At 44.9% G+C, this 55,413-nt stretch carries 59 protein-coding genes (1 of these 59 cut by a window edge); 32 read left to right on the top strand and 27 right to left on the bottom strand.

The genetic code is table 11. The features are described from left to right. Positions 1 to 237: 237 nt before the first annotated feature. Positions 238 to 783 (bottom strand): oligoribonuclease, encoded by a 546-nt coding sequence (orn, locus tag OH456_RS22715; RefSeq protein WP_006075671.1) that lies wholly within the window; start codon positions 781 to 783, stop codon positions 238 to 240. A 99-nt stretch (positions 784 to 882) separates the two neighbouring features. On the opposite strand from orn, the gene rsgA reads away from it, so the two are divergent. The 4 genes from rsgA (at position 883) to OH456_RS22695 (ending at position 5,607) form a co-directional block, all read left to right on the top strand. After that, positions 883 to 1,938 (top strand): small ribosomal subunit biogenesis GTPase RsgA, encoded by a 1,056-nt coding sequence (gene rsgA / locus OH456_RS22710; RefSeq protein WP_124940538.1) that lies wholly within the window; start codon positions 883 to 885, stop codon positions 1,936 to 1,938. Positions 1,939 to 2,070: 132 nt separating this feature from the next. Next, positions 2,071 to 2,961 carry an archaetidylserine decarboxylase gene (gene asd, locus OH456_RS22705; RefSeq protein ID WP_031494866.1) on the top strand — a complete coding sequence of 297 codons (891 nt, stop codon included), beginning with the start codon at positions 2,071 to 2,073 and terminating at the stop codon, positions 2,959 to 2,961. A 220-nt stretch (positions 2,962 to 3,181) separates the two neighbouring features. Next, a complete protein-coding gene (locus tag OH456_RS22700) occupies positions 3,182 to 4,597 on the top strand; it encodes an SLC13 family permease (RefSeq protein ID WP_063604349.1) in 1,416 nt (471 codons plus the stop codon). Between the two features lie 113 nt (positions 4,598 to 4,710). Next, positions 4,711 to 5,607 (top strand): DMT family transporter, encoded by an 897-nt coding sequence (locus tag OH456_RS22695; RefSeq protein WP_038223789.1) that lies wholly within the window; start codon positions 4,711 to 4,713, stop codon positions 5,605 to 5,607. Here OH456_RS22695 and epmA read toward each other — a convergent pair. Beyond that, entirely contained in the window at positions 5,604 to 6,578 is a 975-nt protein-coding gene (gene epmA, locus OH456_RS22690; protein WP_082795553.1) for an elongation factor P--(R)-beta-lysine ligase, read from the bottom strand. The two genes, OH456_RS22695 and epmA, sit on opposite strands and share 4 nt — an antisense overlap. A 249-nt stretch (positions 6,579 to 6,827) precedes the next feature. Here epmA and frdA point away from each other — a divergent pair, with 249 nt between their 5' ends. The 5 genes from frdA to OH456_RS22665 all read left to right on the top strand — a co-directional run bounded on the left by frdA (position 6,828) and on the right by OH456_RS22665 (position 10,992). Further along, entirely contained in the window at positions 6,828 to 8,645 is a 1,818-nt protein-coding gene (gene frdA, locus OH456_RS22685; protein ID WP_006075450.1) for a fumarate reductase (quinol) flavoprotein subunit, read from the top strand. Then, positions 8,645 to 9,385 carry a succinate dehydrogenase/fumarate reductase iron-sulfur subunit gene (locus tag OH456_RS22680; protein ID WP_006075449.1) on the top strand — a complete coding sequence of 247 codons (741 nt, stop codon included), beginning with the start codon at positions 8,645 to 8,647 and terminating at the stop codon, positions 9,383 to 9,385. The genes frdA and OH456_RS22680 overlap by 1 nt, the downstream gene beginning before the upstream one ends. Before the next feature lies 1 nt (position 9,386). Next, on the top strand, positions 9,387 to 9,770 hold the full coding sequence (gene frdC / locus OH456_RS22675) for a fumarate reductase subunit FrdC (protein ID WP_006075448.1): 384 nt from the start codon (positions 9,387 to 9,389) through the stop codon (positions 9,768 to 9,770). A 10-nt stretch (positions 9,771 to 9,780) separates the two neighbouring features. Further along, positions 9,781 to 10,143: a fumarate reductase subunit FrdD gene (gene frdD / locus OH456_RS22670; protein ID WP_006075447.1), complete on the top strand. Its 363-nt coding sequence runs from the start codon at positions 9,781 to 9,783 to the stop codon at positions 10,141 to 10,143. Between the two features lie 153 nt (positions 10,144 to 10,296). After that, complete coding sequence (locus tag OH456_RS22665; RefSeq protein WP_270034301.1) at positions 10,297 to 10,992, top strand: hypothetical protein; 696 nt, start codon at positions 10,297 to 10,299, stop codon at positions 10,990 to 10,992. Between the two features lie 61 nt (positions 10,993 to 11,053). Here the strand turns inward: OH456_RS22665 and efp are convergent, their stop codons facing one another. Continuing rightward, positions 11,054 to 11,620, bottom strand: coding sequence for an elongation factor P (efp, locus tag OH456_RS22660; RefSeq protein WP_006075445.1), 567 nt, complete (start codon positions 11,618 to 11,620; stop codon positions 11,054 to 11,056). Between the two features lie 34 nt (positions 11,621 to 11,654). On the opposite strand from efp, the gene epmB reads away from it, so the two are divergent. Both epmB and OH456_RS22650 read left to right on the top strand, forming a co-directional pair. Continuing rightward, positions 11,655 to 12,677: an EF-P beta-lysylation protein EpmB gene (gene epmB / locus OH456_RS22655; protein WP_062461776.1), complete on the top strand. Its 1,023-nt coding sequence runs from the start codon at positions 11,655 to 11,657 to the stop codon at positions 12,675 to 12,677. Positions 12,678 to 12,829: 152 nt separating this feature from the next. Further along, a complete protein-coding gene (locus OH456_RS22650; protein ID WP_081836363.1) occupies positions 12,830 to 13,252 on the top strand; it encodes an MgtC/SapB family protein in 423 nt (140 codons plus the stop codon). A gap of 44 nt (positions 13,253 to 13,296) precedes the next feature. Here OH456_RS22650 and OH456_RS22645 read toward each other — a convergent pair whose 3' ends face one another. The 3 genes from OH456_RS22645 to OH456_RS22635 form a co-directional block, all read right to left on the bottom strand. Next, on the bottom strand, positions 13,297 to 13,860 hold the full coding sequence (locus OH456_RS22645; protein ID WP_006075442.1) for a VC2662 family protein: 564 nt from the start codon (positions 13,858 to 13,860) through the stop codon (positions 13,297 to 13,299). Between the two features lie 190 nt (positions 13,861 to 14,050). Then, complete coding sequence (groL, locus tag OH456_RS22640) at positions 14,051 to 15,688, bottom strand: chaperonin GroEL (RefSeq protein ID WP_038223798.1); 1,638 nt, start codon at positions 15,686 to 15,688, stop codon at positions 14,051 to 14,053. Between the two features lie 68 nt (positions 15,689 to 15,756). Beyond that, positions 15,757 to 16,047, bottom strand: a complete 291-nt coding sequence (locus tag OH456_RS22635; RefSeq protein WP_031493033.1) for a co-chaperone GroES — start codon at positions 16,045 to 16,047, stop codon at positions 15,757 to 15,759. Between the two features lie 232 nt (positions 16,048 to 16,279). On the opposite strand from OH456_RS22635, the gene OH456_RS22630 reads away from it, so the two are divergent. Next, positions 16,280 to 17,623 carry an MATE family efflux transporter gene (locus OH456_RS22630; protein ID WP_198557248.1) on the top strand — a complete coding sequence of 448 codons (1,344 nt, stop codon included), beginning with the start codon at positions 16,280 to 16,282 and terminating at the stop codon, positions 17,621 to 17,623. 58 nt (positions 17,624 to 17,681) lie between these two features. Here OH456_RS22630 and cysE read toward each other — a convergent pair whose 3' ends face one another. The 4 genes from cysE to OH456_RS22610 form a co-directional block, all read right to left on the bottom strand. Beyond that, positions 17,682 to 18,503 (bottom strand): serine O-acetyltransferase, encoded by an 822-nt coding sequence (gene cysE / locus OH456_RS22625; RefSeq protein ID WP_038223802.1) that lies wholly within the window; start codon positions 18,501 to 18,503, stop codon positions 17,682 to 17,684. A gap of 39 nt (positions 18,504 to 18,542) precedes the next feature. Continuing rightward, positions 18,543 to 19,565 (bottom strand): NAD(P)H-dependent glycerol-3-phosphate dehydrogenase, encoded by a 1,023-nt coding sequence (gpsA, locus tag OH456_RS22620; RefSeq protein ID WP_270034300.1) that lies wholly within the window; start codon positions 19,563 to 19,565, stop codon positions 18,543 to 18,545. 152 nt (positions 19,566 to 19,717) lie between these two features. Further along, complete coding sequence (gene secB, locus OH456_RS22615; protein ID WP_031493038.1) at positions 19,718 to 20,185, bottom strand: protein-export chaperone SecB; 468 nt, start codon at positions 20,183 to 20,185, stop codon at positions 19,718 to 19,720. Between the two features lie 159 nt (positions 20,186 to 20,344). Further along, positions 20,345 to 20,779, bottom strand: coding sequence for a rhodanese-like domain-containing protein (locus OH456_RS22610; RefSeq protein WP_031493039.1), 435 nt, complete (start codon positions 20,777 to 20,779; stop codon positions 20,345 to 20,347). A 396-nt stretch (positions 20,780 to 21,175) separates the two neighbouring features. Here OH456_RS22610 and gpmM point away from each other — a divergent pair, with 396 nt between their 5' ends. Then, positions 21,176 to 22,708: a 2,3-bisphosphoglycerate-independent phosphoglycerate mutase gene (gene gpmM, locus OH456_RS22605; protein WP_006075491.1), complete on the top strand. Its 1,533-nt coding sequence runs from the start codon at positions 21,176 to 21,178 to the stop codon at positions 22,706 to 22,708. Positions 22,709 to 22,864: 156 nt separating this feature from the next. Continuing rightward, on the top strand, positions 22,865 to 23,995 hold the full coding sequence (locus tag OH456_RS22600; protein ID WP_038223809.1) for a murein hydrolase activator EnvC family protein: 1,131 nt from the start codon (positions 22,865 to 22,867) through the stop codon (positions 23,993 to 23,995). A 21-nt stretch (positions 23,996 to 24,016) separates the two neighbouring features. Here OH456_RS22600 and OH456_RS22595 read toward each other — a convergent pair whose 3' ends face one another. From OH456_RS22595 to zapB, 3 genes are all read right to left on the bottom strand, one after another. Then, complete coding sequence (locus OH456_RS22595; protein WP_031493041.1) at positions 24,017 to 25,012, bottom strand: hypothetical protein; 996 nt, start codon at positions 25,010 to 25,012, stop codon at positions 24,017 to 24,019. Between the two features lie 97 nt (positions 25,013 to 25,109). Next, positions 25,110 to 25,763, bottom strand: coding sequence for a TetR/AcrR family transcriptional regulator (locus tag OH456_RS22590; protein WP_006075488.1), 654 nt, complete (start codon positions 25,761 to 25,763; stop codon positions 25,110 to 25,112). A 146-nt stretch (positions 25,764 to 25,909) separates the two neighbouring features. After that, positions 25,910 to 26,152: a cell division protein ZapB gene (gene zapB / locus OH456_RS22585; protein WP_006075487.1), complete on the bottom strand. Its 243-nt coding sequence runs from the start codon at positions 26,150 to 26,152 to the stop codon at positions 25,910 to 25,912. A gap of 341 nt (positions 26,153 to 26,493) precedes the next feature. Between zapB and glpX the strand changes: the two genes are divergently transcribed. The 3 genes from glpX to OH456_RS22570 all read left to right on the top strand — a co-directional run bounded on the left by glpX (position 26,494) and on the right by OH456_RS22570 (position 28,733). Further along, the gene (gene glpX / locus OH456_RS22580) at positions 26,494 to 27,501 is read left to right on the top strand and encodes a class II fructose-bisphosphatase (protein ID WP_006075486.1); all 1,008 of its coding nucleotides are present in this window, start codon (positions 26,494 to 26,496) and stop codon (positions 27,499 to 27,501) included. A gap of 149 nt (positions 27,502 to 27,650) precedes the next feature. After that, positions 27,651 to 28,271 (top strand): helix-turn-helix transcriptional regulator, encoded by a 621-nt coding sequence (locus tag OH456_RS22575; RefSeq protein ID WP_006075485.1) that lies wholly within the window; start codon positions 27,651 to 27,653, stop codon positions 28,269 to 28,271. Positions 28,272 to 28,403: 132 nt separating this feature from the next. After that, on the top strand, positions 28,404 to 28,733 hold the full coding sequence (locus OH456_RS22570) for a DUF3135 domain-containing protein (protein WP_038223815.1): 330 nt from the start codon (positions 28,404 to 28,406) through the stop codon (positions 28,731 to 28,733). Between the two features lie 49 nt (positions 28,734 to 28,782). Here OH456_RS22570 and OH456_RS22565 read toward each other — a convergent pair whose 3' ends face one another. Then, positions 28,783 to 29,208 carry a DUF805 domain-containing protein gene (locus OH456_RS22565; RefSeq protein ID WP_062461756.1) on the bottom strand — a complete coding sequence of 142 codons (426 nt, stop codon included), beginning with the start codon at positions 29,206 to 29,208 and terminating at the stop codon, positions 28,783 to 28,785. 13 nt (positions 29,209 to 29,221) lie between these two features. Then, the gene (locus tag OH456_RS22560) at positions 29,222 to 29,569 is read right to left on the bottom strand and encodes a 5-carboxymethyl-2-hydroxymuconate Delta-isomerase (RefSeq protein WP_038223817.1); all 348 of its coding nucleotides are present in this window, start codon (positions 29,567 to 29,569) and stop codon (positions 29,222 to 29,224) included. Positions 29,570 to 29,822: 253 nt separating this feature from the next. Between OH456_RS22560 and tpiA the strand changes: the two genes are divergently transcribed. Then, the gene (gene tpiA / locus OH456_RS22555; RefSeq protein ID WP_270034297.1) at positions 29,823 to 30,596 is read left to right on the top strand and encodes a triose-phosphate isomerase; all 774 of its coding nucleotides are present in this window, start codon (positions 29,823 to 29,825) and stop codon (positions 30,594 to 30,596) included. Between the two features lie 121 nt (positions 30,597 to 30,717). Here tpiA and pfkA read toward each other — a convergent pair whose 3' ends face one another. The 3 genes from pfkA to OH456_RS22540 all read right to left on the bottom strand — a co-directional run bounded on the left by pfkA (position 30,718) and on the right by OH456_RS22540 (position 33,607). Then, the gene (gene pfkA, locus OH456_RS22550) at positions 30,718 to 31,680 is read right to left on the bottom strand and encodes a 6-phosphofructokinase (RefSeq protein ID WP_062461752.1); all 963 of its coding nucleotides are present in this window, start codon (positions 31,678 to 31,680) and stop codon (positions 30,718 to 30,720) included. Between the two features lie 275 nt (positions 31,681 to 31,955). Next, positions 31,956 to 32,867, bottom strand: a complete 912-nt coding sequence (gene fieF / locus OH456_RS22545; protein ID WP_124940533.1) for a CDF family cation-efflux transporter FieF — start codon at positions 32,865 to 32,867, stop codon at positions 31,956 to 31,958. Positions 32,868 to 33,085: 218 nt separating this feature from the next. Continuing rightward, positions 33,086 to 33,607: a CpxP family protein gene (locus OH456_RS22540; RefSeq protein ID WP_107307343.1), complete on the bottom strand. Its 522-nt coding sequence runs from the start codon at positions 33,605 to 33,607 to the stop codon at positions 33,086 to 33,088. A gap of 171 nt (positions 33,608 to 33,778) precedes the next feature. Here OH456_RS22540 and OH456_RS22535 point away from each other — a divergent pair, with 171 nt between their 5' ends. The 4 genes from OH456_RS22535 (at position 33,779) to trmL (ending at position 37,791) form a co-directional block, all read left to right on the top strand. Then, positions 33,779 to 34,462, top strand: coding sequence for a response regulator (locus tag OH456_RS22535; protein ID WP_124940532.1), 684 nt, complete (start codon positions 33,779 to 33,781; stop codon positions 34,460 to 34,462). A gap of 2 nt (positions 34,463 to 34,464) precedes the next feature. Then, positions 34,465 to 35,850 (top strand): envelope stress sensor histidine kinase CpxA, encoded by a 1,386-nt coding sequence (gene cpxA / locus OH456_RS22530; RefSeq protein WP_124941211.1) that lies wholly within the window; start codon positions 34,465 to 34,467, stop codon positions 35,848 to 35,850. 98 nt (positions 35,851 to 35,948) lie between these two features. Then, positions 35,949 to 37,073 (top strand): M14 family metallopeptidase, encoded by a 1,125-nt coding sequence (locus OH456_RS22525; RefSeq protein WP_198557247.1) that lies wholly within the window; start codon positions 35,949 to 35,951, stop codon positions 37,071 to 37,073. A 241-nt stretch (positions 37,074 to 37,314) separates the two neighbouring features. After that, the gene (gene trmL / locus OH456_RS22520; protein ID WP_006075767.1) at positions 37,315 to 37,791 is read left to right on the top strand and encodes a tRNA (uridine(34)/cytosine(34)/5-carboxymethylaminomethyluridine(34)-2'-O)-methyltransferase TrmL; all 477 of its coding nucleotides are present in this window, start codon (positions 37,315 to 37,317) and stop codon (positions 37,789 to 37,791) included. Between the two features lie 100 nt (positions 37,792 to 37,891). Here the strand turns inward: trmL and rpmG are convergent, their stop codons facing one another. The 3 genes from rpmG to radC all read right to left on the bottom strand — a co-directional run bounded on the left by rpmG (position 37,892) and on the right by radC (position 39,283). After that, positions 37,892 to 38,059 carry a 50S ribosomal protein L33 gene (gene rpmG, locus OH456_RS22515; protein WP_002535344.1) on the bottom strand — a complete coding sequence of 56 codons (168 nt, stop codon included), beginning with the start codon at positions 38,057 to 38,059 and terminating at the stop codon, positions 37,892 to 37,894. A gap of 13 nt (positions 38,060 to 38,072) precedes the next feature. Continuing rightward, entirely contained in the window at positions 38,073 to 38,309 is a 237-nt protein-coding gene (gene rpmB, locus OH456_RS22510) for a 50S ribosomal protein L28 (protein WP_004728407.1), read from the bottom strand. 299 nt (positions 38,310 to 38,608) lie between these two features. Further along, complete coding sequence (gene radC, locus OH456_RS22505; protein WP_107307341.1) at positions 38,609 to 39,283, bottom strand: RadC family protein; 675 nt, start codon at positions 39,281 to 39,283, stop codon at positions 38,609 to 38,611. Positions 39,284 to 39,493: 210 nt separating this feature from the next. Here radC and coaBC point away from each other — a divergent pair, with 210 nt between their 5' ends. The 4 genes from coaBC (at position 39,494) to lpxM (ending at position 43,433) form a co-directional block, all read left to right on the top strand. Further along, positions 39,494 to 40,696 carry a bifunctional phosphopantothenoylcysteine decarboxylase/phosphopantothenate--cysteine ligase CoaBC gene (gene coaBC, locus OH456_RS22500; protein ID WP_198557246.1) on the top strand — a complete coding sequence of 401 codons (1,203 nt, stop codon included), beginning with the start codon at positions 39,494 to 39,496 and terminating at the stop codon, positions 40,694 to 40,696. A gap of 227 nt (positions 40,697 to 40,923) precedes the next feature. Next, the gene (gene slmA, locus OH456_RS22495) at positions 40,924 to 41,514 is read left to right on the top strand and encodes a nucleoid occlusion factor SlmA (protein WP_006075426.1); all 591 of its coding nucleotides are present in this window, start codon (positions 40,924 to 40,926) and stop codon (positions 41,512 to 41,514) included. A 5-nt stretch (positions 41,515 to 41,519) separates the two neighbouring features. Then, complete coding sequence (locus OH456_RS22490) at positions 41,520 to 42,461, top strand: Kdo(2)-lipid IV(A) acyltransferase (protein WP_031496960.1); 942 nt, start codon at positions 41,520 to 41,522, stop codon at positions 42,459 to 42,461. A 15-nt stretch (positions 42,462 to 42,476) separates the two neighbouring features. Further along, positions 42,477 to 43,433: a lauroyl-Kdo(2)-lipid IV(A) myristoyltransferase gene (gene lpxM / locus OH456_RS22485; RefSeq protein WP_031496962.1), complete on the top strand. Its 957-nt coding sequence runs from the start codon at positions 42,477 to 42,479 to the stop codon at positions 43,431 to 43,433. 71 nt (positions 43,434 to 43,504) lie between these two features. On the opposite strand, the gene mutM is transcribed toward lpxM, so the two are convergent. The 3 genes from mutM to OH456_RS22470 are packed head-to-tail and all read right to left on the bottom strand — an operon-like array spanning position 43,505 to position 45,335. Beyond that, positions 43,505 to 44,314: a bifunctional DNA-formamidopyrimidine glycosylase/DNA-(apurinic or apyrimidinic site) lyase gene (gene mutM / locus OH456_RS22480; RefSeq protein ID WP_270034296.1), complete on the bottom strand. Its 810-nt coding sequence runs from the start codon at positions 44,312 to 44,314 to the stop codon at positions 43,505 to 43,507. A gap of 9 nt (positions 44,315 to 44,323) precedes the next feature. Then, complete coding sequence (locus OH456_RS22475; RefSeq protein ID WP_051647213.1) at positions 44,324 to 44,830, bottom strand: hypothetical protein; 507 nt, start codon at positions 44,828 to 44,830, stop codon at positions 44,324 to 44,326. 1 nt (position 44,831) lies between these two features. Further along, entirely contained in the window at positions 44,832 to 45,335 is a 504-nt protein-coding gene (locus OH456_RS22470; protein WP_031493359.1) for an FxsA family protein, read from the bottom strand. 352 nt (positions 45,336 to 45,687) lie between these two features. On the opposite strand from OH456_RS22470, the gene aspA reads away from it, so the two are divergent. The 6 genes from aspA to OH456_RS22440 all read left to right on the top strand — a co-directional run bounded on the left by aspA (position 45,688) and on the right by OH456_RS22440 (position 53,602). Next, positions 45,688 to 47,139, top strand: coding sequence for an aspartate ammonia-lyase (gene aspA / locus OH456_RS22465; RefSeq protein WP_006075419.1), 1,452 nt, complete (start codon positions 45,688 to 45,690; stop codon positions 47,137 to 47,139). Positions 47,140 to 47,287: 148 nt separating this feature from the next. After that, positions 47,288 to 48,598 carry an anaerobic C4-dicarboxylate transporter gene (locus OH456_RS22460; RefSeq protein WP_038223846.1) on the top strand — a complete coding sequence of 437 codons (1,311 nt, stop codon included), beginning with the start codon at positions 47,288 to 47,290 and terminating at the stop codon, positions 48,596 to 48,598. A 137-nt stretch (positions 48,599 to 48,735) separates the two neighbouring features. After that, on the top strand, positions 48,736 to 50,553 hold the full coding sequence (locus tag OH456_RS22455) for a protein-disulfide reductase DsbD (RefSeq protein ID WP_270034294.1): 1,818 nt from the start codon (positions 48,736 to 48,738) through the stop codon (positions 50,551 to 50,553). A gap of 109 nt (positions 50,554 to 50,662) precedes the next feature. After that, positions 50,663 to 51,298, top strand: coding sequence for a response regulator transcription factor (locus OH456_RS22450; RefSeq protein WP_038223850.1), 636 nt, complete (start codon positions 50,663 to 50,665; stop codon positions 51,296 to 51,298). A gap of 322 nt (positions 51,299 to 51,620) precedes the next feature. Beyond that, positions 51,621 to 51,887 (top strand): DUF4212 domain-containing protein, encoded by a 267-nt coding sequence (locus OH456_RS22445; RefSeq protein ID WP_006075415.1) that lies wholly within the window; start codon positions 51,621 to 51,623, stop codon positions 51,885 to 51,887. A gap of 11 nt (positions 51,888 to 51,898) precedes the next feature. Beyond that, a complete protein-coding gene (locus OH456_RS22440) occupies positions 51,899 to 53,602 on the top strand; it encodes a sodium:solute symporter family protein (RefSeq protein WP_006075414.1) in 1,704 nt (567 codons plus the stop codon). A gap of 68 nt (positions 53,603 to 53,670) precedes the next feature. On the opposite strand, the gene OH456_RS22435 is transcribed toward OH456_RS22440, so the two are convergent. The 3 genes from OH456_RS22435 to OH456_RS22425 all read right to left on the bottom strand — a co-directional run. Beyond that, positions 53,671 to 54,006: a DUF3316 domain-containing protein gene (locus OH456_RS22435; protein ID WP_031493356.1), complete on the bottom strand. Its 336-nt coding sequence runs from the start codon at positions 54,004 to 54,006 to the stop codon at positions 53,671 to 53,673. Between the two features lie 254 nt (positions 54,007 to 54,260). Next, positions 54,261 to 54,593 (bottom strand): DUF3316 domain-containing protein, encoded by a 333-nt coding sequence (locus OH456_RS22430; protein WP_031493355.1) that lies wholly within the window; start codon positions 54,591 to 54,593, stop codon positions 54,261 to 54,263. 161 nt (positions 54,594 to 54,754) lie between these two features. After that, positions 54,755 to 55,413 carry the end of a hybrid sensor histidine kinase/response regulator gene (locus OH456_RS22425; protein WP_124940526.1) on the bottom strand. The gene runs 2,767 nt beyond the window's last position, so only the last 659 of its 3,426 coding nucleotides appear in the window; its start codon lies off the right edge, out of view — the gene reads right to left on this strand; the stop codon is at positions 54,755 to 54,757.

Genomic DNA, 55,413 nt, shown 5'->3' with positions numbered 1-55,413 from the left:
AGGTTCGAACTCGTGACCTCAACCTTGGCAAGGTTGCGCTCTACCAACTGAGCTAGTGTCGCATTGAACGTCTTTCGTCGTTCAGGGCTGCGAATTATAAGAGCATTTTTTTGTGATGCAAGTCCTTATCAGCAAAAAAACCAACTTTTTTTTCGTTTGATGAAAAAGCACACAAAAATACGTTATTTTTCCGCCAGCTACAGCCCTAAACTTATCTTTTTAACAAATATTCGAAGATCAGATAGTAAAAATAGTCTCACGATAATATTTGAGTTCAGCAATAGACTCACGAATGTCATCCAACGCTAGATGGGTTCCTTGTTTAGAAAAACCATCAAGGACTTCCGGTTTCCAACGACGAGTCAATTCTTTTAACGTACTGACATCCACGTATCGGTAATGGAAATACTCTTCAAGTTCCGGCATATGTTTGTAGAGAAAACGTCGGTCTTGACCAATACTATTGCCACAAATCGGTGATTTTCCTTTTGGTACCCATTGCTCTAAAAACGTGATGGTTTGTTTAATGGCTTCCGCTTCATCATACTCACTGTCTTTAACGCGAGCCACCAGCCCACTTGCAGTATGGGTATTAGTGCACCAATCATCCATTTTGGCCAACTCTTCATCCGATTGGTGAATGGCGATTACTGGGCCTTCAGCAAGAATGTTTAACTCGCTGTCCGTCACTATACTGGCGATTTCGATAATTTTGTGTTGCTCAGGATCCAGTCCTGTCATCTCCAAATCAACCCAGATCAAGTTGTCATCACTGAAAGACATAATGCCCTCGTCTATTTGTTTTCTGCTAAAAGAGGTACTATACCGAAATTAAATTCAGTAACCCAAATGGTTTGATGCAAATTGCATCATTGAAATATCGTGGCGAAAAAGAAAAAACTAACCAAAGGTCAGGTGCGTCGTGTACGCAGCAACCAAAAGAAAAAACTGGCAAAGGAAGAAACGGTCCAGTGGGATGAAACCATGCTTGGTGCAGTCAAGCAGGGGCTTGTTATCACGCGTTTTGGGCAACATGCCGACATTGAAGATCTCGAAACTAAAGAAATTCACCGCTGTAACTTAAGGCGCGGCATTGAATCTTTGGTGTCTGGCGATCGCGTTAAATGGCGAGTTGGCCTTGAATCTATGCATGGTATTTCTGGCGTTGTAGAAGCTGTAGAGCCACGAACCTCAATGCTAACTAGACCTGACTACTACGACGGTCTCAAACCCGTAGCAGCAAACGTTGACCAAATGGTGATCGTCTCTGCTGTAGTGCCAGAGTTGTCTTTAAACATCATTGATCGCTATTTGATTGCCTCTGAAACATTAGAAATCGCGCCACTTGTGGTTCTAAATAAAATAGACCTACTTCCAGAGCAAGATCGCGAGACGTTTTACCAACTTTTAGATGTCTACAAGAACATCGGTTACAAAGTACTGTTGGTCAGTAAGGAGAGTGGCGAAGGCATCGAAGAGCTCGAGGCCCACCTAAAAGACAAGATCAATATTTTTGTTGGTCAATCTGGTGTCGGCAAATCAAGCTTGGTTAACGCCCTGATGCCAGAGCTCGATGTAGAGGAAGGTGAAGTTTCCACTAACTCTGGTTTAGGCCAACACACCACGACAGCAGCAAGATTGTATCATTTCCCATCAGGCGGCGATCTTATCGACTCTCCAGGGGTACGTGAGTTTGGCTTGTGGCACTTGGAACCAAATGAAGTCACCGAAGCATTTGTTGAGTTCAAGCCCTATCTAGGTGGTTGTAAGTTTAGGGACTGTAAACACCTCGATGATCCTGGTTGCATTCTTCGTGAAGCGGTAGAAGAAGGTAAAATCGACCAAGTACGCTTTGATAACTACCATCGAATTATCGATAGCATGAGCGAAGGCAAAGCGAACCGACAATATTCAAGAAACAAAAAAGCCGATTTGTGATAACCCTAGAACATGGGCGAGATTAACACTCTGACCGTGTATCATTCACAAATTGCTGACATTTAGGGCGAATTACATTAGTATCTCGCGCCCTGAATTAATAACACTCAATTAATGTTGGAATAGTAAACAATGGATAAGATTAAAGTTGGACTGCAATACTGGATACCTCAGCACGGCTTGACCCGTTTGGTAGGTAAACTGGCATCAGCAAAAGCAGGCGGTCTAACAACAGCGATCATTCGTTGGTTTATCAAGCAATATAACGTCAATATGGACGAAGCTTTGCACGCAGATCCGGCTCACTTTAAAACCTTCAATGAGTTTTTTGTGCGTGAGCTGAAACCAGGAATGCGTCCAATTGCTGAAGGTGAAACGGTGATTTCCCATCCTGCAGACGCATGCGTGAGCCAATTTGGGCCAATCACAGATGGTAAGCTCATCCAAGCGAAGAACCACGACTATACCGCGCAGGAGCTACTTGGTGGCAATGCTGATTTAGCGGCTGAATTTGCTGAAGGCGAATTTGCGACTCTCTATCTATCGCCTAGAGACTACCATCGAGTGCACATGCCATGCGATGGCACCTTGCGTCAGATGATTTATGTTCCAGGCGATCTGTTCTCTGTAAACCCATTGACAGCCGAAAATGTACCAAACCTATTCGCCCGAAATGAGCGCGTTGTGTGTATTTTCGATACTGAGTTTGGGCCAATGGCTCAAGTACTGGTTGGGGCAACAATCGTGGGCAGTATTGAGCTTATCTGGGCTGGCACAGTAACACCACCTCGCGGTAATACTGTTTACACCTGGGACTACCCTGCAGAAGGTGATAAGTCAGTCGTACTGAAGAAAGGCGAAGAAATGGGTCGCTTCAAACTGGGCTCAACGGTCATCAACTTATTTGCTAAAGACAGCATTCGCTTTGATGACAGCATGCAGAATAACGCGCCAACGGTTATGGGCACCCCATACGCTCATCAGCAAAACCAAACGGAAAGTGTGTTACAAGACGACGAATAACAAACTTAAACGGTGCCTAGGCACCGTTTTTTGTTTAGATGATATAACGATACTTCACTTTAAAATCCCGTGATAAATAGCCATTCAGATTTTGACGCAAAGCAAAACACCTTACGAATCTTCCCTCGACTTTTCAAAACTTTAATACCAGTCTAAGACCCCAAGTAGAATATCTTTTAACCTAGGTGCAGTTTAAATATCCACCATGGTGACCGCCCCTATGCCGAAGATACATACTGGGACACTCATTAAGCTATTCATCTGCTTTTTAGTGCCGTTAGGCGTCCTGATGATGCCTATTGATTGGATTCCGATTGATGACCTCACGCTGATTCAGCACCGATTATTAGCCATCTTTTTACTTGCCGCTTTGCTATGGGTACTCGAGCCAGTACCAGTCTTTGCCACCTCAATTTTGATCATTGCGCTTGAGTTGATCATGATCTCTGACAAAGGACTTCACTTATTCCGCACGCCACCAGCAGGTCATGAACTTGGTGAACTGATGGCTTACACCGATATTTTCAGTGCCTTCTCATCACCTATTATTATTCTGTTTATGGGCGGCTTCGCGCTTGCGATCGCCGCTTCAAAATACGAACTTGATAACAACCTAGCTCGCGTACTACTTAAACCTTTTGGACAGCAGCCTAAGTTCATTATGCTGGGGTTAATGTTGATTACGGCGGTGTTCTCAATGTTCATGTCTAATACCGCAACAACAGTCATGATGTTAGCCCTTCTCGGTCCTATCGTTGCCTCAGCACCCAAAGGTGACTTGGGTATCAAAGCTTTAGTGCTTTGTATTCCGATAGCCGCCAACACCGGGGGCATTGCCACTCCGATCGGAACACCACCAAACGCTATCGCGCTGCAATATCTTACTGGTGAAAACACGATTGATTTCTTGCAATGGATGATGATGGGACTACCGTTTGTCATCGTTCAGCTCACATTAGCTTGGTTCCTACTGCAGAAACTGTTTCCATCTTCTGAAGACAAAATGGTGCTCAAACTGGAAGGCGCTTTCCAGAGAAACTGGCGGGCTATGGTTGTCTATGTCACCTTTGCCACAACGATACTACTATGGATGACCACCAAGCTTCATGGCATGAATACCTATGTAGTTTCTATCATTCCACTTGCTGTATTTACGCTAACAGGCATCATGGGTAAAGATGAACTGAAGCTCATTAACTGGGACGTACTTTGGTTAGTCGCGGGTGGTATCGCCATTGGGATTGGTTTGGATAAAACCGGATTGGCCGCAGCATTAGCGCATGCCATTGATTACGAGTCCCTCTCTCCATTTGCTGTCGTGATTACGCTGTCGATTGTGTGTTGGTTAATGGCTAACTTTATGTCCAATACCGCAACCGCAAACCTGTTAATGCCTATCGCGGCGGCAATCGGTGCATCAATGGAAAGCTTAGCCAGCATTGGCGGTTTACAAGGGTTGCTCGTGGTGGTCGCATTCTCAGCATCCCTCGGTATGATTTTGCCAGTGTCCACACCACCAAACTCCTTGGCGTACTCAACCGGGCTTATAGAAAGTAAAGACATGGCAAAAACCGGTCTTATCATTGGTGTAATCGGCCTGCTCATAGTCTATGCAGCAACGCTCATCCTCACCTGATCATAGGTGAATGAAATCCTCTTGCTTACAAGTAAGAGGATTTCATTGCAGTTTTCACCGTGCCATAGTAAAACCTAATGAATTAACAGGGATAATACACGTTAGGGATAACAATGGGATTTGAATGGCTGGCGTTGATCGCCGCTTTTTTATGGGCGGTATCTAGCATTATTTCCGTCACCCCGGCCAAGCATCTAGGATCCTTTTCCTATAGTCGCTGGCGCATGGGTTGTACCGCAATCATACTCTCCACGATGGCTGCCATTACTGGTGGCTGGTCAAGCGTAGAAGCCAGTCATATTACACCGATGATGCTCTCTGGGCTTATTGGTATCTTTATAGGTGATACCGCCCTGTTCGCCTGCCTAAACCGTATGGGGCCGAGACAAGCAGGGCTACTATTTTCCTGCCACGCCGTGTTCTCGGCGGTATTAGGTTACTTCTTATTTGCAGAAACCATGACATCGTTAGAATTGGTCGGCTCCGCTTTAGTTTTCTCCGGGGTTGCTACGGCTATTTTCTTTGGGCGACGTGGGAAGAGTAACCATAAAGCCAGCGAACTCGAAACCATCAAAGGTAATGTGTGGTTTGGTGTAGGACTTGGTATCACCGCAGCCTTGTGTCAGGCTCTTGGTGGAATTATTGCCAAGCCCGTGATGCAAACTTCAGTGGACCCTGTCGCTGCCTCTGCCATACGTATGATCACCGCTTTTATCGCCCATAGCTTGTTTCTATTTACCGGGGCTCGACACGCTAAGAGCATTAACCCTATTACTTGGTCGATATTTGGTATTACGGCACTTAACGGTTTCTTAGCGATGGCGGTAGGCATGACGCTGATTCTGTTTGCATTGCAAACCGGAAATGTGGGGATGGTCGCTTTGCTTTCTTCGACCACGCCGATTATGGTGCTGCCACTACTTTGGTTGTACACCAAGCAGCGCCCCAATAAATATGCTTGGTTAGGTGCCCTATTAGCTGTCGCGGGCACCAGCATATTGGTCAGTTAAGCGCGCGGGAACGGAAACGCAACCACTTCATCAATATGTTTTGCACCAAGTGCTAACATAATGAGGCGGTCAATACCTAAAGCAACGCCAGCACATGCAGGAATGCCTGACTTTAGTGCATCTATTAAATGGTAATCAATTGGCTGCTGAGGAAGTCCCATTTGCTGACGCTTACGATTATCCTCTTCAAAGCGAGCTAATTGTTCGTTTGGGTTGTCTAGCTCATGAAAACCATTCGCTAGCTCTATGCCCTTAAAATAGACTTCAAATCTATCCGCAACACGCTCATCGTTTGGATTGACCTTAGCCAGAGCAGCTTGTGAGGCAGGAAAGTCATACACGAACGCAGGAACGTCTTGGCCAATCTTGGTTTCGACTCCCATGCTAAAAAGCAATTGCAATAGCGTATCTCGATCTTGTTCTTTATCCGCAATATCACTTAGCCCTAAGCTTCCAGCCGCCGTTCGGAGTTCTGGCATACTCGCTACTAGCGGACACACTCCTAAGTGGGTCATAAACGCCTGTTGATATGTCATTCGCTCAGCGCCATCACACGCCAACACCATCCTTAACAGTTCATCCATTTCATCCATTAACTGGTGGTGGTCAAAGCCTTCGCGATACCACTCAAGCATGGTGAACTCAGGGTTGTGGTAGCGACCGCTTTCTTCATTGCGGAATGCTTTATTGATTTGATAAATAGAGCCACTGCCCGCCGCCAACAAACGCTTCATATGAAACTCAGGACTAGTCATAAAATACAGCTTACGACCATCCGCATAACCCGGCCCAACAAACTCCGTTTGGAACGTATGTAAATGGATATCTGTCACGGTCGCATGACTCATAGCAGGCGTATCCACTTCCATTACATTCCTTGATAGGAAAAAGTCTCGTATTGAATGGATTATTTGCGCTCTTTTTTTCAGCAAAGCCACAGATGCTGTGGGCTGCCACTCATTGCAAATCATAATTAAACTCATTAGCTCTGTTTATTGATAATTATACGATTGTGGAGATTTCTACTCAATAACGCGTGATTTTAATCACACATCATATAAATACTATGCTTCTCTTTGCATTTCCGGAGCAAAAACCTAACTCAATCAATTTTTTTGCCATACAGCTTATCTAATATAAAACCTTACTCTATAAAAGCTTACTTAAGCATTTAATTATAACTCGCGAGCTAACTCGCTCTCACACACTGGAGGATAACTGTGAAAACAATTACCACAGATATCGCAGTCATCGGCGCAGGCGGCGCCGGTCTTCGTACTGCCATTGCAGCAGCAGAAGCAAACCCAGAAATGGAAGTTGCTCTGATTTCTAAAGTCTACCCAATGCGTTCACATACTGTGGCCGCGGAAGGTGGTTCTGCAGCTGTAATCAAGGATGAAGATAGCCTAGATAACCACTTCAACGATACTGTTGGTGGTGGTGACTGGCTTTGTGAACAGGATGTTGTCGAATATTTCGTAGAAAATGCCACACGTGAAATGATCCAAATGGAACAATGGGGTTGCCCATGGAGCCGTAAGGAAAATGGCGAAGTTAACGTTCGTCGTTTCGGTGGTATGAAGGTTGAACGTACATGGTTTGCCGCTGATAAAACCGGCTTCCATATGCTACACACTCTGTTCCAGACTTCGATGAAGTATGAGCAAATCAAACGATTTGACGAATACTTTGTGGTTGACCTACTTGTCGTTGAAGGCGAGGTTCAAGGTCTGATTGCTATTCATATGTCTGAAGGTGAACTGGTTACCATTAAAGCCAAGTCTGTTGTGCTTGCAACAGGTGGCGCTGGCCGCGTTTATCACTGTAATACCAATGGCGGTATCGTAACAGGTGACGGCATGGCGATGGCCTATCGTCATGGTGTACCACTACGTGACATGGAGTTTGTTCAATATCACCCAACCGGTCTTCCTGGTACAGGTATCCTGATGACAGAGGGCTGTCGTGGTGAAGGTGGTATCATCGTTAACAAGAATGGTTACCGCTACCTACAAGATTACGGCATGGGTCCTGAGACGCCAGTTGGCCAGCCGAAGAACAAATATATGGAACTGGGTCCTCGTGACAAAGTTTCACAAGCATTCTGGCACGAACAGCAAAAAGGCAACACGATCAAGCATCCACTTGGTGATGTTGTGCATCTCGATCTTCGCCACCTTGGTGAAGAGTATCTACAGGAGCGTCTACCGTTTATCTGTGAGCTTGCAAAAGCTTATGTGAACGTTGACCCAGCGAAAGAGCCAATTCCAATCCGTCCTACCGTTCACTACACCATGGGTGGCATTGAAACCAATGGTCAATGTGAAACACGTATTCAAGGCCTATTTGCTGTGGGCGAATGTGCTTCTGTTGGTCTGCACGGTGCTAACCGCCTAGGCTCTAACTCTCTAGCTGAATTCGTGGTATTTGGCCGTGTTGCAGGTGAACAAGCTGTAGAGCGTGCCAAAGCGTTTAAAGGCTGGGATGACGCTGCTATCGCACAACAAGTTGAAGCTGTTGAAGCTCGTATTGCTGCACTAATGAACCAAGAAGGCGATGAAAACTGGGCTGAAATCCGTACTGAAATGGGTCACACCATGGAAGCGGGTTGCGGTATTTACCGTCAAGAAGATCTAATGCAAGCCACGCTTGATAAGATTGCTGAGCTCAAACAGCGTTATAAGAAAATCAGCATCAAAGACAAAGGTAAGGTGTTCAACACTGACCTTCTTTACGCCATTGAAGTGGGTTATGGCCTTGAAGTTGCAGAAGCTATGGTTCACTCCGCTATCCTGCGTAAAGAGTCACGTGGCGCACACCAACGTTTAGATGATGGTTGTACTGAGCGTGATGATGTGAACTTCCTTAAGCACTCTCTGGCGTTCTTCCAAGAGGATAACGCGCCAAGCATCGATTACAGCGATGTGAAGATCACTAAGTCTCAACCTAAAGCGCGCTTATACGGTGAAGCAGCAGAAAAAGCTGCCGCGGCAGAAGCGAAAGCATCTCAAGATAACAGTGCGGAGGAGCAAGCATAATGTCAGCTAATCGTATTCAGAAAGTTGAGATCCTGCGTTATGACCCAGAAAAGGACTCAGAACCTTACTTCCAAACCTTTGAAGTTCCGTTTGATGAGACCATGTCTGTACTTGATGCGATTGGTTACATCAAAGATCACCTAGATAAAGATCTGTCTTACCGCTGGTCTTGCCGTATGGCGATTTGTGGTTCGTGCGGCATCATGGTGAACGGAGTGCCTAAGTTAGCTTGTAAAAGCTTCCTTCGTGACCATCAAAATGGCCTGAAGATTGAGCCTTTGGCTAACTTCCCTATCGAGAAAGACCTGATTGTCGATATGACGCCGTTCATCGAGCGCCTTGAAGCTATCAAGCCATACATCATCGGTAATGATCGCAAACCAGAAGATGGCACCAACATCCAAACACCTGAGCAAATGGCGAAGTACAAGCAGTTTGCTGGCTGCATTAACTGCGGCCTCTGCTACGCGGCCTGCCCTCAGTTTGGTCTAAACCCAGAGTTCATCGGTCCAGCAGCACTGACACTTGCTCATCGCTATAACCTTGACAGCCGTGACAATGGTGCCGCAGAGCGTATGAAGATGATCAACGGCGAAAACGGTGCTTGGGGCTGTACGTTTGTGGGCTACTGCTCTGAAGTCTGTCCGAAGAACGTTGACCCAGCAGCAGCGGTTAACCAAGGTAAAGTGGAGTCTTCTAAAGACTTCGTCATTGCAATGCTAAAACCACAGGAGGCGTAGAATGAGTAACAGAAAACCTTATGTTCGTGAAATCAAACGCACGTGGTGGAAAAACCATCCATTCTATCGCTTCTATATGTTGCGTGAAGCGACGGTACTGCCTCTTATTCTATTCACTATCTTCCTGACTTTTGGTTTGGGTGCATTAGTGAAAGGCCCTGAGGCTTGGCAAGGTTGGCTGGAGTTTATGGCAAACCCTATCGTCATCGCGATTAACATCGTGGCACTCGCAGGCAGTCTATTCCATGCTCAAACTTTCTTTAGCATGATGCCGCAAGTTATGCCGATCAAGCTGAAAGGCAAACTGGTCGAAAAGAAAACCATCGTTCTTACTCAGTGGGCAGCGGTAGCCGCTATCTCACTAGTCGTTCTCATCATTGTATAAGGAGTGAATCGTGATTAATCAAAACCCAAAACGCTCTGACGAACCAGTATGGTGGGGACTATTTGGTGCAGGTGGTACTTGGTTTGCCATGATTACACCAGTAACGGTACTTGTGCTTGGTATTCTAGTGCCAATGGGCATTATTAGCCCAGAAGCGATGAGTTATGAACGTGTCGCAGATTTTGCTACAAGCATCATTGGTGCCCTATTCATCATAGCCACATTAGCGCTTCCAATGTGGCATGCGATGCACCGCCTGCATCACGGTATGCACGATCTGAAAATCCACGCGGGCGTAGCAGGTAAAATCGCTTGCTACTTCTTTGCAGGCTTAATCAGCGCACTGTCTGTTATCTTCATCTTTATGATCTAAGCAACAGACACAAACCTCAAAGGCAGCGATATCGCTGCCTTTTTTATTGCCAGTTTTTTGTGACTCAGCATTTAAGAAGACAAATGCTTACACGCAGAACCCAACTCTCTCTATACAATCCGCGCCGCTTGATAATAAAAAAGAGATGTAACAATGAAGAAGTCTATTTGCGCACTGCTTATTTCTAGTGCACTTTTTGGGTGTGGTTCTACCGTTAATATGATCACATCAGATGCCGTGGCAGCTCAACCAAAACTGATGCTTAAAACGGATGGTACATTTTGGGGCTTTGGTCCTGAGGGCAGTTTTGATCTTGCCGGATTGTATCAAGGAAAATACTCGCGCAGTGCTTCCACTAGCTCTTGGTTCAATACCATTAATACCAAAGAAGGAGAGATGGTTGCAGAGGTAACCCGCAAGGACAACGGTAAAACTTGGACGCTCGTTTGTAGTGGTGGCGGTACTAGTGTGGATCTTGGCAGCTTCTCGTTCGGTGGTAACGGTCCCTATGTTTGTGAGATCAGCGAAAATGGTAAGTCGGTTGGTGAGTATCAAATGGCCAGAAAGTCGGAAACTATTAGTTTGTCGACAGCTAAAAAAGAAACTGGCTTCATTCGCTTAGACAGTACCCATTTTAACGCGGAATCCATCCACGATGGTGAAGGCTTAATGATGAGTGTCGATAATCCACTTGGTTATAGTTTTAGCCGTGGTAGCGTCGAGGTCGCCGCAGCACAAATCAACGGTGCGATTACCTTACAAACCTTAGCCAATCTGCCTCAAGCAGAAATGGACACCTTAGCGCTTGGCACCGTAGCCAGTGCTTTAAGCTGGCGACCACAAGAGTAATACCTCTTCCATTAAAAAAGGTCGCCTAAGCGACCTTTTCTTCATACAGCAAAGAGTAAGCTTACTTAACGCGGCCTACGTACTCACCTGTACGAGTATCAACTTTAATCACTTCACCGATTTGGATGAATAGCGGTACACGTACAACAGCACCTGTTGTTAGTGTTGCTGGTTTACCACCAGTACCCTGCGTATCACCTTTTAGACCTGGATCGGTTTCAGTTACTTCTAACTCAACAAAGTTAGGCGGGGTCACGGTAATTGGGTTACCATTCCAAAGAGTAATCATACAAGTGTTGTTTTCTACCAACCATTTCGCGTTATCGCCAACAGCTTTAACTTCCGCAGCGATTTGTTCGAATGTTTCGCTGTTCATAAAGTGGTAGAATTCACCATCTGTGTATAGGTAATCTAGATCGATGTCCATCACGTCAGCAACTTCAACAGTTTCGCCAGACTTGAAGGTTTTCTCTAGAACTTTACCAGACAGTAGCTTACGAATTTTTACGCGGTTGAATGCCTGACCTTTACCTGGCTTCACGTATTCGTTTTCTAGAATTACGCAAGGCTCGTTATCCAGCATTAATTTAAGGCCGCCTTTAAATTCATTCGTGCTAACAGTAGCCATTGTATCCTCTTAGTGTTCTTCGAGTTAAAATTTAATGTCGCCTATCATAACCCGAAATCTTGTTTCTGTTGAGCAAAACTGGCTCAAACAGCTATCGAATGCGATCTCAGACCCTTATGAACTGCTTAAGCAGCTAGAAATTGATGCGACTCCGTGGGAAAACGGCTTAACCGCTCGACGTCTTTTCCCGATGCGTGTTCCACAAAGCTTTGTCGATCGTATGGAAAAAGGCAACCCGTACGACCCTCTATTAAGGCAAGTTTTACCATTAAGCCAAGAGTTTGAAGTCCACAACGGTTACTCTGAAGATCCTTTAGAAGAGCAAGATGCAGCGGTGCCCGGTCTACTACACAAGTACCACAATCGCGCACTACTAATTGTCAAAGGTGGCTGTGCTGTGAATTGTCGCTACTGCTTCCGTCGTCATTTCCCCTACGAAGATAACAAAGGCGGTAAAGCTAACTGGCAAGTCGCACTCGACTATATTGCGGCTCATCCAGAGATCGACGAGATCATTTTGTCTGGCGGCGATCCACTGATGGCCAAAGATTCTGAGTTAGCATGGCTTGTTCAAAAAGCAGAATCTATTCATCATTTAAAAACACTTCGCATTCACTCCAGATTACCTGTGGTGATCCCAAAGCGCATTACAGAAGAGTTGTGTCAGCTTCTTAAACAGACTCGACTGAATACCATTTTGGTAACGCATATCAACCACGCTAATGAAGTGAATTCTGAATTCTCTGCGTCAATGGCACGTATTAAAGACACGGGCACAACATTGTTGAATCAAGGAGTACTGCTAAAAGGTGTCAATGATTCTGTTGATGCTCAGTTTGAGCTCAGTCATGCGCTGTTTTCTGTGGGCATATTGCCTTATTACCTTCACGTGTTGGATAAGGTTCAAGGCGCGGCACACTTCTTTATTAGCGATGACGACGCCAAAGCCATCATTCAGGGGCTGATCAAACGAGTGTCTGGGTATTTAGTCCCTAAACTGACGCGAGAAGAAGGCGGTAGAGCCAGCAAGACACCACTGGATTTACATCTTGAGTAACCTTTTTCGTCTCGACAAAATATTTTTGTTCGATCAGACGGTCTAATAGTCAGATACTGCGCTTTTTAGGAGGCAATGTGGAACTGACACAGTTATTCAATGCACAACTGCTCGACTTAGGGCCTTTTTCATGGCCTGCACTTGGGGCTTGTATGCTCAATGGTGCCTTAGTAGGCCTTGAGCGCCAAACACGCGGAAAACCTGTTGGTATTCGTACCGCGATTCTAATTGTGTCGGGGACGTACTTGTTTATGTCCATGGCCGTATCCCTTTCTCCGAACACGCTTGATCAAGCACGAGTATTAGGGCAAATAATTACTGGCGTTGGCTTTTTAGGTGCGGGGGTGATGATGACTCAAGACGGGAAAATTCATGGCGTAACCTCAGCGGCCGTTATCTGGGTTTTGGCAGGGTTAGGAATGATGATTGGACTCGGTCATCATAAAGAATCGATCATTTTAACCGTTTTGGCATTAACGGTCCTATTGGGCGTAGATAAGATTGAAAGCAGCTTTAAAAGCTTACGTCGCGGCGTTCATCAAACCATGCAAAATCGCAATCGAATGAGAAAATAAAAAAGCCCTGATTAATCAGGGCTTTTTTGACGAATCAATTCAAATTACTTCGCGAAGTTGATGATTGGGAAGCACTTGAAGAAACCGTTATCTGCACAGTTGATCAGACCAATCTGAACACCGTCGATCGTGTTGGTTTTGTTGAAGAAACCAAACTGGAAGTTAGACTTGTTTGAGAAGCTAGCAAGACCGATATCAGCCATTGTATAGCCTTCAGAGTAGTTCACTGCACTCCAGTTCAGACCTTTCACATCGTTAGTTACGTTAACGGCACCAAGGTTAACACCCGTTGTTGAACCAGTATTCCAGTTGAAGATACCTAGAGAAGCACCTTTCATCTCTTGAGTTACTTTAGACGCACCAAAGAATAGACCGAAGTTCACACCTGTTGTACGTTGAGTTTCAGACATACCTAGTACAGAGAAGTCGACACCTTTTACTTCATTCACTTGACCATGAAGTACTGCTAAACGAACACCACCAACTGCATTTGCATCTGGTGCGTTAAAGCCGTTTAGTGATGAGAACATAACTGGCGTGCTGTCTGCTAACGCCATTGGTGAAGCTACCGCTGCTGCCACTGCTAGGGCTGAAATGACTTTTTTCATTATATTGTCTCCACTGACATTTTCTTGTTGTCGAATAATAAGTTTAGACGATGCTAAAAAGGACAACCATACGATTTGTCAGTGAAATGTCATATTCAGCAACATTCTCACAAATTACTTGGTTATTATTGAACCAGATACAAAAAAGCCGAAGGTTTCCCTTCGGCTTGTCAGAACATTCTGATGCGGATTACATCATACCAGGCATGCCACCCATACCGCCCATATCAGGCATTGCTGGAGCATCTTTCTGAGGAATATCTGTTACCATTGCTTCCGTTGTGATCATTAGACCAGCAACAGATGCAGCAAACTGAAGGGCAGAACGCGTTACTTTTGTTGGGTCTAGAATACCCATCTCTAGCATATCGCCGTACTCACCCGTTGCCGCATTGTAACCGTAGCTACCTTCACCCGCTTTCACGTTGTTCGCTACTACAGACTCTTCGTCACCTGCGTTTGCAGTGATTTGACGAATTGGAGCTTCCATTGCGCGAAGTGCAACGCGGATACCCACTGTTTGCTCTTCGTTGTCACCTTCAAGACCAGCAACTTTAGATGCAGCACGGATAAGTGCAACACCACCACCAGCCACTACGCCTTCTTCAACAGCAGCGCGAGTAGCGTGAAGTGCGTCTTCTACTCGGTCTTTCTTTTCTTTCATTTCAACTTCAGTTGCAGCACCAACTTTGATAACAGCGACACCGCCAGCGAGTTTAGCAACACGCTCTTGAAGTTTCTCTTTATCGTAGTCAGACGTTGCTTCTTCGATTTGTTGACGAATTTGTGCAACACGACCTTGAATCATCGCTTCTTCACCCGCGCCATCGATGATGGTTGAGTTTTCTTTAGTGATGGTTACACGCTTAGCTTGACCTAGATCTTCTAGCGTCACTTTCTCAAGGTCTAGACCGATTTCTTCAGAAATTACTGTACCGCCAGTTAGGATAGCGATGTCTTGAAGCATAGACTTACGACGGTCACCGAAACCAGGTGCTTTAACCGCCGCTACTTTTACGATACCGCGCATGTTGTTCACAACAAGTGTTGCTAGCGCTTCGCCTTCTACGTCTTCTGCAATGATAAGCAGCGGACGAGATGCTTTAGCTACTGCTTCAAGAGTTGGTAGGAGTTCACGGATGTTCGACACTTTCTTATCGATAAGAAGAATGAACGGGCTCTCTAGATCAACGCTACCAGCTTCTTGGTTGTTGATGAAATAAGGAGATAGGTAACCACGATCGAACTGCATACCTTCTACTACGTCTAGCTCATCTTGTAGAGCCTGACCTTCTTCAACAGTAATAACGCCATCACGACCTACTTTTTCCATTGCTTCAGCAATGATGTTACCAACCGTAGAGTCAGAGTTTGCAGAGATAGTACCAACCTGAGCAATCGCTTTGGTGTCTTTACACTCAACAGACAGAGCTTTTAGCTCTTCAACCGCAGCAGCAACTGCTTTATCGATACCACGCTTAAGGTCCATTGGGTTCATGCCAGCAGCAACCGCTTTTAGGCCTTCAGAAATGATAGATTGAGCCAGTACAGTAGCAGTTGTTGTACCGTCACCTGCAGCATCGTTAGCTTGAGAAGCAACTTCTTTCACCATTTGTGCGCCCATGTTCTGGAACTTGTCTTCCAGTTCAATTTCACGCGCAACAGATACACCATCTTTAGTGATGGTTGGTGCACCAAAAGATTTGTCTAGAACTACGTTACGACCTTTAGGGCCTAGCGTAACTTTTACTGCGTCAGCTAGAACGTTTACACCTTCTAGCATTTTGATTCGTGCGTCGTTGCCAAACTTAACGTCTTTAGCAGCCATTGTTATTTCCTTATCTAAATTCAGTGGATAGCTTGTTTAGAGTAAAAAATTACTCAACGTCTACTTAATTATTCAACGATAGCCATGATGTCATTTTCAGACATGATCAGAACTTCTTTACCGTCGATCTTTTCTGTTTTCGTGCCGTAGCCTTCAGCAAAGATAACCGTATCACCTACTTTCACGTCCAATGGCTGTACTGTACCGTTTTCTAGAATGCGGCCTTTGCCCACAGCCAAAACAGTACCACGTGTCGATTTTTCTGCAGCAGAACCAGTTAGAACGATGCCGCCAGCAGATTTAGATTCAACTTCTTGGCGCTCAACGATAACTCGGTCGTGTAGAGGACGGATATTCATCGGTCGATTCTCCTGATTATTTTCCATTTAGCTTATTAGATAGCCTTCAAGGCCTTGTGTTGAATATGTTGGGGGCGTTTTCTACGATCCCAAGGGCAGCATGCCAAAAAATTGTGACAAAAATAACGAAAATGAGCTTTGGCTAGTGAATGACCTCCCTTACCAAACCCATTCTCGCACCAACTCATCAATTGCTGTATTCTAAGCGCCTGTTTCATCAGCACTGAATGCCATGCAAGATAAACACGGCCTACTTTCCGCTCCCATCTCTACTGTCCTTAGAAACATGACTGTTCCTATGGTATTTGGCATGGTTGCGATCTTGGCATTTAACCTCGTTGATACCTTCTTTATATCGCTGCTTGGCACACAAGCACTGGCCGCCATCAGCTTTACTTTTCCGGTTACATTTGGGGTCAATTGCATCACTATGGGTATTGGTATGGGACTCTCTACCAATATTGGGCGATTACTGGGACAAGGAAATACTCAAAACGCGGCTCGTTTTGCCACTCACGGATTACTGCTCGCGGTGGTACTCGTGACCATTGCTTCAGCATTCGGGCTGCTGACCATAGAACCACTATTCAAACTACTTGGTGCTAGCGATGACATCATTCCATTAATCAGCGAGTACATGGTGATCTGGTATTTAACGGTACCATTGCTGGTTATTCCGATGGCGGGAAACAGTGCGATTCGAGCTACTGGTGATACCAAAACCCCCGCAAAAATCATGATGCTGTCCGGTTTCATTAATGGCGTGCTCGACCCTCTGTTGATCTTTGGTATAGGCCCTTTCCCAGAGTTGGGCATTCAAGGTGCTGCCATTGCTAGCGGCATTGCTTGGTTTGGCGCCCTGTTTGGCTCGCTGTTTGTACTCATCAAACGCGAAAAGTTATTGGGTAAGCTCAAACCTACGGAAATTTGGCAAGATTGGATCGCTATATTACGCATTGGAACACCATCAGGACTATCAACGGCCATGTCTCCGATCTCAGGTGCAATTTTAATGAAGATGCTGTCTTCTCATGGCACCGCTGCGGTCGCCGCTTATGGAGCTGCACAGCGTGTTGAGTCGATTCTAATTTTGGTTTTAATCTCGCTAAGCTCTGCACTAACGCCATTTATGTCACAGAACTTTGGCGCCAAACAGCCTGATCGAAGTTTTGCCGGCTTATTTTTGAGTATGCGGTTTTCGATCGTATTCCAGCTGTTTATCTTCGCAATGATGGTACCACTCAGCATTCCAATTTCTGCGCTGTTTTCCCAAGAACAAGCCGTAAGAGATATTCTTTGGCATTACTTACTCGTAGTACCATTCAGCTATGGATTCCAAGGGATCATCATGATGCTGGGTAGTGGTATGAATGCGTTACACGAACCAAACAAAGCCTTTATGTGGAGTGCGATGAGACTGTTTGTCTTCACCTTGCCAGCCGCGGCCCTAGGTAGCCATTATTATGATGTCGAAGGCATGTTTATTGGCGTTGCAGTCGGTAATGTTCTAGGCGGAATATTGGCGTATCTTTATGCGCTTGGTGTGAGAAAAAAACATCTGTACCAAGCCAGTTAAAAATAAAGCCAAGGCTGATACCTTGGCTCTACGTTTTTGATTCATTTCTCAGGCTTGTTTAAATACCATCACCGCCCATAAAGGTTTGTGACTTACCGTTAAATTGCTGATCCATATCTAGTGATGGTTTATCGGTTTTCGGTTTACCGACAATCTTTGCAGGAACACCAGCAGCAGTAGTATGCGGAGGTACTGGCTGAAGTACCACAGAGCAAGAACCAATTTTGGCTCCCTTACCGACTTCAATATTACCTAGAATCTTCGCCCCAGCGCCAATCATAACGCCTTCACGGATCTTAGGATGTCGATCACCACACTCTTTACCAGTACCGCCTAGTGTGACGTTCTGCAAGATGGAAACATCATTTTCAACGACAGCGGTCTCACCAATAACAATGCCGGTGGCGTGGTCAAGCATGATGCCTTTACCAATGCGAGCCGCAGGGTGGATGTCTACCTGACACGCAACGGATATTTGGTTTTGTAAATAGGTCGCAAGAGCCATACGCCCTTGATTCCATAGCCAATTGGCAACACGATAGCCTTGTAGTGCATGGTAGCCTTTCAGATAAAGTAGCGGCATTGAGTACATGGCAACCGCAGGATCTCGGTTCACTGTCGCACAAATGTCACAAGCAGCTGCATCAGTAATTGATGGATCAGCATTAAACGCTTGCTCAACCACTTCACGTACTGCCATTGCTGGCATTGACGCGGTCTTCAGCTTATTGGCTAAAATGTAGCTTAATGCTGCACCAAAGCTTTCGTGGTTGATTATGGTGGCATGATAGAAACTCGCAAGCATCGGCTCTTGCTCTGCTTGCTCGCGCGCTTCTCTTACAATGCACTCCCAGACATTCTTCTTTTCACAGTGTTTCATTTCTTGTCCTACGACTGGTACTCAATCACCAACAGAGCGTTATTGTTGCTCCGCTTTTTTATCCCTAGCAAGCAAATCTTGCGCTGCAAGTCTTGCGTCTTTACCTTGATACAGTACTTGATAGATTTGGTCAACAATTGGCATTTCCACACCCATGCGCTGAGATAACAACCATACCTCTTTAGTATTGCGGTAGCCTTCAACAACCTGACCGATCTCTGTCTGAGCCGTATCCACATCTTTACCCTGACCAAGTGCCAAACCAAAACGGCGGTTACGAGACTGGTTATCAGTACACGTCAGGACTAGATCACCAAGACCTGCCATACCCATAAAGGTATCCGGCTTAGCACCCAAGGCAGCACCTACACGTGTCATTTCAGCTAGACCTCGGGTAATCAGCGCGGTACGTGCGTTTGCACCAAAACCGATGCCGTCCGACATACCTGCACCAATCGCAATCACGTTTTTCACCGCACCGCCCAATTGCATGCCAGTAAAGTCATCGTTGGCATAAACACGGAAGGTTTTACTACAGTGGATTTTTTCTTGAAGATCAGCTACAAACTCAGCATTTGGAGAGGCCACGGCAATCGCAGTTGGAAGTCCCGCCGCCAACTCTTTGGCAAAAGTAGGTCCAGAAAGCACTGCCAACGGATAGTCATCACCAATAATGTCATGAGCAACATCCTTCAACAATCGACCCGTTTCAGGCTCTAGACCCTTGGTTGCCCAGCAGATGCGGCTGTCTTGACGAAGATGAGGCTTGATACTGTTAAGCACAATACCAAATACATGGCTCGGTACCACAACCAAAAGATCGCGACTGGCTTGAACGGCTTTGTTCAAGTCAGACTCGACAATCAACGTTTCTGGAAATTCAATCCCAGGCAAGAACTCATGATTGGCTCTGTCTGCTTCAAGCTTCACCATGTGTTCAGGCTCGTGTCCCCAAATCACCACGTTTGCTCCGTTACGAGCAAGAGAGATCGCCAATGAGGTTCCATAAGAACCGGCACCGATAACGGTCATTGCGATTTCTTTTCCATATGCGTTATTCATAACACCACCAAATTTTCGTTATGGCTCAATGTAGTTAGTCTACTCCGTACGGAGCAAATAAAAAATGCACATCGCGATGCGCTGTGCATTTTTATTAGCTAAGTCTATTCACTTCGCTTACTCGTGCAGAAAATATGTTCTGCGAAAAAGGCTTAAGCTTCTGCTTGGCCTTCTTGTTGAGCTTGCTGTTGTAGGTAGTTCATGAACAGAGCGTCAAAGTTAACTGGCGCTAGGTTCAGTTGAGGGAACGTACCTTTCATCGTTAGGCTAGAAATAGTTTCACGAGCATATGGGAATAGGATGTTCGGGCAGAACGCGCCTAAGCAATGTGCAAGTTGACCTGCTTCCATCTGCTCAGCAGTGAAAATACCGCCTTGTTGAACTTCACATAGGAATGCTGTGTCTTCTGCGTTTTTCACAGTCACAGTTAGGCGAAGAACAACTTCATAGATGCCTTGGCCTAGTTCACGGCTTTGAGTGTCAAGATCTAGCTTAACATCTGGGTTCCAATCTTTCTGGAACATATCTGGCGAGTTTGGCGCTTCAAAAGATACGTCTTTTAGAAAGATGCGTTGGATTGCGAAGTTTTGTTGTGCTTCTTGTGGAGCTGCTTCAGCCATGATGTTTTTCCTTAAATACGTCTAAAATTGTCAAAAACGTTTATGAGTTGTCTTGCAGACTATCCGAGCCAATCTTCTATGACTAGGCGAGCCGTTAATTCCGTGGCACTTATCACATCCCTTAGTCATAACTGCCGCGAAATTACTCAAAATTCTCGATTACTTTTTGCCTTTGATCAGTGGCAGGTTCGCTTCGCTCCATGCCGTCAGACCATTTTTCAGCAAGTAAACTTTCTCAAACCCTGCTTTAGCTAGCAGATTCGCGCTCTCTTGCGCTGTTTGACCAGTCTTACATACAACAATGATTGGGTCTGATTTATGGTTTTCAAGGCTTGGGATTGAACCTGACTTAATATCAGATGGCAGCACATTTACCGAGTCAGTAATATGGCCACGCTTGAAGTCGTCTTTTGAACGAATATCAACCACTAAACCATTCTCACGGTTCATCATATGAGTCACTTGCGCAGCCGATACTTCTTTATATGCAGCATTTGCTGATTTGAAGATGTTGGCAATCAGAGCGACGAATAGTGCAACCCACACTAGTGCCATGATCATGTTTTGTTGAAAAAATTCTAAATACTCTTGCATAGCTTGCGCTCTTAATAGTTGAACATTAAATCAGTCGAGGAGTATAGCGGCTTAGTCGTGCTCTGGCGAGAGGGGAAAATGTTTCGAACAAAGAATTGAGATCCCTCTCCTCAACCCAGGCGACATTACTATTGCAGAGATAGAGAAAACCAATTAGCCAAACCTGCTAGTAAAGGCGTATTAATAGAAACAAAGGCGAGGAATCATCCAAAAATAGCGTCTATGATTACCTCACGCGGAAAACTATTAGTGGTTTCAACTGTCCAAAACTGAAAACAAGTAACGGCAATCACAAACATTATTTGATCTGCCACTACAGTTTTGGTTAAAAAGTGTAGTAAAATTACGCTAATTTGTTTTCTGTAAAGTTACTATCGATTTGACGAGGTTATAACTATGTCAGCTAAGAAGCCAATGGCTCTAGTGATTCTTGACGGTTGGGGTTACCGTGAAGACAACGCAAGCAACGCAATCAACAACGCAAAAACTCCAGTTATGGACGGCTTGTGGGCAAACAATCCACGTACACTAATTTCGGCTTCTGGCATGGACGTAGGTCTACCGGATGGTCAAATGGGTAACTCAGAAGTGGGTCACACCAATATTGGTGCTGGTCGCGTGGTATACCAAGACCTTACTCGCATCACAAAATCTATTACTGACGGTGAATTCGGTCAAAACGAAATCCTTGTTGCGGCAATGGATAAAGCTATCGCAGCAGGTAAAGCGGTTCACCTAATGGGTCTTATGTCTCCAGGTGGCGTTCACTCTCACGAAGATCACATCTACGCTGCAGTGAAAATGGCAGCAGAGCGTGGCGCAGAGAAAATCTACCTACACTGCTTCCTAGACGGTCGTGACACACCACCACGTAGCGCGGAAGGTTCACTGCAACGTTTTGACGCTCTATTTGCAGAGCTAGGCAAAGGCCGTGTAGCGTCTCTTGTTGGTCGTTACTATGCAATGGATCGTGATAACAACTGGGATCGCGTAGAAAAAGCGTACGACCTACTGACTCAAGCAGAAGGTGCCTTCACATTTGATTCTGCAGTTGCAGGTCTAGAAGCGGCTTACTCTCGTGATGAAAACGATGAATTCGTTGCACCAACAGAAATTCGTGCAGAAGGCCAAGAGTCAGCTGCTATCGTTGATGGCGATGCCGTTATCTTCATGAACTACCGTGCTGACCGTGCTCGTGAAATTACTCGTGCATTCGTACCTGCATTTGATGGTTTCGAGCGTAAAGTCTTCCCAGCGGTTGACTTCGTTATGCTGACTCAATACGCAGCTGATATCCCACTTGCGTGTGCATTCCCACCAGCCTCTCTTGAAAACACTTACGGTGAGTGGCTATCTAAAGCAGGCAAGACTCAGCTACGTATTTCTGAGACAGAAAAGTACGCACACGTCACTTTCTTCTTCAACGGTGGTGTTGAAACTGAATTTAACGGTGAAGAGCGTCAACTTGTTGCTTCTCCAAAAGTAGCTACATACGACCTACAACCAGAAATGAGCTCTGAAGAGCTGACTGAAAAAATGGTTGCGGCTATCAAGTCAGGTAAATACGACACTATTATCTGTAACTATCCAAACGCAGATATGGTTGGCCATACAGGCGTATACGAAGCCGCTGAGCAAGCGATTGAAGCTCTAGACGCAAGTGTAGGTAAAGTGGTTGAAGCGATTAAAGAAGTTGGCGGTCAAATGCTAATCACTGCTGACCACGGTAACGCTGAAATGATGGTGGACCCTGAGACAGGTGGTACTCACACTGCTCACACTAACCTACCAGTACCGCTGATCTACGTTGGTGATAAAGCGGTTGAGTTCAAAGAAGGTGGTAAGCTGTCTGATCTAGCTCCAACTATGCTTTCTATGACTGGCATGGAAATTCCAGCAGAAATGTCTGGCGACGTACTGGTTAAGTAATCAGCTTCGCAAAGTAATGACATAAGCTTGATAAAACGCCGGTGCATACGCATCGGCGTTTTTGTATGCTTGCACCTCTGGCCCTAAGTGTGGATATAATGGTGGTTGCGCATCTGGGCACGAACAGACTTGGTCGGTATTTTTAACGGAAGTAGAATGAAACCCAATAATAAAACGCCTTTCATCCCCTCTATATCGGCATGGATTCTTAGCATCGGGCTTGTTACGTACCCGACTCTCACTTTAGCCAATCAAAATGAACTGACTGGCGTAAAGAGCGAAATTACACGCCAACAGAAAGAACTGTCTGCGCAGCAAAAAGAGCTCGATAAATTACAAAAGTCTTTGCGTCAACAAGAAGTCGGCATTTCTAACATTGAGAAAGAGATAAAATCGACCACCGCTCAACTTGCTCAAGCTAATCGCAACCTCGATAGTTTTCATCAACAAGTCGAAGAGCTCACCGAGCAGAAAAAACAACAGCAAAAGATCCTCGCCGAGTTGGTGCAAACCTATTACGTGACCAAGCAGAACAACTCAGCCTCGAGTGTGTTTAGTACTAATCCAGATGAAGACCGTATTAGCCAGTACTACCAATATCTTGCCAAAGCACGTGCTGAGACTTTGGAGAAATTAGCACAAACTGAACTGGAGCTGGCAGAAAGTGAACGTGCCCTTGAGCTTGAACGTAATCAAATTGCACAATTACTCGAGCAACAAAAAGACAAGCGAAACTCTCTTGCGAAAAACCAAGCCAGTCGCAAAAGTACGGTATCTAAAATCAGAAAGAGCATCTCAAGCGATAAGACCTACCTAGCTGAACTGCAGCGTAATGAAACACGCTTGAAGGCGGAAATTGCTAAAGCCGCTAAGCGCAATCAAGTACCTATGGATGGTCTGGCTCGACAGAAAGGTAAGCTGCCTTGGCCGGTGAAAGGGAAAGTTCTACATAGCTTTGGGACCAAGCAAACTGGACAAGTGAACTGGAAAGGCATGGTTATTCAAGCTAATTACGGAGAATCTATAAAGTCTGTGTATTCTGGTACTGTCGTCTTCGCCGACTACCTACGCGGCTATGGACTGGTAGTACTATTGGACCATGGTAAAGGTGACATGACGCTTTATGGTTATAACCAGACATTGCTGAAAAAAGAAGGGGATAAAGTCTCCGCAGGAGAGACCATCGCACTTGCTGGTGACACGGGCGGTCAATCAAGCTCATCGCTGTATTTCGAAATCCGCCGCAACAGTAAAGTACAAAACCCAAAAAGCTGGCTAAAACGATAACGTAAAGCCAAGTGTGGGTACTTAGCGATAACACTCTTGAGCGACTTGAATCAGTCGCTCTACCTCATGCTCTGGCAACTCATTGATGCCCCCTGCCGCCTCTCGCCCACCACCTGTGGCAAACTGACTACAAATCTCAGCAGCGCCTTGCTTATTGTTCAGCGGAGCCCTAACTGAAACGGTATAACTAGCGCTTTTGCTCGAGCCGCTTCTCGGCACTAACGAAATATGAGCTTGGTCAGGCGCTTCATTCGCCAAGCGATTTATCCAAGTCCCCGACATTCTCCTCGCCGCTGGCGTTGCTGGCAGCTTTACCACTTTCAAGATGTCCGACTCAAAGACAGTTTCCGTTCCCTCTAACGCTATTTCATCACTCTCAAACGCCGATTTAAGAGTGTAATACGGAGAAGAGGCGTCTTTCTGGCAATCAAACGGGTCAGGGTACGCCAATAACGCCTGATAAAGGATGACTGGGTCAAAATGCAGATCAGCTAAGCTCTCTCCATAACCGTTGTAATTCACCAAGGTTCCTAATTGCTTGAGAAAGTGTCGTTGCTCGTGCGTGAGTTTAAGCTCATTCGCTAAATGCTCAGCACTACTCAACATATTATCTCCATAGGCCGCAGCAATCGCCCAAGTTCGATACTGACCTTGTAATAGCTTATCTACAATCAGTGCGGTGCACGTATTGGCATCAAGGTCGATATGTGCATCCAAAATGTCGCTGTGGGGAATAGTTGATGCTTTGTGGTGATCGATATAAGTAATAGGCACATTATGATCCAAAAGCTCATCTAAGGCGTTTTGGTTTTTATCCATGGAGATGTCGAGCACTGTAACAGAGCCTGCTTCTGCGACGGGGACTCGTTGTAACAGCGCAATATCACGCTTAATCCCTGAGATCAGCTGTGTTTCTTTCGGCTGAGCTAATCGCAATTGCAGCAATGACAAAATACCATCGGCATCACCATTGAATACATCATAGTGTGCTTTTGCTTTCATTTCGTTATCAGCCATCCCGTCGTCACTCTCCAATTAATCTGGTGTCTAAAACAACAAACCCTACTAAGATAGCAGGGTTTGTAACAAGATGAATTGGCTATATATCATGCCGTTAGAGCGAGCGACTGTCTGTCGACCCCATCATTTTCACACCATCTTCTAGTAGAGACAGCTGTTCACGACCTTTTGCCGTTGATAGTGGCTTCACGACATTAATCATGTGTAACATACCCTGCTGAATTACCTCTTCAGTAATTTGAGTCTTCGGTGACATCGCCGATTGGTAGCTCAACCAACCAACCGCCATCATATGCAGAGTGGTCACCAATGACTTAAGTTCTTTCTCGTTAATCGTCAATAAATCGAGTTCAACAAAGGCTCTTAGGATATTAACTAAGTTACCCTGCAATCGCTCCTGAACCTCAATATACTCTTCGTGCAGCTTAGGATCACGTTGCAGAATCTCTGGCAGGTTGGCGTAGAAGAAACGATATTTCCACATTAGATTAAAGATAGAATCAAGATAGTGCTTGAGGAGCGCCAAACTTTCTTGCTGACCTTGGATAGGAGTAAAACGTTCAATGAGCTCTTGCGAATATAGCGCAAAGATCTCTCTCACTATCTCTTGTTTATTGCGAAAGTGGTAATAGAGGTTACCTGGGCTAATCTCGATATGAGCAGCAATATGGTTGGTCGTCACGTTGCGCTCGCCATCTAAATTAAATAAGTCGAGGGCGGCATACACTATTTTGTCACGTGTTTTCATTCTAACTTTTCCTTTCCCTAGTTGGGGTTAGTATACGTGCTCAAGTTGTGTACGAAAAGTCATGAGACGATGAGTCGCACTGGTTAGACCAAATGATATAAAAAAAGCACTCAAATGAGTGCTTTCGAATACGTTTGACGAATGAATTACTCTACTTCGTCCATTTTACCAAGCAGGTTACGAATACGCTCTTGCCATTGGCCGTGCTCACGTTGCATTTGCTCAGTCTTTTGAACCAATTCTTCACGGCTATTACGTAGCTCTTCCGCTTGATTTGCTAGTTGCACTTTTTCTTCTTTCAGTTCTTCAACTTCCATTTGAAGAAGCGCGATTGTGTCAACTGCAGTTTGAATTTTTGCTTCTAGTTGTTCCAGTACTTCAAAAGACATCTCGGCCTACCCTTAATTTAATTCTGTGACATGAAAAGACTTCATACTCTATATTGTCCCATTCTACTCAGCATAGAGAAGATAGACACGCCCTATATTGCAGATTTTTCACCATTCGGTCAAAAAAGCATCGCAAAATGACATAAGCTTTACCTAAAACTTGTCAAACCTTCCCTGCTATCACTTTACTCTGACCTTTCTCCCTGCACTTTCTCAATGAGTAATCATAACTTAGCGACAAGATAGCGACCAAAACCACAAAAAAGCAAACGTTTCCTTTTGGATATGCTAGAATTCGCGCCATAAATCCTTTTGTCATTTTTCATTTAATTGGAGTCAGTATGAAGCGCGATTTAGCAATGGCTTTTTCACGAGTTACCGAAGGTGCCGCCCTAGCAGGTTATAAATGGCTTGGACGTGGCGACAAGAATGCTGCGGATGGTGCCGCAGTAGAAGTCATGCGCAGCCTACTGAACAAAACCGATATCGAAGGTGAAATCGTTATTGGTGAAGGTGAGATTGATGATGCACCTATGCTGTATATCGGTGAGCAAGTTGGTATTGGTGGTGACGCTGTTGATATCGCGGTTGACCCTATTGAAGGTACTCGCATGACAGCAATGGGCCAGTCGAATGCACTTGCTGTTCTAGCCGCTGGTGAAAAAGGCAGCTTCTTGAAAGCACCTGATATGTACATGGAAAAGTTGGTAGTAGGCCCGGGCGCTAAAGGGGTTATCGACCTAGAAAAACCACTTTCTGAAAACTTAACCAACATTGCAGCGGCCTTAGGCAAATCTCTTGATACGCTTGTGGTTACGACACTGGCAAAGCCACGTCATGATGACGTTATCGCTGAAATGCAAGCCATGGGCGTACGTGTTTTTGCTGTGCCAGATGGTGATGTAGCCGCGTCTATTCTGACTTGTATGCCGGATAGTGAAGTAGATGTTATGTATTGCATTGGTGGCGCACCAGAAGGCGTAGTGTCTGCCGCTGTTATTCGTGCTCTAGATGGTGACATGCATGGTCGCTTACTTCCACGTCATGAAGTGAAAGGCGATAACGAAGAAAATCGTAAAGCGGGTGAACTTGAACTTGAGCGCTGCGCACAAATGGGTGTCAAAGCCAACATTGTGCTTCGCATGGAAGACATGGCACGTAGTGACAATGTGGTGTTCTCGGCAACAGGCATTACTAAAGGTGACCTGCTTGAAGGCATCACACGTCAGGGCAATATCGCGACCAGTGAAACACTGCTTATTCGTGGCCGCTGCCGTACTATTCGCCGTATTAAATCAACGCACTATTTAGAGCGTAAAGACCCAGAGATTCGCGATATCATCTTATAATCGCCATTATTGAGATAAAGCGCTGGCTGTAGCCAGCGTTTTTTTCATCTATTATGAAGATAGTAAATAATTTGCTTTATTAACCTTATTCGCCATAATACCCCAACTATCGTTATCCATAGGCTGATTTAAGAGAAACGGACGCACTAATGAAAGCCACTGACCAAATTATTGACATCATAAAACGAGAAGGCGCAGTCACCGCTAAACAGATTGCTTCACGTTTAAACATCACCACGATGGGCGCTAGGCAACATTTGCAGGGCCTAGAAGAGGAAGGATTTCTACGTTTTGAAGATGTTAAAGTTAAAGTAGGTCGACCGAATCGACATTGGTCACTCACTGCCAAAGGGCATGCCCAGTTTTCCGATCGCCACAGTGATTTAACGGTTCAGTTTATTGATGCAATTGAACAAGTGTTTGGTACTGAAGGACTCAATAAAGTATCCAAAGAGCGCGAAACAAACACCCTCGCGACTTATCGTCCTCATTTTGACAGCCTTCCCGACCTACAAAGTAAAGTAGAGAAACTCACTGAACTGCGCGATAAGGATGGGTACATGGCTGAATTTCAACAGGTTGAAGATGGTTTTGTCTTAATTGAAAATCACTGCCCAATCTGTAAAGCCGCACAACGCTGTGAAACTCTGTGTCAGTCTGAGCTGAATGTCTTTCAAGCCCTCGTTGGTAACGATATTTCGGTTCAACGAGACGAACATATTGTTCAAGGTGCTCGTCGCTGCGTATATATCTTTAGCAACAGAAGCTAACTTCAATAAACAGCTCATAGCAACGCTGCTGGCTCGTCTCACTCCTGAGACTATTTACAGTTTTATTTTGTCTTTTCTCATTAACTCCTACGCTGATTATATGCATGGAGATTCTTTTGGTGAGGAACGTACATGGTAACGCCTATTACTCTACCGTCATTCGATGAACTAGCCGCAATGGCCAAGGACAACCCCGAGAAGTTGAGTCGACTGCGTCACGACTTGTCCCAGCAGTTTATCGCTACCTGTTCTGATGAGATGCAGCCTCGACTGCACGCTCAACAATCTCACATTGAACGGGTTTTACAGCGCGCCAAAAACCCCATTCACGCCAATGTGTTATTACGTCAAGAATTGCATCGTCAAATCGTTAAATTCTCGCAAGCCTTAAATGGAGAAGCGTCAGAGAGCAACAAAAGCGCCGATATTTTGCCTTTCTCTAAACCTGAAGAATGGCGCTAAACCAACAAAAAAGGGAAGCCATGCTTCCCTTTTTGATTGTTCGTCAATTTTATTGAGGCTCACGTCCATACTGGTTTTCGCCTTCTGTGCCTTTCATAAAGCCACATTCAACTAATATCCACAAACCACAAGCCAGCGCAGCAAAGGAGATAACACTTTGTACCATGGACGGCTGAGCTGCGGTTGCTGGATCCAATGTCGGCAGGCTCATTCGACCAAAGACCAATGGGATATTCAACAATAGCCACCAACTCGATTTATTACGATCATGCCAACGCTTTGCCGTAATCGCCAAATCTGGAATCAAGATAATGAGCAAGAAGATTGGCAACAAAATATGTACCAATGCAGGGAAGAGCACGTTCATACCTTGAGCAAAAATCATAATGGCAAGGTAATAACAGACATTCCACATCCAGAATGTTTTGCGTCCCACACGACCTTGAAACGAAAACAGTAACGATTTAAACGACATCACATAATCTCTTTTAATTGGTAATTTTTTGAAAACAGCTTTTATCCATATCACGAACATTGACCGTCAAGCTCTTGATATGTCCCGCCTGCTCTCGAAGTACTTCCATTAACTTTCTCGAAAGCTCTCTTTTCTGTTCCTCAGTGCGACCTGACAAAAGTTCAAAGCTAATATGAACAAAATCTTCACTGTCTCCATACTCACCAATCAACCAATTGTGGCTACGTAAAGAGCGTGATTTCACAGAATCTTTCTCGAATAATCCACAGTTTAGCGTGACTCTGTGTAAGTCTTCCAGCAACCCCTGAACATTCAGTCTTTCGTCCGCTGTATTTGAGTACTCTAGTACAAGGTTTGGCATGGTACATCCCTATTTTTAACCATCAAGCGACAAGGTATAACAAGCTATAAGGAAAATTCCGAGAAGTATTCTATTATTCTGTTTACTGGATCACTGAGGTGAGCTTCTGGGCTTGTTTACTAGGATAAAACGTCAAAGCGATAAAGAAATGACCCCAATCATGATCTACATGAATTAATCTGTTATATTCTTTCGTAATCACGTTTATTTTTTACATTCGTTTTTTACAAACACTGATTTTGGAGAAAATCTCATGCGTCAACCTGTAGTTATGGGTAACTGGAAACTCAACGGCAGCAAAGCAATGGTAACTGAGCTGCTAACTGGCCTAAACGCTGAACTTGAAGGCGTAACTGGTGTAGACGTGGCGGTAGCTCCACCTGCACTATACATCGACCTAGCAGAGCGCGTAATCGCTGAAGGCGGCAACAAGATCATTCTTGGTGCACAAAACACAGACCTAAACAACAGCGGTGCATTCACTGGCGACATGTCTCCAAAAATGCTTAAAGACTTTGGTGCTTCTCACATCATCATTGGTCACTCAGAGCGTCGTGAATACCACAACGAATCTGACGAGTTCATCGCTAAGAAATTTGCTTTCCTAAAAGAAAATGGCCTGAAGCCAGTTTTCTGTATCGGTGAATCTGAAGCTCAAAACGAAGCGGGCGAAACTGAAGCAGTTTGTGCACGTCAAATCAACGCAGTAATCGACGCATACGGTGTTGAAGCGCTAAACGACGCTATCATCGCATACGAGCCAATCTGGGCTATCGGTACTGGTAAAGCAGCAACAGCTGAAGATGCGCAACGCATCCACGCTTCTATCCGCGCTCTAATCGCAGAAAAAGACGCTGCAGTTGCTGAGCAAGTAATCATTCAATACGGTGGTTCTGTTAAGCCAGAGAACGCTGAAGCATACTTCTCACAACCAGACATCGACGGTGCTCTAGTTGGTGGGGCATCTCTAGATGCTAAGAGCTTCGCAGCAATCGCTAAAGCAGCGGCAGCAGCAAAAGCTAAGTAATCGCTTATCGCATTACTGAAAAACAGGCTCATTCGAGCCTGTTTTTTTATGCCTTCATTTTATTGAGGCAAATAAAAACCGCGACTTAAGCCGCGGTTTTTATCTTTAGAATCGCTGTCAGTTAGAACAACTCTTCTGCAACCTTGAATAGGTCATCGCGAACTGGACGCTTCATGTTCTCGATCGCATCAATGATGTCATGGTGTACCAATTGCTCTTTCTGGATACCCACACAACGACCACCATGACCTTCCATTAGAAGGTGTACTGCATAGTTACCCATGCGAGACGCTAGTACGCGGTCAAACGCAGTTGGACGACCACCACGTTGGATGTGACCTAGAACCGTTGCACGAGTTTCACGACCAGTTGCAGTCTCAATTTCTTTAGCCAGCTCGTTAGCATCCATCATAAGCTCAGTCAACGCGATAATAGCGTGCTTCTTACCTTTCGCAATACCGTCTTGGATATTGTTGATAAGCTGATCTTTGTTCAAGCCAGTTTCTGGTGTGATGATGTACTCACAACCACCAGCAATCGCAGACATAAGCGTTAAGTCACCGCAATGGCGACCCATGATTTCAACGATTGAGATGCGTTGGTGAGATGAAGACGTATCACGTAGACGGTCAATCGCATCAATAACAGTGTTAAGCGCAGTCAGATAACCAATGGTGTAGTCAGTACCTGCGATATCGTTATCGATAGTGCCTGGTAGACCAATACATGGGTAACCCATTTCAGTCAGCTTCTTCGCACCCATGTACGAACCGTCACCACCGATAACTACTAGAGCATCGATACCGTGTTTCTTAAGGTTTTCAATCGCTTTTTCGCGGACTTCCACTTCTTTAAACTCTGGGAAGCGTGCAGAACCTAAGAAAGTGCCACCACGGTTAATAACGTCAGAAACGCTTGAACGATCCAGCTTTTGGATGCGGTCTTCGTACAGACCTAGGTAACCGTCGTATACGCCGTATACTTCTAAATCCGCTGACAAAGCCGTACGAACTACGCCACGTACCGCAGCATTCATACCTGGTGCATCACCACCACTTGTCAAAACACCGATTTTCTTAATCATGCTCACCCTCGATTTGGCAATCTAATTTCAATTTTGAGTGCACCGCCTGGTAGCGATACACGGAATTTGTTGTTATTGCTACGATTTTTCGATGTGTTCCCCAAAACATCACCGACGTAACTTTATTACTTATGTAAGAGTATTACAGTTTATAAGAACTATTGTGTTGATTCACATCAGAATCGCACTTTTTTATCATGAGCCTTGATAATAGACAATCGATTTTGAAGTTGCCATTCTCAATGCTTTCACAGTCACTTTTGTTTACGTATTGGTTACCAGCCCTGCTCTTTTTGCTGTTTTTCTTCCGACAGTACAACAGAGTATGGATCTTGATGGATAATGACATCCGCTTCAGGAAACTCCAGCATTAATCGCTCTTCTGCACAATCGGCAATTTTATGAGCATCAATCAGGCGCAAGTTATCATCTAACTCTAAATGCAGTTGAATAAAACGCACTGGTCCAGACATTCGTGTTCGTAGTTGGTGGACGCCGATGACACCTTCAACCTCGTTACACACTTCTCGAATTCTGACGAGTTCCTCTTCGGGAAGCTGCCTATCAAGCAATGACTGTATTGCTTCATAAGCCATCTTAACGGCGCTTACCAGTATGAAGATACCAATGCCGATGGCAAATACTGAGTCTGCTTGACCTATGCCATACCAACTCAAGGCGAGCGCGATCATAATAGCGGCGTTCATATACAAGTCAGTTTGATAGTGTAACGAGTCCGCCGCTATCGCCTGACTGCCTGTTTCGCGCACCACGTATTTCTGAAATGCAACTAGACCAGAGGTGACCACTAGCGCAAAAAAGCTGACATAGATGCCAAGCTCAGGCGAATTCAATTCATGAGGTCTAAAGAATCGTTCAACACCGTTTAAGATAAGAAAGCAAGCGGAGCCAGAAATGAACATAGCTTGTGCTAGAGCAGCTAACGACTCCGCCTTACCATGCCCAAAAGTATGTTCTTTGTCAGCAGGTTGCAGTGAGTAACGCACCACCAGCAAGTTAACCACTGATGCTGCAATATCTAGCAGTGAGTCGATCACTGACGCTAGCAGACTAACAGAACCTGTTATCCACCATGTAACCACTTTGGTAATAAGAAGGATAGTCGCGATCGTGGTAGCAGCCCATGCTGCGGTAGTCACCAACTTAGCGTAGTTGCCCTTTGTCATGCTTGCACTCGTTCCCTGTCTTGTTGCTAACGCGGTATAAGTATACTGATAAATGATGACAAAAATAGAAAAAGCGTGCTGGATGTCACACCAAATGGTGACAAATATTCGGACAAGGCTCTGAAGACAGAATTCTTTAGTGCATCGTATAAACAAAAGCCCCTCTGACTAGGAAGCTCAGAGGGGCTATATATTATCGAGCCAAGATTTCGTTATAATTACTGAGCAGCACGCTTCTCCGCACGAGACTCCATTTTAGAGAAACACTTTTCCATTCGCTCTTGCTGAAGCTCTTTGAACTTCACTTTTTGCTCTGGCGTTAGAATATTAAGCATTTCATGTTGCTTCTCAAGCATTTGAACACGACGCTCTGTTTGTTGCTGTACCATTTCTGAAGCCAGAGCGTTCGCTGCATCCGCATCAAAGTTGTCAGCAAGTACTAGATCTTGCATCTTTTGTTGGCGAGCTTGCATTTCTGCTTTCTTAGCAGCAAAGTCACCCGAGAATTTCGCTTTCATGGCTTCTTTGTTTGCCTGACGAAGTTCTTTCATTTGCTCTTTCTGAGCATCCGTCAAGTCAAGTTCACGGAACATACGCTTACCATCGAAGCCACCGCACATCCCTTCGCCGCCTTTACCATGATGACCACCTTTGCCACCACCGTATGCCAATGCGCTTGCTGAACCTAATGCTAGTGGAAGAACCGTTGCAGCGATAACCAGTTTTTTTGAAAATTTCATAATCTTTACCCTTATGTGATTCATACCATGGCTGCCTCTGCAGCGCTTGAGTATAGAATAGGGTCTGGTGAGTAAAGTAACGTACAGTGAGCGTAAAGAATCGTAAAGATCGCTTTTTCTGATATTTAACGCTTTATTATTACAAGGCACAGGACAAGATAGAGGTAGTTTATGGCACACATACTTATCATTGATGACGATACCGAGCTAACCAGCTTACTTAAAGACATCTTGAGCTTTGAAGGATTTGAGATCTCTGAGGCTAATGACGGAATCGCCGGATTAGAAGCAATGCATCAGGATATCGATCTGGTATTGATGGATGTCATGATGCCACGGCTCAATGGTATGGATACCCTAAAGAAACTACGCGAAAAGTGGGAAACCCCTGTTTTGATGCTGACGGCTAAAGGTGAGGAAATAGATCGTGTTATCGGTCTAGAGCTTGGCGCCGATGACTACTTACCGAAACCGTTTAGTGATCGAGAACTGCTCGCTCGCATTAAAGCGATTCTTCGCCGCACTCAATCTAAGCCAGAATCAGCCACTGCTGATTGCCTTTCGTTCGACGACATTCAAGTTTTCCCAGGCAAACAAGAAGCTCACTGCCAAGGGCAGTTACTGGACTTAACTACTACAGAGTTTGCACTGTTACACTATTTCGTACAAAAACCAGGGGAGACCTTAACCAAAGAGTCTCTCAGTCTTGATGTGCTAGGGAAAAGGTTGTCTGCTTTCGATCGCGCCGTCGATATGCATGTCTCGAATTTACGTAAAAAACTCCCAGAAAAAGCCGATGGCAAACCACGTATCAAGACACTACGTGGACGCGGATATTTGTTGGTTAAGGAGTAATGATGAAACTGCCCAAGATAACCAGCCTTTATGGCCGTATCTTTGCCATATTCTGGTTTACCATGTTGTTGGTCCTCATTGCGGTACTTGCTTTGCCGCACCTTGATCCGCGCGTCACTAAAGAGATCTCCGGAGAGCCACTACAACAGTTATTGTCCTTAAGAGATAAAGTAGAGAAACGTTTTGAAGGACAAACCAACCTTGGGCGCATTATCTATCAGCTTGATAAACCTGAACCTAAACATATGGGTAACCGTAAGCCACGTAGCCCAAGTATGTTTATCGTCGATCAAGAAGGTAATATTCTCAGTACGCAAAAACACCCAGATTTTAAGACCAAAATCCTCAAGAATTTTATCACCTCTGTCGACTCATTCGATACACCGATGCAGAAATTGTATGGCCGCTACATGCTCGCAGGTCCCGTTCCAATTAAGTTAGCCAACCAAGATTTTTATCTTTATATAGGCTTACGTTGGACTGAGCCGCCACCGTTCTTACTGCGAATGTTTGATAAGCCATTCCAACTGCTATTTGCCGTGATGGCGGTCAGTACCCCACTACTCTTGTGGCTCGCATGGGCACTAAGCCAACCCGCAAGAAGATTGGAGCGTGCAGCGAAGCGAGTGGCAAACGGTGAGTTCAAACAGGATCCTGAGTTGGAAAAAGGCACATCCGAGTTCAAGCAAGCAGGCAGCAGCTTTAACCAAATGGTAATGGCCGTAAATCAAATGATCTCTGGACAGCAGCGTTTATTGTCCGATATTTCTCATGAACTACGCTCGCCACTCACTCGCTTGAGAATGGCAACGGCACTCGCAACTCGTAAGCAAGGTGAAAGCCAAGAACTGTTGCGTATTGATACTGAAGCACAACGGTTAGAACAGATGATTGGCGAGCTTTTAGAGCTGTCACGCATGAACACTGACAGCCATGTAACACGCGAATCACAACCAGCTAGCAGCTTATGGGAAGAGATCTTCAGCGATGCGGAGTTTGAAGCAGAGCAAGTAGGCAAGACCTTACGCTTTACCACTATCCCAGACGTCACAGTCACTGGTAACCCAAAACTGCTCATGAGTGCTATTGAGAACATCGTAAGAAATGCCATTCGCTACGGCACAACCACTATTGATATTACCCTGTCTACTCATAAAGAGACATTGCTGATTACTGTGGAGGATGACGGTCCAGGCGTACCAGATGACGAGCTACAAGATATTTTCCGTCCTTTCTACCGCGTATCAACAGCTCGCGATAGAGATTCCGGAGGCACGGGTTTGGGACTTGCTATAACACAGAGCGCAATCTTGCAGCATAGTGGTCAGATAACAGCATCGCGAAGCCATTTAGGAGGTTTAAAGATGCATGTTGAGCTCCCGCTATAAAGTCGGCACGAAACTGACATTGTATTTATACTCAAATAGGCGCGGTATGTGGTAGCCTCGACGTCTTGCTCAAACACAGAATAAAGAGAACTCAGCCGATGAAAATCTTCAGCAACTTTGAAAGTGGCAATATCCAAGTCGTCAAAGCCGATGACAAAGATGATATCCAAGTTAAAATCGTCAACGACAATCAGTCAGAATTTTATCAGTGGTTTCACTTTCGCTTGGAGTCAACACCTGAGCTAGCACACACTATTAAGATCATAGACTTAGCTAATTCAGCCTATCCAGAGGGCTGGAAGGGATACGATATTGTCGCGTCCTACGATCGTGAGGAGTGGTTCCGTATTCCTTGTGACTTTGACGGTGACACCTTGAGCTGTAGCTTCCTTCCAGAGAGAAGCTCAATGTACTTCGCTTACTTTGCTCCCTACAGCTACGATCGTCATCTCGACTTATTGCACATGGCTCAAAACGAGCACCACTGCACCCTTGAAACTCTAGGCCATACTCTTGATGGTAACGATATGTCGTTGCTAACGTTTGGTGAGCCAGAAGAAGGTAAGAAGAACATTTGGATCATTGCACGCCAGCATCCAGGTGAGTCTATGGCGGAATGGTTTATTGAAGGCCTAATTCAGCGTCTTGTTGATGACAGCGACACCGCCGCTCAAGCCTTACTTGAGCAAGCCGTTGTGTATGTGGTACCAAATATGAACCCTGATGGCAGCATTCGCGGCCACCTTAGAACCAATGCAGTGGGCGTGAACCTTAACCGTGAATGGCAAACGCCTTCTATGGAACAGAGCCCTGAAGTCTATCTAGTACGTGAACGTATGCGGCAAACCGGTGTGGATATGTTCCTTGATATTCACGGTGACGAAGCAATTCCATACAACTTTGCTGCTGGCTCTGAAGGGATCCCATCTTATGATGAGCGCTTAGCATCACTGGAATCAGCGTTCAAACAGGCACTACTGACTATCACACCTGAGTTCCAAGACGACTACGGCTATGATAAGGATGAACCGGGTAAGGCTAACCTAACGGTTGGCTCTAATTGGGTTGCAGAGCAATTTAAGTGCTTGTCTTACACCATTGAAATGCCATTTAAGGATAACAACAACTATCCAGATCCTTTCTACGGTTGGTCACCAGAACGAAGTATTATGTTTGGTCGTGATATGTTGGCAGCGACATTAGCGGTCACTGATAAGCTGTAATCTGGGAACGAACATCGTTTTTTTGTTCTCTCGTCATTACCTATTTACATATGCATGTGCAAGCAGGAATTTTCTTAAGGTCGAGTGATCGCTTTAGGTAGATCCCTGCCTGCGCAGGGATGACGCGATTATCAAGGTGACGTTATGCTTCGGGATGACGTCATTATTGTAATTAGTCGCCTCACGTTCTCATCACTTCGGGTATACTCATCTCATTATTTTATTTGAGTCGACACCCTATATGTTTGATATTGCCCTTTACGAGCCTGAAATTGCTCCAAACACCGGAAATATTATCCGACTTTGTGCCAACTGTGGCGCGAACCTACACCTAATCGAGCCGCTTGGTTTTGATTTAGAAGAGAAGAAAGTGCGTCGCGCCGGTCTCGACTATCATGATCTAGCTCGCGTCAAACGTCATAAAGACTACGCCGCCTTTATCGCTTACCTTGAAGAGAACAATCCGAACTACCGCTTGTTTGCTTGCACCACAAAAACCACCGGCCATCACACGGATGCGAAGTACCAGCAAGGTGATGTATTGCTATTTGGACCAGAGACTCGCGGCCTGCCCGCAGAAGTGATTGAAAGTCTACCAATGGAGCAACGCATTCGCATTCCGATGATGCCAGATGCGCGCAGTTTAAACCTATCCAATGCGGTGGCGATTATTGCCTATGAAGCGTGGCGACAGTTTGGTTTTGAAGGGGCGGTTTAAGCCCTTTTTAGCGAGAGCGTTAACCGAGCCTGAAATTCAGGCAATAAAAAACCCAGCACTAGGCTGGGTTTTCAATACATAACAAGAAGAAACCTATCAATTACTTGATTTTAGCTTCTTTGTACATAACGTGTTGGCGAACAACTGGATCAAACTTTTTGATCTCAAATTTGCCTGGCATGTTACGCTTGTTCTTGTCAGTTGTGTAGAAGTGACCAGTACCAGCAGATGATACTAGACGAATTTTCTCACGAATGCCTTTAGCCATTGCTTAATTCCTCTTATACGTTCTCGCCACGAGCACGGATATCAACAAGAACAGCATCGATGCCTTTCTTATCAATAATACGCATACCCTTAGCGGTCAGACGTAGTTTAACAAAGCGTTTTTCGCTTTCTACCCAGAAACGATGAGTTTGTAGGTTCGGCAGAAAACGACGCTTGGTAGCATTTCGTGCGTGTGAACGGTTGTTACCCGTTACAGGACGCTTACCAGTTACTTGGCATACTCGGGACATGAATGTCTTCTCCAAATCGTTTCAGCTCGATATCAACCTTGGTGGCCGAACCTCAATTATAAGAGGCCATAACCATTATGGAGTACCCATACAAGGCTATCAAAGGTCGCGCATTATACTAACTTGACATGCATTGCTCAAGACCCGAACAGATCCTTTTTTAAGGATTTGCTGATCTTTTTCACTTTGAGCTGATGTTGGTTGATAATTTAGTGCGCGAATCATAGCAGAAAATCACCAAAACAAAAGCTCTCTATCACAGTTATTACAATAAAATGTACTTTCTTCTATTTAGGCCGCTAAATCCAGCCTCTTTCTGCAAAAGAGACGACTTCCCCATCTCCAACAACGAAATGGTCCAAAACTCGAATATCGACTAAACCGAGTGCATCAGATAACCGTCTAGTGATACGCCTATCGGCTTGGCTGGGCTCTGCCACTCCCGAAGGATGATTATGAGCAAGGATTAAAGCCGCCGCATTATGATGCAGAGCGCGCTTTACCACTTCCCTAGGATAAACAGACGCAGCATCTATCGTACCTTCAAACATTATTTCATCGGCAATGACACGATTCTGGTTGTCTAAGAACAGAACATAGAAAGCTTCTCTATGCCTATCTCGCAGCACACTCATTAAATAGTGTTTAGTCTGCTCTGGACTATTTAAGCTATCTCCTCGCTGAATGGTCTCACATAAATAGCGCTGGCTCATTTCCAACACAGCTTGCAACTGAACGTATTTTGCCAGCCCCAACCCCTTACGCTGACAAAATGCCTCCTGACTAGCAGTAAACAGAGCTCTTAAGGAACCGAAATCTGACAACAAAGCATCTGCCAGTTGCACTACATTCATGCCTTTTGTTCCGGTACGCAGAAAAATGGCAAGCAGCTCAGCATCACTCAGAGCATGACTGCCTCTATTTAGCAGCTTCTCTCGAGGTAATGATTCACTAGGGAGATGTTTTAGAACCATGATGGATAGTTAAAGTAGAACTTCGGTCTCTGCTTTATTACTTAATTAGCAATAAATAGACAGGAAGCAACAAGTAAGCTGCGAATGAATACTCGTTAGTATGTAACTGCGAGGTTTATCAAACAGCAGTTTTGCAGGTAAGCCCCTTGAAAGTGGCGGGACATCAACGCATTTGGTATCTTAGCCGCAGAAAAATTTAAGGAGCTGGTTATGCAAACATTAGCTGGAAAGAAAATACTATTGGGCATTAGCGGTGGTATCGCAGCCTACAAATGTGCAGAGCTAACGCGTCGACTCATCGAGCGCGGCGCAGAAGTGCAAGTCGTCATGACGAAAGCGGCCAAAGAGTTCATTACCCCTCTCACCATGCAAGCCGTCTCCGGCAGACCAGTCTCCGATAGTTTACTCGACCCTGCTGCCGAAGCTTCCATGGGTCATATTGAATTAGCTAAGTGGGCTGACCTTGTTCTTCTAGCCCCAGCGACTGCCGACCTTATTGCTAGAATATCAGCGGGCATGGGGAATGACTTACTGTCGACGCTGGTTCTGGCTACCGACGCTCCTGTTGCCGTATCACCGGCAATGAATCAACAAATGTACCTTAACGTAGCGACCCAAGAAAACATCGCCACACTCGCGCGTCGAGAAATGATGATCTGGGGACCCGCCGCTGGTGAACAAGCCTGTGGTGACGTTGGTCCAGGACGCATGCTTGAGCCAATGCAATTGGTCGAGAAATGTGAGCAGTTCTTTGGTCCTAAGCCATTGTCGGGCAAGTCGGTTGTGATCACCGCAGGCCCAACTCGTGAGGCTATCGATCCTGTCCGTTATATTTCTAACCACAGCTCTGGAAAAATGGGCTTCGCTTTGGCTCAAGCAGCACAGCAGCTCGGAGCTGAGGTTACGCTGATTTCAGGTCCAGTTTCTCTCCAAACGCCAAATGGAGTAAAACGCATTAACGTTGTCAGTGCCGAAGAGATGCATCAAGCGGCTATGGCCAATGCCACTCATCACGATATTTTCATTGGCTGCGCCGCTGTAGCCGACTATCGCCCTGTCGATATTGCCGCTCAAAAAATCAAGAAAACTGCAGATAACGATGATATGCATATCACTATGGTGAAGAATCCTGACATCATTGCCTCAGTGGCTTCGTTATCAGCATCACGTCCTTTTACTGTAGGTTTTGCCGCTGAGACACAAGATGTCGAGGCATACGCCTTAGATAAGCTACAACGTAAGAATCTGGATATGATTTGTGCAAATGATGTATCTATCGCTGGTCAAGGCTTTAACAGTGACTCAAATGCGATTACCGTATATTGGCAAGGCGGTAGCAAGTCATTAGGCAGCGCAATGAAAACTGAGTTAAGTCACGCCATTTTGGAAGCTATCTCAGAGCAGCTAGCATAAATCTAATGAGACAAGGTGGCACAGGCTGTTTGTGTTACTCATAGGCAAACTGCTTATCACAGAGTGCCTTTCCATTAATGTACTCTCCAAAACAGAGATTGTTACACAGTTCAACCATTTACCACGTTGAACTGTGTAGTTATAAGCCGCTTAGGTACACTAACAGATCTACTTATGGGCGATATCGTGCTGAAATTGGCATGCAGTAATCAAAAGGAAAAGGATTTATGTCCGCTACGAAAAAGTCGAATAGAAAAGAGGAAATCCTTCAAGCACTCGCTCAAATGCTTGAGTCTAATGAAGGAACATCTCGCATCACCACCGCAAAGCTTGCCAAGCAAGTTGGGGTGTCTGAAGCAGCCCTCTATCGTCATTTTCCCAGCAAAGCCCGTATGTTCGAAGGGCTTATCGAGTTTATTGAAGAATCTTTAATGTCTCGAATTAACCGCATTCTCGATGAAGAAAAAGACACACTGACACGTATTCGTCTGGTACTTCAATTGATACTCGTTTTCTCCGAACGCAACCCAGGATTAAGTCGCATTCTTTCTGGTCATGCTCTAATGTTTGAGAATGAACGATTACGCGACCGAATTAATCAGCTTTATGAAAGAATTGAGACATCTTTGCGTCAAATCCTTCGTGAGCGCAAAATTCGCGAAGGTAAAAGCTTCCCTGTTGATGATAAAATTCTAGCAGCACAACTGCTTGGTCAAGTTGAAGGTAGCTTAAACCGCTTTGTTCGCTCTGACTTTAAATACACGCCAACGTCCACCTTTGATGAATACTGGGCGTTACTCAAACTACAATTGCAGTAAACTGAATGAAAACAGATAAAAAGCCAGACTTTACCTTGTCGTTACTTCACCCTAAATATTGGGGAGTATGGTTCGGGTTTGGTCTACTCGCACTGATTGTAAATTTGCTTCCTTATTCACTCCTCTTCAAGTTAGGCCGAGGTTTGGGCAAATTTGGGATGCGCTATGGCAAGAAAAGAGCGAAAGTCGCTCGGCGAAACCTTGAGCTCGCTTTTCCTGAGATGAATGAGCAAGAGCTTGATCGTTTTGTTGAAGAGAACTTTAAAAACTCCGGTATGGCTCTGATTGAAACAGGAATTACTTGGTTTTGGCCAACATGGCGCTTCAAGCGTATTTTGGTTGCAAAAGATATCAGTGCGCTTGAAAAGCATGAAGCTGAAGGTAAAGGTGTACTGCTGTGTTGTGTACATGCGTTAAATCTCGAAATTACCGCTCGAGCTTTCGCAGTATTAGGGCTTCCTGGTTACGGAGCTTATCGTCCTCACAGTAACCCTGCGTATGAGTTCATTCAATACCGTGGAAGAACACGTAATGGTAATAAACTGATCTATCGAACTGACCTAAAATCGATGATCCGCGTTATGCGTCAAGGCCATCGTTTGTTCTATTTACCTGATCAGGATTATGGTCACAATAAGTCAGTGTTTGTTCCACTATTTGCGGTCAAAGACGCCTGCACAACAACAGGAACCAGTATTCTAGCTTACACCAGTAAGTGTGCCATTGTTCCTGGGTCAGGGTTTAGAACTAGCGAAGGCAAATATGAAATCATCGCGGCTGAATCCATAGAAGGCGACTACCCTAAGAAAGATGAGACTGCCGCAGCCGCTTACATGAATAAGTATGTTGAGCAAATTATCCTACGTGCGCCAGAGCAATGGTTGTGGATGCACAAACGGTTCAAATCGCTGCCAGATAAAACTCTTACAGACTCAAGGTATCAATAAGCTCAAAGGTAATGAATGAGTAATCAACAACACGTAGATAAGAACCTCTACAATCCTACATTCCAATGGGCATTCTTACACCCAAAGCACTGGGGAACTTGGCTCGGTATTCTCTTTGCTGTTTTACTGGCTTTTGTACCCGCTAAACCACGCGATAAATTTGCCCGATACATCTCTGGTATTATCGTCGGCAAAAATGGTCGTGTAGTCAGGCGTACTCGCCTCAATCTACAAAAGTGTTTTCCAGAAAAGTCCGAGCAAGAGATCCAGCATATTGTCGAAGAGACGTTTGCTAAAGCAGGTCAATACTTGTTGGGGTATTCAGAGTTTTTGATTCGCTCAACTAAACACAACCAGCAGCGTGGCGTTATGATCGGTGAAGAAAATCTGATGCCTTTATTAGATGCTGGTGAGAATGTGATTATCTTAGCACCACACGCATGGGCTGTTGATTACCCGGCGGTGATGCTCGCTGCGCAAGGTTACAAAGTCGCAACGATCATGAAGCCACAAAACAACCCTATTGGTGACTGGCTGATGCATGTTCAGCGTATGCAATATGGTGGTCGTATCTTTGCTCGTAGTGCTGGAGTGAAACCATTCGTGCGCTCTATTAAAGATGGGTATATCGGATATTGGCTGCCTGATGAGGACCATGGCCCACAAAACTCAGTATTTGTGCCTTTCTTTGCCACAGAAAAAGCCACGTTAAAAGGCTTTGGCAAAATGTCTCGATTATCGCGAGCGAAAGTAGTACCCGTCCTGCCTGCCTATAACGACAAAACCAGCAAATACGAAGTGCATATTCTGCCTGCTATCGATAACTTCCCTACGGGTGATGAAGAGCAAGATGCACGGGCGATGAATAAAGCGATTGAAGATTTGCTACGAGATAAACCTGAACAGTATATGTGGAACTTATACCTTCTCGAAACCCAACGTGATGGTGTTCGTATCTACGACAATATCTAGTCACCAAGCATCAATCAAAAACAAAAGCGCTTGCCTCGGCAAGCGCTTTTGTTTGAATACAAGACACAAGATTACTGCTGACAATGGGAGCAAAAAAAGGTGTTTCTCTGCCCGATTTTCATTTGTTCTATTGGTTCACCGCACTGATGGCAAGGTTCGTTAGCTCGTCCATAGACTTGCAACTCTTGAGCAAAGTATCCTGGCTTACCATCCGATTGAGAAAAATCTTTTAACGTCGTACCACCTTGAGTGATCGCTTGTGCTAAAACACGCTTTATTTCTGAAACGAGTAACTGCCACTGAGTCAAAGTCACTTTATAAGCGGGTGTTGTTGGGTGTAATCCAGCACTAAACAATGACTCACAAGCGTAAATATTGCCTACCCCCACAACATTGGTGTTGTTCATAATGAAGGTTTTTACCGCCACACGTTTGTTTTTTGCTTTCTCCGACATCCAATCGGCACAAAACTCTTCAGTCAATGGCTCAGGACCACAGTTCGCTAGGAGTTCATGGGACTCTCCAGGCGCACACCAAAGCCAAGCTCCAAAGCGACGTGGATCGTTGTAACGCATCACTTTACCGTTACTCAAAACCAAATCAACGTGATCGTGTTTCTCCGCTTCAGGTGGGTTCTCAAGAACACGTAAACTTCCCGACATACCAAGGTGAACAATTGCCGTTCCTTTGTCAGTGTCTATCAGCAAATATTTAGCTCGACGACGAATCGACGTGATCGCTTGCCCATGTAACTGATGAATTTCTTGTGGGATCAACCAGCGCAATTGTCTTTGGCGTACCACAATTTCTTTAATGGTCTCATCCAATAAGTGTGGACTGATCCCAAGACGAGACACTTCTACTTCAGGTAACTCTGGCATAAGAGCCCTTTATTGATTGGATTCGGTAGGTATTAGACTACTGGCTTCAAAGCTGACTGCAACCCAATTTTCATCGTAGGTATTCAGCAGCCAGAATTTTTCAAGCTGATAGGCAGTAATACGTTGAGGCTCTTCTTTCTCTTGATACCACACCTCGACCGTCATTGGGTTTTCCAATACAGGTTTTAGTTTGGCGTAGGTCTTCTCATCCACAGGAGTCCCCTGAATGGCTCGCCAACGCTGAATGACACTAGCTGCGTCTGACGTCCATTTTTCAGGAATGGCATGCCAAGTCTCGTCATCAAGATAAAACTGTATGCCTGCGTAGTTGATTTCAATTGGACTGGCATTTGGATCTAGCACCAACCCAGTTAAAACCTGAGGCTCGACATCTTGCTCAATAAGATACTGCTTAATGAGATTTGGCGCCGCCATCAACAACATAAACGCCGAGATGGCGATAATTAATATGTTGTTCCAACGACGCTTGGTGAGCTTGAAACGTTTGAATATCACGTTAGTTTAACTTATTACGATCATCGTCATCCTTACGCTCGTATTCACCTTCAAAAGTATTGCCATCTTGGTGCTTGTCGAAAGGATTTTGTTGGAAAGGATCATGACCTTGGAAGCCGCCTTGGTGAAACCCTCCGTTAGACATGGTTTTCACTACCATTTTACTCATCAAATATTTCGCTATCGCCGCACGCGGTGCCGGTAATAGGACTAACATGCCAAGTGCATCCGTCATAAAGCCAGGGGTAAGCAATAGGACACCCGATACCGCTAGCATGACACCTTCAACAATTTGTTGTGCAGGCATTTCACCTTGCTGAAGTCGCGTTTGCACCGACATTAGCGTTTGCAAACCTTGGCTTCTTACTAAAGACGCACCCACAAAAGCCGTTAGTAAAACTAACCCGATTGTTGGCCACAATCCTAGGAAACCACCGACTTGAATAAACAACCCAATTTCGATAATTGGTACAAAAATAAACAGTAATAATAATATCGGAAACACAACGTCCTCCTTGGTTTGATGTCAGTTTACGCTGACCTAGAACCAAACCACAAATAAAATGCTCAGTTTCACCTGCCTAAAGCACAGATTTAGTTTTACAAAGTATAAATTTGAACAATAAATTCATGAATTTTTTTGATGGTTATCGCATCTCCGACTCGTTACGCAACATTGTGCAAACTTTCGGTGAAAAAGGTGATCTGGATACTATTTTTATGTGCTACTTTGAGTAATATGTACCCCATAAGTCAGGACGTAATAACTAGCCAATTATTCTGGCGAATGGATTCTTAAAACAGATTTGGCAAATATACTGTAATCAACGCAGAACAATAATCTAAGGATCCAAAATATGGCTACAACCACACACGCTAATCCTGTAGCAACTCAAGCCACTCGTATTGAAGAAGATCTATTAGGCCAACGTCATGTCCCGGCGGATGCTTATTATGGCATTCACACGCTGCGCGCTATCGAAAACTTTAATATCTCCAACGTTACCATTTCTGATGTACCCGACTTTGTTCGCGGTATGGTAATGACCAAGAAGGCAGCCGCATTAGCCAATAGAGAACTAGGCGTCATTCCAAAAGACATCGCGCAATTCATTATTCAAGCATGTGATGTTATTTTGGAAACTGGCAAGTGCATGGACCAATTCCCATCTGACGTTTTCCAAGGCGGCGCAGGCACTTCTGTCAACATGAACACCAACGAAGTCATTGCTAACGTTGCACTAGAGCTTATGGGTAAAGAAAAAGGTCAATATGAGTTCATCAACCCTAATGACCATGTAAATAAGAGCCAGTCTACCAACTGTGCGTACCCAACAGGGTTCCGCATCGCAGTTTACAACAGTGTTCGTAAACTCATTGATGCTATCGAGTATCTAAAAGGTTCATTTGAAGACAAGAGCCAAGAGTTCTCTACGATTCTAAAAATGGGCCGTACCCAGCTACAAGATGCCGTTCCTATGACTGTGGGCCAAGAATTCCATGCTTGGGCTGTCACTTTGAACGAAGAAATTCGTAACCTAGACTACACCTCTAAGTTACTGCTTGAAGTAAACCTAGGCGCAACAGCCATCGGTACAGGCCTAAACGCTGCAGAAGGTTATCAAGAGTTAGCCGTTAAACACCTAACTGAAGTCACAGGACTAGAATGTGTTCCAGCTGAAGATTTGATTGAAGCAACGTCAGACTGTGGCGCTTACGTAATGACACACGGCGCTCTAAAACGCTTGGCCGTTAAACTATCTAAGATCTGTAATGATCTTCGTTTGTTGTCTTCAGGCCCACGTACAGGCTTGAACGAGCTGAACCTACCTGAGCTTCAAGCTGGTTCATCCATTATGCCAGCTAAAGTAAACCCTGTAGTGCCTGAGGTGGTTAACCAAGTGTGCTTCAAAGTACTTGGTAATGACAACACTATCTCATTTGCAGCAGAGGGTGGACAGCTTCAGCTTAACGTGATGGAGCCAGTCATTGCACAAAGCATGTTTGAGTCTCTCGATATTCTGAAGAATGCCTGCATTAACCTTCGTGATAAATGTGTAGATGGCATCACCGTTAATAAAGAAATCTGTGAGGGCTATGTCTTTAACTCTATTGGTATTGTGACTTACCTAAACCCTTATATTGGTCACCACGAAGGCGACATTGTGGGTAAGATTTGTGCTGAAACTGGTAAGAGTGTTCGTGAAGTAGTGCTTGAGAGAGGGTTACTTTCAGAAGAAGAGCTCGATGACATCTTCTCAGTAGACAATCTGATGAAACCTCAGTATAAAGCGAAACGCTACGAGTAATACTGCAGTTGAGGCTCTCCTTTTGGGGAGCCTTTTTAGTTGTTACTTTGCCAAATTAAAGACTTTATAAAATTCAAATAACACGACATAAACAAATATCTTCCGTCATTTACACAAATGACCCAAAGATATAATGCGAGGAATTGCTATGGTTGCTATAGAACTGGCCGTCGTACTGCTATTTATCTATTTAGGTGCACGTATAGGCGGTATTGGAATTGGTTTAGCGGGTGGTGCGGGTGTTATTGCCCTATCTTTAGTCTTAGGCGTACCGACAAGCCAAGCTTACATCCCGGTGGATGTTATTCTAATTATCATGTCGGTCATTACTGCGATTGCCGCAATGCAAGTTGCTGGTGGCATGGACTGGTTAGTACAAGTTGCTGAAGATTTTCTTCGCAAACATCCAGAAAGGATTACCTTTTACGCTCCAATTGTAACTTTCTTGATGACACTCATGGCTGGTACAGGTCATACCGCGTTCTCTACACTACCTGTAATTGCCGAAGTGGCAAAAGGTCAGGGCGTTCGTCCATCTCGCCCACTTTCAATCGCCGTTGTCGCTTCCCAAATCGCAATTACAGCGTCTCCAATCTCAGCCGCAGTTGTCGCTTTTGCAGCTATGCTAGCGCCAATGGGCGTTGATTACTTAACACTTCTTGCGGTTTGTATCCCAACCACCTTTATCGCTTGTATGGTCGGTGCGTTTGTTGCCAACTTTATGGGTAGCGAGCTTAAAGATGATCCGGTTTATCAAGAGCGCTTGGCTCAAGGTCTTATCAAACTAAACACTGCTCAAAAACGTGAGATCCTACCGACAGCGAAGAAAGCAACCTACATCTTCCTAGGTGCGATTGCCTTCGTTGTTTGTTACGCAGCGGCTATCTCTGGCTCTATTGGTTTGATTGAAGACCCTGCACTTGGACGTAACGAAGCAATTATGACGGTGATGTTAGCAGCGGCAGCCATCATCACGCTAACCACTAAGATCGATGCGTCTAAAATTCCTTCAGCAGCCACCTTCCGCTCGGGCATGACAGCATGTGTGTGCGTACTAGGTGTTGCATGGTTAGGCTCAACATTCGTTAACGCACACGTAGACGGCATCAAAGAGTTTGCAGGCGCGCTACTTGCTGACTACCCATGGATGCTAGCCCTAGTACTGTTCTTTGCTTCTATGCTGCTTTATTCTCAAGGCGCAACGACAGTTGCACTTATGCCAGCAGCATTGGCGATTGGAGTTGCTCCTCTCACAGCTGTTGCCTCATTTGCAGCGGTTAGTGCACTATTCGTTCTTCCAACGTACCCAACCTTATTGGCGGCGGTAGAAATGGATGACACAGGTTCAACGAGAATCGGTAATCTAGTCTTTAACCACCCATTCTTCATTCCTGGTGTTGCAACTATCGCAACAGCAGTCGCACTAGGCTTTGCCTTTGGCGGCATTTTGATTGGCTAACCTTAGGCTATTCTAAAAAATGAGAGCTGCGTTGATACGCGGCTCTTTTTTTGTCTGAGTTGAAACAAAACAGCCTATCTTCCTGTCCTAAGTTAATATAATCTCAACTTATTCACGATCGCGTTTACTTGGCTTGTATGTACCGAATATTGTCTCCGTTCATCTTACTTTTCGCTATTGCCTTCTCTACCCCGAGCTGGGCGCTATTTGGCAACTCCAATAATGCACCAGCTTTCGCTCCAAATACCGCCAATACTTTTGTCCCTGTTGATGAAGCTTTCCCTATGAACTTCTACCAACAAGGTAATAAAGTGTTCATCGATTGGCAGGTCAAAGAGGACTATTACCTCTATCAAGAGCGCATTGCAATCAGTGGTGAAAATGTCGCTATTGGCAGCATCAAAATGGAAGACGGAACACCGTATAAAGATGAATTTTTTGGTGACGTCAATATCTACACAGAACCCCTTTTTGTCGAAGTACCATTGAGTCAATATCAGACTGGAGCCAAGCTCATTGTGCAGTACCAAGGCTGTGCAAAAGCAGGCTTCTGTTATCCACCAGAAACACGTGTCATAGACATCAGTCCATTCGACTTTGACAGTGCAACTCCTCTCGATAACGCGAATGTCGTTAAAACAACAGCTGCGGATACTGCTAACGCCACACCCTCGAAAACTCGAGATAGTGAACTGACTGATAAACTGGCTCAAAACTGGTGGACACCTGCATTATTTTTACTATTAGGCATAGGGCTCGCATTCACGCCTTGTGTGCTACCTATGTACCCTATCCTAACCAGCATTGTATTGGGCGGTGGTAAACGCAGCCATAAACAAGCACTGGTATTATCCCTCGTATATGTACAAGGTATGGCGTTAACTTACACACTACTGGGACTAGTCGTCGCCTCTGCTGGTATGCAGTTTCAAGCCGCGATGCAGCATCCGTATGTGTTGATCGGCCTCAGTACTTTGTTTGTCGCGCTATCATTATCTATGTTTGGTTTGTATACCCTACAGCTCCCAAGCGGACTGCAAACTTGGCTCAATAATCTCAGCAATAAACAGCAAGGTGGCAACTTATTTGGTGTTTTCGCCATGGGAGCTATCTCAGGTTTAGTCTGTTCTCCTTGTACTACAGCTCCGTTATCAGGAGCGTTGTTGTATGTAGCACAAAGTGGAGATTTACTGACTGGCGGTATCGCGCTTTATGCTCTTGCCCTAGGTATGGGTATCCCTCTTATGGCTGCCGCGGTATTTGGAAATAAACTGCTGCCTAAAGCGGGTAATTGGATGGAACGAGTTAAAATACTGTTTGGTTTTGTCTTACTCGCAGCGCCAATCTTTCTACTTGAAAGACTACTGCCTGAGTTTTGGAGTACCGTGCTTTGGTCAGTACTGGGCATCTCTGCCTTTGGTTGGCTTTATCATCAGAAAAACGCACTGCCCTTCGGCGGTTGGAAACAAAGCTGTGTTGGGATACTGGCCATCCTAGGTTTATTTGCTTCAGCACAACCTTTGCTGAACCATTGGTTTGGCTCCACCAGCAATAATGTAAGCAGCGAAGTCACAGTCAGTTTTATTCAGATTAGTAATGTGCAAGAGCTCAATGCGGAACTCGCCAAAGCAAAACAAGCCGGAAAACCCGTTATGCTGGACTTCTATGCCGACTGGTGTGTGGCGTGTAAAGAGTTCGAGAAGTACACCTTCCATGATGCCTCGGTTGAGCCCGTGTTGTCTCAGTTTGTGTTACTTCAAGCCGACGTCACTAAAAACCAACCTCAAGATATTGAGTTGCTTAAACAGATGGATGTGCTTGGGCTCCCCACGATTGAATTTTGGGATGCAAAAGGCAATGCGGTGTCCAGCGCTCGTCTTACAGGCTTTGTTCCTGCTGAGGACTTTTTGCAACATCTTCGTAAAAACCAGCTGATTGATACTTTTAGCCCATGATAGACAATAAAAATTCGATTCTCATCAGAGTTTTGCATTGATTCATTTGTTCAAAGAGCCGTCTGAATTAATAATATAAATTAACACTTTCGTAAAAAGTTGAGATGTTATGGAACCCAGCTACACCATTATTATCGCTGATGATCACCCACTCTTTAGGAATGCACTTTTCCAATCAGTGCACATGGCGATAAGTGGTGCCAATCTACTAGAAGCTGATTCCTTGGATTCGCTACTTGGATTGCTTGCCAAGAATGATGAACCAGATTTGATCTTGCTTGATCTTAAAATGCCAGGAGCCAATGGCATGTCCGGACTGATTCACCTACGAGCTGACTATCCGGATATTCCGGTCGTCGTTATCTCTGCTAGTGAAGAGCCCAGTATCGTGTCTCAAGCTAAAACGCATGGCGCTTTTGGTTTTATTCCTAAATCCAGTGACATGCGTGAACTGATTAATGCTTTGAATCAGGTGTTGAACGGAGAACCTTATTTCCCTGCTGAGCTTTTGATTGATAGTGCTGAGAACAACGACCTTGCGGAAAAGCTGGCAACACTTACTCCACAACAATACAAAGTATTAGGCATGTTGTCTGATGGTTTACTGAACAAGCAAATTGCTTATGATTTGAATGTCTCTGAAGCTACAATCAAAGCACATATGACGGCGATATTTAGAAAACTTGGTGTAAAGAATCGTACTCAAGCGGTGATTCTATTGCAGCAAATGGAATCCGACAGCTAGCTCTTTCCGCTCCTCAACTCGCTTCACTACTCCCTTTAGAGCTAGTTGCTATGCGCTCTGAAGGGGGGGCATGCAGTATTTGCAATAAATTCCTACCCCATTCAACTACTTTTATTTCCAATCTTATCGATAAACGTTAGACCTTTGGCTAATTTAACATCAAATTAACATCACACTTTTCATACCGAAATTCAGCAACGCTTTGTTTTGTATATGCTTAATCATTTTCTTCTGTCGACTAAAGTTGCACTGAGTTATCGCCTTTAGCCTGCTACCTTATAAAACGTAACAATACGTTAACACCACACAAAAGGAGAAGGCCATGGCGTTCGAATCATCAGAACAAGCTCAAGCCTATTGGAAGGAAAATCTAGGAATCATGGGATCCCTATTAGCCGTTTGGTTCATCGTATCTTACGGCGCAGGAATCCTATTTGTTGACGCACTTAACGCTATTCAGTTTGGCGGATTTAAACTGGGCTTCTGGTTTGCACAACAAGGTTCAATCTACACCTTTGTTGCACTGATTTTTGTTTATGTCGCTCGCATGAACGCTCTCGACAAGAAATATAACGTACAGGAAGACTAAGAGGCACACTAATGGATATTCAAACTTGGACGTTTATTCTTGTTGGTATTACCTTCGCGCTCTATATCGGTATCGCGATTTGGGCACGCGCAGGTTCAACAAGTGAATTTTATGTCGCTGGCGGTGGTGTTCACCCTGTAGCGAACGGTATGGCTACGGCAGCTGACTGGATGTCGGCAGCATCATTTATCTCAATGGCAGGTATTATCTCATTCATCGGTTACGATGGTGCGGTGTATCTAATGGGTTGGACAGGTGGTTATGTTCTACTTGCTCTATGTCTAGCACCATACCTACGTAAGTTCGGCAAATTTACCGTGCCTGACTTTATCGGTGATCGTTACTACTCTAAAACGGCACGTATGGTAGCAGTATTCTGCGCAATTTTCGTTTCTTTCACTTACGTGGCTGGACAGATGCGTGGCGTTGGTGTTGTATTCTCTCGATTCCTAGAGGTAGATATTAACCTTGGTATCGTTATCGGTATGGCGATCGTCTTCTTCTACGCGGTAATGGGTGGGATGAAAGGCATCACGTATACTCAGGTGGCGCAATACTGTGTGTTAATCTTTGCATTCTTAGTACCAGCCGTGTTTACTTCACTCATGATGACAGGCTCAGTCTTCCCACAAGTGGGCTTTGGCTCAACTATCTCGGGCTCTGAAACCTACTTACTTGATAAACTTGATGGCTTGACTCAAGAGCTTGGCTTTACCGCCTATACTGATGGCTCGAAGAGTATGGTCGACGTCTTCTTTATCTGTGCAGCTCTAATGGTCGGTACTGCGGGTCTACCTCACGTTATTATTCGCTTTTTCACAGTACCTCGCGTAAAAGATGCACGTATCTCAGCAGGTTGGGCACTTGTCTTTATCTCGCTACTTTATACCACTGCGCCTGCAGTAGCAGCCTTCGCTCGCGTTAACATGATTGACACGATCAACGGTCCAGACATGAAAGGTGTCGCAGCAGCTGAAGCACCAAGCTGGTACAAAAACTGGGAAAGCACTGGTCTAGTAGGTTGGGAAGATAAGAACGGTGACGGCAGAATGTTCTACTCAGGCGACGAACGCAATGAGATGAAGATTAACCGTGACATCATCGTATTAGCTTCTCCAGAGCTTGCTCAATTACCAAACTGGGTAGTGGCATTGCTGGCTGCTGGTGGTCTTGCCGCCGCACTTTCTACCGCAGCAGGTCTACTGCTTGTTATCTCAACGGCCGTCTCGCACGACTTGCTCAAGAAAGGGTTTAAGCCCGACATGACCGATAAGCAAGAATTGATGTATGCCCGGATAGGCGCCGCACTCGCAGTAATAGGTGCAGGTTACCTAGGTATCAACCCACCAGGGTTCGTAGCTCAGGTAGTAGCATTCGCCTTCGGCTTAGCAGCGGCTTCCTTCTTCCCTGCGATTATCCTAGGTATCTTCTATAAGAAGATGAATAAAGAAGGTGCGATCGCAGGTATGCTTTCAGGTATCTTGTTCACTGCGGCTTACATCATCTACTTCAAGTTTGTAAACCCAGCAGCAAATACACCTGATAACTGGTTATTCGGAATCAGCCCAGAAGGTATCGGTACTCTAGGTATGTGTTTGAACTTCACGGTTTCTATCATCGTTAACAAGTTCACCGCTGAAGTGCCAAAAGAAGTACAAGATATGGTTGAGTCAATCCGCTATCCGAAAGGTGCGGGCGCAGCACACGACCACTAATATAGCGCTACAACGCTAAAACTAAAAAGCCACCGCAATTGCGGTGGCTTTCTTTTTTAACGCCGAACTTATGAGCGCTCTTTATAAGAGTAATCGACATCGATCACCGCACGATACATGACGTTGCCGCTATTCTCAGCAAACTCCTCGACAGTAACTTGAGCATCTTGGACCTCAATAGAATTACGCAGAAGGTCATTTTCGTTGACACGAAGCTTATACACTAAATCGGTAGAAGGGGTAGATTTCAAATCGTTTACCATTTTGAAGCCAGCTTCATACGCTTGCTCTTTAGTGTTAAAACCTTCTGTACGGAAATCGGCATCACCTACCAAGCTCGTAGTAGTTGCCATAGCGGCAGTAGACATAACTAATGATGCTGTAATAAATGCTAGTTTTTTCATGATTTCACCTCATTGTTTCCTTTTGGGGATATCCCCTCACCGTACATACAAATATGTTGGTGTTAAGCCAAGTACTTCAACGGACTCCAACTTACTTACGGTGCATACTTACTAAAAGTTAAGCAACCCAACAGTAGTGACAATACAACGTAAAATGATGTGTATTATCATTAGCAAAATAGTTTGCTGCTATTTCTACGGTCAGATAACCAATTCAGATTAACGCATCTCGATATATAAAGACCGTCGTGATATTAACTATCTTTCGCGTCATATTGATAATTTACGTCAACAATAGCACGGTATTTAATAACACCTTGTTTTTCCGCAAATTCCTGAACCACAATTTCTGTGTCATTTAGTTCAATACTATTAAATCCCGTATCATGGCCATTGAGTTTTAACTCGTGAGCAAGTTCGCCATGTGGCATTGCTTTTAGGTCTTTAACTAGGTCGTACCCAGCTTCATAAGCTTGTTGCTTCGAGTCGAAAGCTGATGTTCTAATTTCCGTATTGCCTAAGTCGCTTCCTGCGAACACACTTCCAGAAACTAAAACTAATGATGTGATGGTTAGTAGTTTTTTCATGTATTCACCTTTTTATTGTTGGCTGACTCTCTGTGAGTGGTGTCTAGATTACCGAGTCATTTGTAAAGAGTCTGTCAACGAAGGTAAAGACAACAACATATTTAGTAAAGACATAGAAAAAGAGAAAACATAACCATAACAATTACATTTTCTCTGACATTTTATTGACTTAATATAGCCCTCAACTTTAATGGTTTGACAGGTTTAGCAATAAACTTGAATCCATTCGACTTAATGCCTTCAAGCATTGAGTCTGTTCTATCGGCACTAATAATAACGCCATTAAATGAATCACCGATACGTAACCTAAACTGTTGAAGCACTTCCAGCCCAGTACGTCCATTGTCTAACCGGTAATCCGATAGAATGACATCAGGCTCCCACCCCTCTTCTAAGTGCTTAAGACTAGCAACCAGATCCAATGCGGTACGAACATCACAACCCCACCGAGCTAGTAAGGTTTGCATCCCGACTAAAATGTCGGGTTCGTTATCCACGCATAGCACTTTGAGATGACTTAGCCCCGCATCTGGCGCCAATTTGGCTTTGTCGGCAGCAGGAGCCACTTCAGTCGCCACATCCAGAGTTATCGAGAAGACGCTTCCTCTATCCGGCCACGAGCGCATCGATATCTGGTGATTAAGCACTCTTGCAATACCACGTGATATCGCAAGCCCTAACCCAAGGCCTTGATCCGCGCGTGCTTGATCTACCCGAGTAAACTCATTAAAAATCTCTTTTTGCTTGTCTTCAGGAATACCAATGCCATCATCCCAGACATCAATTCTTACTCGCCCGTTAACTCTTCTTGCACCTAACA

It is taken from the genome of Vibrio sp. La 4.2.2, from assembly GCF_027586995.1.
GTDB lineage: Bacteria > Pseudomonadota > Gammaproteobacteria > Enterobacterales > Vibrionaceae > Vibrio > Vibrio mediterranei.
Note: the sequence above shows the minus strand (reverse complement) of the source record. Positions and strands in the feature narration are given on the sequence as shown.

Bases quoted from the DNA above. Each gene is read 5' to 3' on its own strand.
- orn (WP_006075671.1), bottom strand. From the start codon at position 783: ATGTCTTTCAGTGATGACAACTTGATCTGGGTTGATTTGGAGATGACA.
- asd (WP_031494866.1), top strand. From the start codon at position 2,071: ATGGATAAGATTAAAGTTGGACTGCAATACTGGATACCTCAGCACGGC.
- OH456_RS22700 (WP_063604349.1), top strand. From the start codon at position 3,182: ATGCCGAAGATACATACTGGGACACTCATTAAGCTATTCATCTGCTTT.
- OH456_RS22695 (WP_038223789.1), top strand. From the start codon at position 4,711: ATGGGATTTGAATGGCTGGCGTTGATCGCCGCTTTTTTATGGGCGGTA.
- epmA (WP_082795553.1), bottom strand. From the start codon at position 6,578: ATGATTTGCAATGAGTGGCAGCCCACAGCATCTGTGGCTTTGCTGAAA.
- OH456_RS22680 (WP_006075449.1), top strand. From the start codon at position 8,645: ATGTCAGCTAATCGTATTCAGAAAGTTGAGATCCTGCGTTATGACCCA.
- frdC (WP_006075448.1), top strand. From the start codon at position 9,387: ATGAGTAACAGAAAACCTTATGTTCGTGAAATCAAACGCACGTGGTGG.
- OH456_RS22665 (WP_270034301.1), top strand. From the start codon at position 10,297: ATGAAGAAGTCTATTTGCGCACTGCTTATTTCTAGTGCACTTTTTGGG.
- efp (WP_006075445.1), bottom strand. From the start codon at position 11,620: ATGGCTACTGTTAGCACGAATGAATTTAAAGGCGGCCTTAAATTAATG.
- epmB (WP_062461776.1), top strand. From the start codon at position 11,655: ATGTCGCCTATCATAACCCGAAATCTTGTTTCTGTTGAGCAAAACTGG.
- OH456_RS22650 (WP_081836363.1), top strand. From the start codon at position 12,830: ATGCTCAATGGTGCCTTAGTAGGCCTTGAGCGCCAAACACGCGGAAAA.
- OH456_RS22645 (WP_006075442.1), bottom strand. From the start codon at position 13,860: ATGAAAAAAGTCATTTCAGCCCTAGCAGTGGCAGCAGCGGTAGCTTCA.
- groL (WP_038223798.1), bottom strand. From the start codon at position 15,688: ATGGCTGCTAAAGACGTTAAGTTTGGCAACGACGCACGAATCAAAATG.
- OH456_RS22635 (WP_031493033.1), bottom strand. From the start codon at position 16,047: ATGAATATCCGTCCTCTACACGACCGAGTTATCGTTGAGCGCCAAGAA.
- OH456_RS22630 (WP_198557248.1), top strand. From the start codon at position 16,280: ATGCAAGATAAACACGGCCTACTTTCCGCTCCCATCTCTACTGTCCTT.
- cysE (WP_038223802.1), bottom strand. From the start codon at position 18,503: ATGAAACACTGTGAAAAGAAGAATGTCTGGGAGTGCATTGTAAGAGAA.
- gpsA (WP_270034300.1), bottom strand. From the start codon at position 19,565: ATGAATAACGCATATGGAAAAGAAATCGCAATGACCGTTATCGGTGCC.
- secB (WP_031493038.1), bottom strand. From the start codon at position 20,185: ATGGCTGAAGCAGCTCCACAAGAAGCACAACAAAACTTCGCAATCCAA.
- OH456_RS22610 (WP_031493039.1), bottom strand. From the start codon at position 20,779: ATGCAAGAGTATTTAGAATTTTTTCAACAAAACATGATCATGGCACTA.
- gpmM (WP_006075491.1), top strand. From the start codon at position 21,176: ATGTCAGCTAAGAAGCCAATGGCTCTAGTGATTCTTGACGGTTGGGGT.
- OH456_RS22600 (WP_038223809.1), top strand. From the start codon at position 22,865: ATGAAACCCAATAATAAAACGCCTTTCATCCCCTCTATATCGGCATGG.
- OH456_RS22595 (WP_031493041.1), bottom strand. From the start codon at position 25,012: ATGGCTGATAACGAAATGAAAGCAAAAGCACACTATGATGTATTCAAT.
- OH456_RS22590 (WP_006075488.1), bottom strand. From the start codon at position 25,763: ATGAAAACACGTGACAAAATAGTGTATGCCGCCCTCGACTTATTTAAT.
- zapB (WP_006075487.1), bottom strand. From the start codon at position 26,152: ATGTCTTTTGAAGTACTGGAACAACTAGAAGCAAAAATTCAAACTGCA.
- glpX (WP_006075486.1), top strand. From the start codon at position 26,494: ATGAAGCGCGATTTAGCAATGGCTTTTTCACGAGTTACCGAAGGTGCC.
- OH456_RS22575 (WP_006075485.1), top strand. From the start codon at position 27,651: ATGAAAGCCACTGACCAAATTATTGACATCATAAAACGAGAAGGCGCA.
- OH456_RS22570 (WP_038223815.1), top strand. From the start codon at position 28,404: ATGGTAACGCCTATTACTCTACCGTCATTCGATGAACTAGCCGCAATG.
- OH456_RS22565 (WP_062461756.1), bottom strand. From the start codon at position 29,208: ATGTCGTTTAAATCGTTACTGTTTTCGTTTCAAGGTCGTGTGGGACGC.
- OH456_RS22560 (WP_038223817.1), bottom strand. From the start codon at position 29,569: ATGCCAAACCTTGTACTAGAGTACTCAAATACAGCGGACGAAAGACTG.
- tpiA (WP_270034297.1), top strand. From the start codon at position 29,823: ATGCGTCAACCTGTAGTTATGGGTAACTGGAAACTCAACGGCAGCAAA.
- pfkA (WP_062461752.1), bottom strand. From the start codon at position 31,680: ATGATTAAGAAAATCGGTGTTTTGACAAGTGGTGGTGATGCACCAGGT.
- fieF (WP_124940533.1), bottom strand. From the start codon at position 32,867: ATGACAAAGGGCAACTACGCTAAGTTGGTGACTACCGCAGCATGGGCT.
- OH456_RS22540 (WP_107307343.1), bottom strand. From the start codon at position 33,607: ATGAAATTTTCAAAAAAACTGGTTATCGCTGCAACGGTTCTTCCACTA.
- OH456_RS22535 (WP_124940532.1), top strand. From the start codon at position 33,779: ATGGCACACATACTTATCATTGATGACGATACCGAGCTAACCAGCTTA.
- cpxA (WP_124941211.1), top strand. From the start codon at position 34,465: ATGAAACTGCCCAAGATAACCAGCCTTTATGGCCGTATCTTTGCCATA.
- OH456_RS22525 (WP_198557247.1), top strand. From the start codon at position 35,949: ATGAAAATCTTCAGCAACTTTGAAAGTGGCAATATCCAAGTCGTCAAA.
- trmL (WP_006075767.1), top strand. From the start codon at position 37,315: ATGTTTGATATTGCCCTTTACGAGCCTGAAATTGCTCCAAACACCGGA.
- rpmG (WP_002535344.1), bottom strand. From the start codon at position 38,059: ATGGCTAAAGGCATTCGTGAGAAAATTCGTCTAGTATCATCTGCTGGT.
- rpmB (WP_004728407.1), bottom strand. From the start codon at position 38,309: ATGTCCCGAGTATGCCAAGTAACTGGTAAGCGTCCTGTAACGGGTAAC.
- radC (WP_107307341.1), bottom strand. From the start codon at position 39,283: ATGGTTCTAAAACATCTCCCTAGTGAATCATTACCTCGAGAGAAGCTG.
- coaBC (WP_198557246.1), top strand. From the start codon at position 39,494: ATGCAAACATTAGCTGGAAAGAAAATACTATTGGGCATTAGCGGTGGT.
- slmA (WP_006075426.1), top strand. From the start codon at position 40,924: ATGTCCGCTACGAAAAAGTCGAATAGAAAAGAGGAAATCCTTCAAGCA.
- OH456_RS22490 (WP_031496960.1), top strand. From the start codon at position 41,520: ATGAAAACAGATAAAAAGCCAGACTTTACCTTGTCGTTACTTCACCCT.
- lpxM (WP_031496962.1), top strand. From the start codon at position 42,477: ATGAGTAATCAACAACACGTAGATAAGAACCTCTACAATCCTACATTC.
- mutM (WP_270034296.1), bottom strand. From the start codon at position 44,314: ATGCCAGAGTTACCTGAAGTAGAAGTGTCTCGTCTTGGGATCAGTCCA.
- aspA (WP_006075419.1), top strand. From the start codon at position 45,688: ATGGCTACAACCACACACGCTAATCCTGTAGCAACTCAAGCCACTCGT.
- OH456_RS22460 (WP_038223846.1), top strand. From the start codon at position 47,288: ATGGTTGCTATAGAACTGGCCGTCGTACTGCTATTTATCTATTTAGGT.
- OH456_RS22455 (WP_270034294.1), top strand. From the start codon at position 48,736: ATGTACCGAATATTGTCTCCGTTCATCTTACTTTTCGCTATTGCCTTC.
- OH456_RS22450 (WP_038223850.1), top strand. From the start codon at position 50,663: ATGGAACCCAGCTACACCATTATTATCGCTGATGATCACCCACTCTTT.
- OH456_RS22445 (WP_006075415.1), top strand. From the start codon at position 51,621: ATGGCGTTCGAATCATCAGAACAAGCTCAAGCCTATTGGAAGGAAAAT.
- OH456_RS22440 (WP_006075414.1), top strand. From the start codon at position 51,899: ATGGATATTCAAACTTGGACGTTTATTCTTGTTGGTATTACCTTCGCG.
- OH456_RS22435 (WP_031493356.1), bottom strand. From the start codon at position 54,006: ATGAAAAAACTAGCATTTATTACAGCATCATTAGTTATGTCTACTGCC.
- OH456_RS22430 (WP_031493355.1), bottom strand. From the start codon at position 54,593: ATGAAAAAACTACTAACCATCACATCATTAGTTTTAGTTTCTGGAAGT.